Below are 57671 nucleotides of genomic sequence, written 5' to 3' on the forward strand. Positions count from 1 at the left end.
CGCAACGTTATCCTATTCCTAGTGCTATTCAAACTTCAGGCTTCAAGTCAGTGGTTATCTGGTGTCGTATGGCTAATGCCACCATGGGTTACGCTACCCTTAAATAATAAGAGTGATGGGGTCAGGGAGTGGGGAGCTAACTTCTAACCCCTAACCCCTAATTTTCGGGTCAAGAGTTTACTTGAGTTTTATTCACCAAAATTTCTGCTTTTGTAGACACCATGGCCCCTAATAATTGTTCAGGAGAAACCGAGAAGGGTAAGCGATGAATATCTGAATTAGGATGACAGGTAATTTTGGCTGCTTGACGTAATTGATTTAACGTCACCTCTCCTAATCCTAAATCTTCTGGGGTTTTTGGTAAGCCAATTTCTTCATAAAATTTCAACAATTGCTGTCGAGAAGAGGCGGCTAATTGATTCCCTTGTATCATCTCTTCTAGGCGTAATTGAACGAGAATACCATAAGCTACTTTTTCCCCATGTAATGCTTCATGGGCCGCCGGAATATGGGTTAAACCATTATGGACAGCATGGGCCGCTACTGTGCGACAATTTGCACCCCCTAAACCTCCAATTACTCCCGCTAATAATACCGTTGCATCTACCACTTCACACCAGTCTTCCCCACCAGGGTTTTCTAAGGCCGCTGCTGATTTTTGTAATAAAATATCTCGTAAAATTCTGGCCTGTTGCACTGCCGCAATCGTTAAGGTTGCGGTAGAATTACCACTACTAACGGATGCTTCATACCATTTGGCGATCGCATCTCCAATTCCGGCAATTAATGTCCGTTTAGGGGCGGTTTTAACAATATCGTAGTCTAAAATTAGTAAGTCAGGACAACGCAATAAGGGAACATCATATTGAAAGGCTCCCTCGTTAGAATAAATATTAGATAAGGCTGTCCAAGCGGCACAAGTTGCCCCTGAGGTGGGAATAGTAACAATGGGGAGTTGTTGCTGGTGGGCTAATAATTTAGCGGTATCAAGGGCTTTTCCACCCCCCACTCCTATGATAAAATCGGCTTGATGTTCCTTGGTGGCTGTGGTAAGAGTTTCTAAAGAATTTTCTGAACAGTCTGGGCTATAGGTTGCTTGGGCAGCAGTAAGTTTAAATTGTTTAAAAATGGGGTTTAAATGGGGGGAAATCACAGAAAGGGTGTTATTTCCGCCTACCACTAAGGGACGTTTCCCTAAACGAGCAATTGCACTTCCTGTTTGGGATAGAATACCCTGTCCTTTGATAATTTGAGCAGGAGAGACGAAGAGGGGTGTGATCTTGGTGGTAACTGATGATGAGATTTTCGCGGTTTTTGACGACATCTGATGAGTTTAAGATGAGATAGAGGGTAGTTATTTATTTTAGGGTAACAAATTAACTTTGATCAGGGGATTTTAGGTTTGTGTAAGACTCAAGTTAAGATAGACAGTTGACTTCAGTTTAACTTAAGTTATACGATAGATGACTTTGAACTGAGTATTCAGAATAAAAAAAAGAAGTTAAACTGTTCATACCGATCAGGTAACAATTAAAATTTAACAAATATAGCTCTACAGAAAAAACACAAGTAGGGGTCAACGGCCGTTGACCCCTACTAATTATCAACTGAATAAAGCTGCATTACCTCAGTAATTCCTAATCGAGATTTTACCCCTAATTTGAGGGAAGAAACATGACCTCTGTGAAAATGATCACAAGCAGCACAACCGATCATTGCTGCATTATCTGTACATAATTTAATCGGCGGAAAATGCACAATTAAATTGTGTTCTTTTGCTGCTTCTTGTAACTGTTTTCTTAGTCCACTATTGGCCGCAACTCCTCCCCCAACCGCAATATGAGTGATACCATAATCTAAGGCACAGGCAATGGTTTTTTTTGTTAATGATCGGGCAACTGTTGCTTGAAAACTGGCCGCTAAATCTGCAACAGGTAAGGGATCATATCCCTCTTTTTTTAACTGTTCAACTAATCGTAATACTGCCGTTTTTAAACCACTAAAACTAGAATCATAGGGGTGATAACCTCCCCCTGGTAATGATACCCTTCCCTCTGGTAAAATAAACCTTTCAGGGTTGCCTTTTTTGGCTAAACTATCAATAATTGGCCCCCCTGGATAACCTAATTTTAATAATCTTGCTACCTTATCAAAAGCTTCCCCCGCCGCATCATCATGGGTGGTTCCTAATTGTTCATAAATCCCGCAATCTTTTACATAAATTAAACTGGTATGACCCCCAGAAACTAACAAACATAAAAAAGGCGATTTCCAGTTAGGTTCACTCAAATAAGTGGCATAAATATGACCTTCTAAATGATGCACCCCAATAAAGGGTTTTTGATGTATAATTGAAAGGGTTTTCGCTGCTGTTTCGCCTACAATTAACGCCCCAACTAACCCAGGAGCAACCGTTGCAGCAATGCCATCAATCTCATTCCAGCTTAAATTTGCTTCCGCTAAAGCTTGATCAATACAAGGATTAATGGTCAGTAAATGTTGACGAGATGCTTCTTCGGGAACCACTCCCCCATAGAGCCGATGGAGTTCAATTTGTGAGGCAACAACACTACTATAAACCTCACAATTGTTGACGATGGCCACGGCAGTTTCATCACAACTGGTTTCAATTGCTAATATAGTGGTCATGGGATTCTGAACATTCTCTTAGACAGGATTTTTCATTAAGATATATAAAATCCGGTTTCCATAATCACTTCAGCTAGATAGCCTAGATTATAGAACCGGATTTCTTTGATCATTATATGCCACTTTGAAAACTAGATTCAGTCTTTTGATACTCCTCGCGGTAGAAAGGCGGGGATTCTTGGTTCAGCGAGTCCACTTAACTCAGACTCCTTGCGGTATCGTTGGCCAGAGGTGGTTCTCTTCCCAAGGGTTGACTTTGGGTATGCCCTAGCCTAGTTGTATTGCGACAAATTTTGTATAAACCCCAACTATATTACTGGCAATTAGTTGGGAAGGATCAACCGTTTCTAGGAAAGCTTGCGTTTCCAAGAAGCCAAGCCTAAAAGACCCACACCCACTAGAGCAGCAGTGGTACCAGGTTCGGGTACGGAGACGGGAGGGCCTTCGACACCAACTACATTAAAACCACCAACCAGACCATAGCGATCGCCACCACCTGAACCAGTAAAGCCGAGTTCGATTTCTACCCTTCCGCAACCAGCAGGTGCGCAGTTTACTAGCAGAGGAGAATCTGTGTTGCCGAAAGGCCCATAGGTATGGGATTGTGCTGGATCGGAATCAGCATTAGCAATTGCAAGGATATCACCAAAATTGAGGGTGGAGATTATGGTGTTATTGTTGTCGTAGAGATTAATGGCAATGGTTGACGGTTGACCATTCGGCGTGATACTTACACCATTACCCGTTAAATCAAAAAGACTTCCTGCCAGAGAACCAGCAAAACGAGCTAATCCTGGGATATCTGGAGCAAATGCAGGAAAAACAAATGTTTGGCTGAAATTACTTGCGCCCCCAAAATCTGCGAAACTAACATTAAAACCGCCATTGGGATCTAGAATTGCAGACAGACTGTCGTATTGTGCATAGTCAAAGCCAGCATTATCGGGATCACCAACGGAGCCTTGAACAACCTCTCCAGTCTCAAGGTTGACATAGAATGGGTTTTCGAGGTCGTAGAACAAGTCATAAACGGGATTTCCCTCCTCATCTAAAACGACGTTTCCGTCCGCATCAACCCTTTCTACTTCACCGAGAGGTCCTATGGTGTAGCTGAAATTCCAAACACTTCCGTTGGCTTCAACCGTACCCATCATATCAATGGTAGCGGGCTTACCTGGGGGGAGATCATCTGGGGGGATAAATTGCGCCTGCGCTGCGGTTCCAGCCAGTAATGTCGCTACAATCGAGCTAAAGGCTATCGCCTTGGTATTTATCATTTGGTTTCCTCTATATTTTATTAATAAGAGCTTCTTGGACATAGTAGCTCATAATTCCCCAGTTGTCTAGACAAGTTTGGGAATAATTAAGGAAGTTTTATCTGGCACACACTTAGACAAAACTTATCTTAATCTCAGAATGCAATTACCGGAAAAAAAGTTTTAATGTAAGTAAAAATACATCTAAATTGATTAAGGTTAGACTGGAGAAAATTATCAAAATTTGGAAAAATTAAAAGAGATAAGCGGTTATTTCCTCGCCTATCTCTTGCTATTCCTTATTTATATGAAATCCGGTTATTGGTTAAATTCCCTAACCCCTATTCTGAGAGATTTTTCTCACCACTGAAATAGGAGTGCTATATTAGCTGGCTGCCAGATATTCTTTGACGTTGCCCCGTCGTCTCCGCAGTTGGGCTAAGGCTTGATGTTCTAGTTGACGCACCCGTTCCCGACTAATATTGAGCTTTTTGCCAATTTTGGCTAAAGATAGTTCTTTGCCATCTTCTAAGCCAAAACGGAGGGTTAAAACCTTTCGCTGTTGTTCGGTGAGTTCCGCCATCAGATTGCTGAGATCTTGGCGTAATAACTCTTGGGTGATGTAATGATCGGGGGAAATGCCTTGATCTTCCAAAAGTTCCGAGAGTTCTGTATCTTGATTGTCCCCGACACGAACATCTAAGGAAATGGGTTGACGGGCCATACTCAGAAATTCCCGAATTTGAGCGGGTTCAATCTCTAATTCTTGGGCAATTTCTGCTGGAGTAGCACTTCTTCCTAATTTCTGTGAGAGTTCTCGTTGAGTTTTCTTGATTTTATTCAGTTTCTCGGTAATATGAATGGGTAAACGGATGGTGCGTGCTTGTTGCGCGATCGCCCGCGTGATCGCTTGGCGAATCCACCAATAAGCATAGGTCGAGAATTTATAGCCTTTGGTTGGGTCGAATTTTTCTACACCCCTTTCCAGTCCTAAGCTACCCTCTTGAATCAGGTCGAGAAATTCCATGTTGCGCTTTTGATACTTCTTGGCAATGGCAACAACTAAGCGCAAATTGGCCTCAATCATCTTCCGTTTGGCGCGATTTCCTTGTTCTAGGATTTTCTTAAGGCTGGTTTCCGTCATCTCTACCGCCTTGGCCCATTCTCCTAGACTGGGTTCGAGTCCTGAGTTTTGAGCAAGATTGTCTTTTGTTTCTAACAAGGTCATCATTTTTTGCACTTGTTTCCCATAAACGATTTCTTGTTCGTGGGTTAACAGAGGTACCCGCCCAATTTCATGCAGATAAGTCCGCACCATATCTGCTGAATACGTAGGCTGTTTGGTTTTGGTGTTCACGTTAGCAGTGGGCATTGGTACAGTTTTGACTCCTTAAATCTGCTTAAAAGTCTATTACTATCCTTATCTTTCCCAAAATGTTTATGAATTAATACATGAGGACTGGAAAGAAAGGTTACAAGGTGAAGTCGGTATGACTTTAACTTGTTTTTATCTTAACTTATCTCTTTAGACGATGGCAAGATCTAAAAGGTTCATTTGTTTTTACGAGATGTTAAAAACGAGCAAATCTAGACTAACCAAGGTGTTGAGGGATTTGCGCCCGCAAGTAACTGGCGTTCGCTACTACTATAATGGCTCAAAAACAAATATAATGAAAGGTTTAAATTTGGTGAAATCTCCGAACCAGAAGGCAGTCATTCCCGTATTGTTGATGGTTGATCGAGATTGTTGGCTTATTTACCAATATCTTCCTGCCAAAGTAAGGGATTTTTGGCGATAAATTGTACCATCAAATTTTGACATTCATCTAAATTCAAATCAATCACTTCAACGCCGTGGGATTCCATAAATTCTCTCGCTCCTGGGAAAGTTTTAGATTCTCCGGCAATGACTTTTTTAATATTAAACTGAACCACTGCTCCCGCACAGAGATAACAGGGCATTAAGGTAGAATAAAGAACCGTATCTTGATAATTACCGATCCGTCCCGCATTGCGTAAACAATCAATTTCTGCATGGGTAATGGGATCACCTTCTTGGACTCGTTTATTGTGTCCTCTACCAATAATTGTCTGATGTTTTACTAAAACGGAACCGATGGGAATACCGCCTTCTTTTAGGCCTTGTTTTGCTTCGGCGATCGCTGCTGCCATAAATTCATCCATCTGGGAGCATCTCCTAAATTTTTTAGGGGTTAATTGCCTCATCACCTAGATCAATTTTAAACTAATTTGCTACAATGTCAAAGTAAAAAGCGTTATTTCTTAAACTGAATTTGTCTACTATAAATTCCTCTCTTGAAATATCAGCGTCTTGGCAACAATTGTTAAGACAACATCGGGCAATTGCTGTCATTCGGACAGATGACATAGAATCAGGTTTAAACATGGCTAGAGCAGCAGCCAAAGGCGGTATGCGACTGATTGAAATTACTTGGAATAGTAAAAATCCTGCTCAAATTATTCAACGCTTAAAAACAGAATTACCAGATTGTATCATTGGCACGGGGACAATTTTAACATTAGAAGACTTACAAGCTGCCATCGCTGCTCAGGTACAATTCTGTTTTACGCCTCACGTCAATCAAACCCTAATTAAAACAGCGATTGATCACCAAATTCCTATCATTCCAGGGGCCCTATCTCCCACAGAAATTGTCAGTGCTTGGCAAGGGGGAGCGAGTTGTGTTAAAGTCTTTCCGGTACAGGCAGTTGGTGGCATTGCTTATATTCGAGGATTACAGGGGCCAATAGGTTCAATTCCTTTAATTCCGACCGGTGGCGTGACCTTAGACAATGCGGCTAATTTTCTTGAAGCAGGGGCGATCGCTGTCGGTTTATCAGGTCAATTATTTCCTGATCATGCTATTAATAATCAAGACTGGAAAAATGTTACAAAACGGGCAGAATTTTTAAGAGACAAAATAAAACATCTCCAAGAGATTTAAGTTAATTAAAACAATCATATTTGATGGGCTTGATTTTTTAACCACTGATTAAACTGTTTAATTGCTTCTCTAAATATTATGCTCCTACAAACCATCACCTCAACCCCCCCACCCCGCATTTCAGCGAAACCCAAAGTTCGCTACCATAAAAAAGCATGGGCTTATGGGTTCTAACCACAGTGTAGAGGTCAGAATTGCCATTAGATATAAGTACAGGAGTTCTAAACAATTAATGTCCACCGTGAAGCTAGATGAGTGTGACTCCCTAAAGTCCCTTCATTTTCCCCCCTTACCTTTATCTCGTCCCCTCCTAATGATCGGTCATGGAACCAGAGATATTGACGGAAAACAAACCTTTCTTGACTTTGTTGCTGCTTATCAAGCATTAGACAATTCTCGTCCCGTGATTCCTTGCTTTTTGGAACTGACAGAACCCTACATTCAACAAGGGGTAGACTATTGTGTCTCTCAAGGTTATACCGATATTTCTGCCTTACCAATTCTTTTATTTGCAGCGCGTCATAACAAGTTTGATGTGACCAAGGAACTTGATCGCACCAAAGAGCGTTACCCTGAGTTAAAGTTTCACTATGGGCGACATTTTGGCATTACCCCCAACCTGTTTAAATTGTGGCAGGAACGCTTAGCTGAGTTCGATCATCCCCACGCTAACCCCAAGGAAATTAAACGGTCTGAGACGGTGTTATTATTTGTTGGGAGGGGTTCTAGTGATCCTGATGCCAATGGGGATGTCTGTAAGTTAGCGAGAATGTTATGGGAAGGTAGCGGTTATCAAACAGTAGAAACCTGTTTTATTGGTATTACTCATCCTCGTCTAGAAGAAGGGTTTAAACGGGCCCTTTTTTACCAACCAAAACGGATTATTGTGTTACCTTATTTCTTGTTTACTGGGGCATTAGTCAAGAAAATTTTTCAAACAACTGCCGAACAACAAACCCTTTATCCTGAGATTGAGATGACTTGTTTACCGGAGATGGGTATTCATCCTCAACTGTTACAGGTTGTCAGGGAACGAGAGTTAGAAACTCAACAGGGACAAGTCCAGATGAACTGTGAGATGTGTAAGTTTCGTCTTGCTGCGGTTGACGATCATGGCCATCATCATCATTCCCACGATCATCACCATCATCATCATTCAAACCCCGATCCTTACGCCAAAGTTGAAGATTATCATCAGCGGATTTGGCAGACACCATAAGACTGTTAAATTGTAACAGGTTTGGTTATTTTGTAGGGGCGTTTTATGAAGCGTCCCTATACTATAAAATTTAAAAAATCAAAGAATAAGTTATAATAAATTTACTTGACAATAATCAGTCCTATTTCCTATTTTCTTTAAGTATGGATAAACAACGAGTTGCCGTTGGTAGTAAAATTTCTTTAATTGCCAAACCTCCCTACTTGAAAACCGCCGACCCTATGCCCATGTTACGCCCTGCTGATATCTTAGAAATTGGGGAGGAAGGAACGGTTATGGATCGTCGTCCTGGAGGTTATTGGGGGGTTAAATTTGCCAGAGGAACTTTCTTGATGGAAAGTCAATATATTGCCCTTCTAACCTCTCAGGAATCATCTCATACTGTGACTTAACTATTTAGTTTCTTCCTCAGTTTCTGTCACTGAATTGTCAGTTTTATTCGCTGATTTTTGACTTTCTAAAGCAATGTCTTTGAGTTGCTCTTTGTATTGAACAGGAGCTTTAAGAATAGCATCTTTAAATAGGGTTTGTGCTTCCGTTTCTTTACCCTGTTGCCTTAACATAATTGCCTTAGCTAAGAGAGGACGAAAATCATCAACGTCCCCTTTAATTGCTTGATCATAAATGGCCAAAGCCTCATCATAACGCTTTTGTTTGGTGTAAATTTCTCCTAACAATAATTGGAGAGAGGTTAAATTAAAAGGACTCTCTGACTGAGACTCCTCAGATCCTTCCTTGAGGGCTTGATTTAAGGTATTTTGTACTAAGCTAATCGCCTGTTGAGAACGATTTTGGGCGATCAGTACATCAACCATTCCTTTTAACGCTGCTATTTCACCGGGATTTGCCGCTAAAATCTCTCGATAGGTAGCCGTCGCTCCTTCATAGTCTTGTAACTGTTGTTTCCCTTGAGCTAATAATAAGCCATACTGAGGTTGTTGGGGGTTCAGTTGGGCCAATCGTTCTAAGGGAATGAGTGCAGCGGCCAAATCTCCCTGTCTTAGTCGTGCTTCTAACAATCCACGCAGGGCATTATCATTATCAGGTTCTCTTTCTAAAACCAATTGATAGCCTAGGGCTTCATTCTCTAATTTAGCGGATTCTGTGGCAGCTAAGGATAAATTCTCCCCTTGAGGTTGACTGGCTTGAACAATACTACTGACTAAGGGTAAAATGGAAAAAGAAATTAATGCTAAGAGCATTAACACTAAAGCAGTATAAATCCAGCGGCGATGCTTGGTTTTAGAGATTTTCATAAAGAGATAATTAAGTGAAAGGGTTCGAGTGTTTTGTTAATTTGTTTGGTTTCCCAAACCATACTAAACATTGATAGGGGGTAACAAAGGTTATTTTAACTTGTTAGAGTAAATATCATCTGAAGTCTATCGTTTGATTGCTGTTAGGGGTGTAATATGCGTTTTTCTGTGAATCGACCATTCGAGTCACTTCATCTGATTGATCACTTATCATCAGGATTATCTAGTCAACCTACTCCAATTATGCCATCTCAGACTGACAAGGGCCTTCAGCATAATGTCCCGATTCCTCTCCCCAGTCATCCCAGACAGTATCGGGCCATTGGTTTAATTGAGGGTCAGTATCAACGTTCTGAAGGGCAAATGACGCGAGGCCTACTGACAACAAAGGAGGGAACGACTATTGATGCGGTGATCCTTGGTAAAGTGATTAGTGTACTCAAAAAGCACGTCGATCTCGATCAACCTCACCTGTGGGTTGTTTACCCCCGTATTCGACTAACCAATGATCAACTCCAACTACAAATTGCCGGGGTTTGGGAACCGGAAACCTTGCAACCCTCGACCTATCAAACCCTAGACTCCCTCTCATCAACGGAAGCGTCCCTAACCTCTCCTACCATTCCTATCAAAAGCGGTTACTTTTCTATTCGCGGGGAAGTTGTCTATGTCTCTCCCCAGAAAAAGACTGTTATTATCAAAATTCGTCAATCTCCTAAGAGTCCTTCGGAAAAAACTAAGTTTTTTAAGTTAAAACTCAAGGGGACACTTCCTGATAAGTCTGTGGGTCATTTTTGGGATTTACAAGTACAGTTAGAGCAAGATATCCTGATTCTCAAAACGGGGACAAATCTCGGCCATGTTCCGAAGAAAAAACCAGTTTTTCGGAATAATCACCGAAGTGTTTCCCAATTCCCTCCCCAAAAGCCTGTAATTTCTGGCGATCGCTCTCCATCTTCCCTAAAAACCCCTTCCCCTCGTCTCACACCCCTTCCCAAACCTGTGAAGCATCACCAACCCAAACCTCAGCCAAATTCTCAGGATATCCTGGAAAGTGAGGGCTTTTAACGGGGAAAGCCCTCGTTCAAAGGGTTAATAAGCCAAGGTTTCTAAGGTTTCCCGAAGATATAACCGTACTTGTTGATCGAGGGATAAAATTTCTGGGGGAGTCTTCTGTCTGGCTTGCCATTGTTGAAATCCAGAACAATCAGCGATCGCCTGTTGAAGACTTTCCCAAACCTCCCGTTCTTCATCAGCCGGACGGTCAGGGGAAACGGTTAAGCTTGTCATGGGCTTATCTCTATTCGTTTAACGTTACCTCCCTAAGCATAACCCAGATGCTTTTGACCCTGCTGATATCTATGACACAATTAGGAAGAAATTATGAAGTTTCTTCCTTGAGATTCTCTGATGGGGGCATTGTCGGGATTAAGAAGATTTTGTTAACCCGTAATCCTAGGATAGTGAAATCCTTGAGAATTTTTTCGAGATCATAGGGGGCAGTGTTTAACCACTGTTGTTGTGAGGTCAATAAAACCCCCACAACACTCACGGGAATTTGGATAAATAGGTTACTTAATAAAAAGGCGATCGCTGCGATTATCAGTCCTAAAATACGCCATTGAGGAAGCATTTGTGCTGTGATTGCACCAAGGGGGGCCCAATGATACAATTGCCATGCAATGCCTAATAATACTAAGGCGGCAATCGTATTAAAAATCTTATTTTTTCGCGTTTTCAACAGAGTTAAAATCTTGCGTTGGTCAGGGGTTAAGCTGTTGGGTTTAATGGCAACAATTAAGATACTAAAAATATCAAAAGGCCTTGTCCATTGCATCCACAAAATAGGCAGAATCCCCACGGTTACTACTAACAATAATTCTAGCCAATAAAAAGGCAAAGGATCACCTACCGCTAGTCCTAACCCCATTACCAGTAATAATAAGGGAGCAACGGCTATCCCGGCCAAATGAATCCACAAAAAGGGTTCAAGACGAAAATTGTTCATTGTTTTTTTTAACCCATAATTCTGTTTTCTTGGTAAGCTAAATTCTAGCGTTTTTTTATGAGTTATTTCTTTTAGATTAGCATGAATTGCCCACAATTGTCTCCTCTATTAAGCTTTTGGCATTGCTCAAAAACAGGATTTTTTGACCGTTGTCTATCATCGGTTGCTGCTTATCTGCCTTCTCTCAAAAAGCTTTTCAGAAGAGGCTTATTAATGACAGTTTTGTTAATTTTTTTAACGGCTTGTGGTACGGCAACTGCCCCCATTGAGTTTGCCCCTGATGGAGACATTATACAACAAGCCATCCGCTTACAACTCCGTCAGCGATTAAATCCTCTGAGTCAACAGTTAAATACGAAGCATCCTCAGTTAGAAATTGGTCAAATTAATGTTAAAAATCTTGAGTCAATTGTGGTTTCTGAATTGCCAACTTATCATCTGCAAGGAACTTATAATTTGAAATTGATTTTACCCCGTCAACAAGTGAATCAGAAAAATAATCAATTTGAAATTTATCTTCAGCGACAAGCTGAGGGGAAAACCTGGCGACTCTTGAGTAAAGATAATCAAAAAGCTTCTGAAGAATTATCTTGGAAAAGCTACTTAATTACGGCTCAATAATAATTCTAATTTAGATTAGAACTGACACAATATTTTGATAAATTGTGTTTTTTATAGGGGTAATTCATGAATTACCCCTATCAATAGGATTTGTAAGTAAGTCCTATCTTTATAAGTTTAATGACTCATCACCCAATCATGAATTAAACGGTTAACTTCATCAGGAATTTCATCATGGGGACAATGACCAGCTTCTAGATAATATTCGGTTAAATTAGGATAATATTGGCGGTATTTTTCCCCTCGTTGTTTTGCATTCATCCAAGGATCACCGCTACCCCATAACATTAATAAAGGATGGGTTAATTGTTGTAATAAATTGTCTACAGTTTCTCCTTGGGGTGTCTTGAAAACGGAGGCAAAAACTTGGACAGCACCCTCATCACAAGAGGGACGATAAATGTCTTCAACTAACTTATCTGTTACTGCCTCTTGATTGAGATATACTTTTTTTAAGGTCTTGCGAATATTAGCCGGACGACGCATATATTGAAATAATAAATAGCTAGGGAAAGGATGGAGTAAAACAGAACGAATTAACTTTTGAATAGGATTAGGTTTCTTGGGATTTTTACTATCACTAAATGGGCCAGCACTATTAAGTAAAATCAGTCCTTTAGCAGCATTTGGACATTCTGCCGCCACACAAAGCGAAGCATAACCCCCTAAAGAATTACCTGCTAAAATGACAGGTTGACCAATTATTTCGGTGATAAAATCATTGAGTTGATCGCGCCAAAGATTACCACTATATTGTAAATTGGGTTTTGCAGAACGACCAAATCCTAATAAGTCAATGGCCCAAACTTCAAAGGTTTCTTGTAATTGAGCAATATTTTTATCCCAATGATCTGTAGATGCACCAAAACCATGTATCAAGAGTAAAGGGGGACGTTGAGGCTGTTTAACCCCTGCTCGGACATAATAGATATTATGTCCTTGCCATTGCCAATAATTTCCAGATACAGCAGAATTAGGGGAAATGGGAGCTATTTGCATGGCGATCGCAGTTTATGAAGTAATGTTAACTTCTTTCTAGTGTAACTCCCTTTTTGTCAATTGACATCCTAACGCCCTAATTCGCTAAATTTAAGTTTATCTAACCGAGTTTTCTGTAGAAAAATAGGGTTTTAATAAATTATGTGCTTTATAAACATAAAAGACATTAACAATAACTCCTCCTCGTTTAATTTCTACTGTACCAATTTCTTCAATACTGTCAAAAAATGCGCTAAATTCGGCGGTTAATTCTGGCATTTCAGCAAACCGTTTCAAGGTGATATAAAGGGCATTTTTACCAACCCATTGCTCCGTATCCGGCCAAAAAGGAAACCCTCGTCTATCATAACTGAAACAAGTTACAGGAATTGGATTTAGGGGTTTAAGGGCTAAATCGATTAATCCTCCTAAATAATAGGCATTAGTAAACAGAAAATCAGCCTCTTTTAACGCCTTATAAAGAATGGGAGAGCTTGCCATTCCTTGTCTTAATTGTTTAACATCAATTAGTTCATTAGAGGGATCATTATCTGAGGTAAAAACACCACCGAACAAAACATTTTGACTGGATTTTAAGAGAGTTCCTGTATTAAGATGAATTAAAAATAATAACAAAATAGTTGTAATTATAATGGTGCTTCCTTTTAACCACCATTCCACCCAAAACTTTGAATATTTTTCCCATTTAGCTGCATATAATCCTAATAACAAAGTAGCTCCCCAATAACCAGGAATAGGCCAAGTCACCAAAATTTGTTGTTTCCCACCTAAGATAATTAATCCTAATGTTAAGGGTAAAGATAACCAGAGAATAAATAATTGTTTTTCCCAGAAATAAGGTTTATTTGCACTATCTAAATCAATTTGACCATCTTTTCTTAAGGGTATGAATAATTGTAATAATAAACTTCGGAATAGAATCCACCATAAGGGGAAGCCAATGGTCGGAAATAATAGTCCAATTCCTACCCCAAATACAGCTAACGAATTCAAAAGATTGTAGGAAGATTCTGGCACATTGGGAACCGGGAGAAAACGATTAAAAAATTGAAATTTAAAAGATATCCAATCATGATTAAAATTCCAGAATAAGAGAGGAAATAATGTTATAATAAATAAGATTAATCCTAATCCTGTCCAACGGGAAAATAAAGCACGACAATGAGGATAACTGGTTAAACAAAAGGCAACTAAAGAGAAACCTAAAACAAACCCATGATATTTACTTAAGCAAGCTAAACCGATTAAAATACCTAAAATACTAAGACGATAACTAGGAATATAAATTTGATTATCTACAGGAAAAAATTCAGAAACAGCACAATATAAAGCTGCTGACCAAAAGAAGATTAAAGGACTATCAGGAAGGGTGACAATACCAAAACCAATTTGAAAAATGGGAATAATTGACGCAATAATTAAGGTAATTTTAGCGGATTTAACATTGAACAATCTGGCACTGGTAAAGTATAATAATAATAAGCTACCTGTATATAAAAATACTGTGCCAATGCGTAGGGTAAAGGGGGAGGTAATACCTGTTAACCAAATACCAAACCCTGTAGTTAATGCGACGAAAACAGGATGATCAAAGTAACTCCAATCTAAATGTTGGGTGTAAAGATAATAATAGCCTTCGTCATAGCCAGGAAGCAACCAAAAAGCAATGATAGAACGGAATATTAGACCAAACAGTAATATCCAAATTACTGAGGGTGGGAGTTTGGGGAACACGATTTTTGTCTTAGAAATAGGGATAATCAACAATATGTTGGTAAATGTTCAGCAGTAGTGTAACATTATCTTGCTTGGGCAGGATAGTTACGATCAGCTTTGTGTTTGGTTCCAGTTCAAAAGGCTCGTCTAATAAAATTCGTTCACCATCAAAATGAGCGGATACTGATACGGTGTCCATCGGATTTACCTGTCTATCCATCACCATCTCTATGAATCTATGTGGGGATATGTTAATCATACCCCATGTATAACTTGATGTATAAGATGTTCTGGCTTCTGACTTGGTGAAAAGGTGGGCATTGCCCACCCTACATCTACTTAATAGCGGGTGCTTTGAGTGGCATATTATAGGTTGAAGCAACTTCAACCTTTTCCACTAAACTTGGCACGGAATGTCTCAATCTTGCGGTTAATTGACTGGTGGTTGCATCATAAATCTGGGTCACAATCTTAGGATACAAACCAATGCCAATAATAGGAATTAGCAAACAACCAATGATAAATACCTCTCTGGGTTCAGCATCAATGAGTTTTGTATGAGAAACTAACTCTTTGTTTTCTGGGCCATAAAGTATTTCTCGCAGCATTGACAGTAAATAAATGGGCGTTAAGATCACACCTATTGCAGCTAAAAAGACAACAATCACTTTAAAAGTTGAATTATAAGCATCGCTGGTAGCAAAGCCCACAAATACCATTAATTCTGCGACAAAACCACTCATTCCGGGCAAGGCTAAAGAAGCCATGGAACAAGTTGTCCACATAGCAAATATCTTCTTCATTTTCTTGCCAATACCCCCCATTTCATCTAACATCAGGGTATGGGTACGGTCATAGGTAGCACCTACCATAAAGAAGAGACTCGCCCCAATTAAACCATGGGAGATCATCTGTAACATCGCCCCACTTACACCAATCTCGGTAAAAGAAGCCATACCTATGAGAACAAAACCCATGTGAGAAATAGACGAATAGGCGATCTTTCGTTTGAGGTTTCGTTGAGCAAAAGACGTTAAAGCCGCATAAACAATATTCACCACCCCTAAAATTACCAACACAGGGGCAAAATAAGCGTGAGCATCGGGTAACATCCCCGCATTCATCCGTAACAGGGCATAACCTCCCATTTTTAAGAGGATACCCGCCAGTAACATATGGGCCGGTGCTGTTGCTTCTCCATGAGCATCAGGCAACCAAGTATGCAGGGGAAAAATGGGCAATTTGACCCCATAGGCAATCAATAAACCCGCATAGAGGAATAATTGTAAATTAAGGGGAATTCCTTTGGCGGCGATCGCACTCATATCAAAGGTAACAGTATCCCCAAAAAAGGCCATGGTTAAGGCAGCAACCAGGATAAATAATGATCCCCCTGCGGTGTAGAGAATAAACTTAGTTGCAGCGTAGAGACGACGTTTACCCCCCCAAATGGAAAGAATTAAATACACAGGGACTAATTCTAATTCCCACACCAGGAAGAACAGCAACATATCCTGTACGGCAAAAACGGCAATTTGTCCGCCGTACATTAACAGCATCAGGAAGTAAAAGAGTTTGGGTTTAAAGGTGACAGGCCAAGCAGCCATGGTGGCTAAAGTGGTGATAAACCCTGTTAATAAAATTAGGGGCATGGATAACCCATCAGCACCCACTGACCACTTTAAGTCGATTTGGGGAACCCAAGCATAACTTTCCACTAATTGGAGATTGGGGTTACTGAGATCGTATCCTGTGTAAAAGGCATAGACAATAATGACAAAGTCGATCAATCCTACTGTCAGGGCATACCATCTAACGGTTTTACCGTCCTTGTCAGGAATGATCGGGATGAACAAGGCGGCCACAATGGGGAAGAGAATAATGGTGGTTAACCAAGGAAAATTAGCAAGGTTCATTGGAAATTTCTTCTAAAGTTCATCAATAAGTTGGCGTTTGACATGGACTAGGGATCAGGGTTTAGGAGTTTGAAGCTTGGTGGATACCCGTTTAATTTGGCAATTTGGGGGAGATCGCCCTACCACAAACAATCTAGCAACATTTTTGAGGAGAGACTATTTTGACAATCTTAAGTTTAAGGTTTTAGTCTGTGACAATTTACAAAGTGTCACAATTACTGTGGGGATTAAGTATTTCGACTGATAGATTATTCTTGTGTGTGAGGAGTAAGAGTGATATGCAAAAGCCTTTGGAGTCGAAACACGGCAAGACGCCCGAAGGCTTTTCATTTTTATCTCATTTTGGTTAATAGAAATAATCGACAATTAACAATAAGTCATTGGCAATTGATTATCAAAAACGACACAACAACAACTGTCCTCAAAGGAGCCACTCCTTTAAGAAATCCTTTGTTATGATGTCCGAAGACTTAAATGGAACTTAGCCTAAGCGTAATCAGTCGTGACGCGAATAGGGGTAGCCAAATTGGTCAAGCCTCCCAGGTAATCCGATCTGGTGAGGGGATATCTTGATAATTTTCCCATTATACATACCTGTAAAACCTGAGGTCAGTTTATATGAAATCTTTGATCCGTTGGAGTGCTACTTTAGGGTTAGTGGGAAGTACGCTCTTAACTTCTTGGTTGGGTCATCTTCCCAAAGCCCTGGCCTTGCCTGAAGCAGATGTTCTGAAAGTCCTGCAAATTCCTGTGTTTACGATCACCACAGCAGACGGTGGCCCACTTATTGCGACTTTGGCCGATAACCAAAAAGTTACCCAAGTCTTTATGAGTCAACAAGATGCGGATACTTTTTTAGGGAAACTCAAAGAAGCTCAGCCAGATTTAGCCAAACAAGTCAAGGTTCAGCCTGTTTCTTTGGGTCAAGTCTATCAATTAGCGATCGCCAGTAGTAAAGAAGCAGAACAGTTAAAGTTTGCTTATATTCCGATGCAAAGTGCCGTTGACTCTGCGAAAACAGTCTTGAGTGAGAGTGGACAAGAGTATAAGGGGGGTGTTCCTTTGTTCATTTTACGAGGGGGCCCGGAACAAGCGATGTTAACTATTCAACAAAATAATCAAGAAGTGATTCCTTTCTTCTTTGAAAAAGCTCAAATCCAAGCCATTGCTGATCAGTTGAAGAAGGATCAACCTGATCTTGCTGCTACTATGAAAATAGAGGTAATTCCCCTAGAAAATTTGATTGCAGCATTACATCAAAAGGATGATGCAATGCTTAAGCAAATTCAACTGATTCCCTCCCAGGAAACAATTAAATTTATTCAACAATCTATGCAATCTCAACAGGGACAATCTCAGCCCACTACCCCTAAAAAATAGTCGGTTGCTGTTAAGATCTAAGAAGAGTATTGCCTCAATTGTAGCTAAGGTCGTTTCGCCTTAGCTTTCTTTTTTGCAGCCACAAACCCTATCCGTGGGGGTGATCTCGTGAACAATCTGTTAGATCAACCCTCCCCTAAAATCAATTATGAATAAGTATTAATTTTTATAACATATTGTTGACTTTCAAGGAATAATGTTAATAGTTCTCCGTAAAATCCTTTAGAATTGAGTTATTAGATGCTGACATTTTGACCTTAATTTGAAAACTTGTCCCTAAACAAAATACATTTTTTCCCTAAATTTAAGCCAAAAATAAGCGCATAAGCTCATTAGGAGGGCGCAGTGATGAAAGAGAGAGAATTATTTACTCACTACCTCAAAAATCAACGAAATTTTCAAGAAGAAAACCTACATCAAGCTAACCTAGAAGGACTCAATTTGCAGCGCATTGATCTAACCCGTGCGGACTTGAGTGGGGCTAATTTAAAAGAAACCGATTTAAGTGGTGCTTGTCTCGCTCAAGCCAATTTAACCGATGCTGATCTGAGTTACTCTCATTTAGTCGGTGCTAATCTCACGGAAATTAACCTCATTGGGGCCGACTTAACAGGGGCAGATTTAGCGGGAGTTAACTTAACCCATGCTGATCTCCGCTGTGCTAATTTGCAGAATGCCAATCTTACCAGAGCCAACCTGAAAGAAGTTAACTTAGATGGGGCTGACTTAAGGGGTGCAAACCTTTGCCATGCGGTTATTGTTAACACCGATTTAAGCGTGGCCGATACCACAGATGCCCATTTAAAAGGTAGTCAACAGTGTGAGTTAGAACAACCCCTATCAACCCATTCTGCTAATTGGGTGAGTTGGTCAGGCTGAGATTTACGGGGCTAAACGATGGATTTCCCAAGTTCTATCATCCCCGGAGGTATAGGAGAAGCGATCGTGTAAACGGTTCGGTCGCCCCTGCCAAAATTCAAACCGTCGGGGAGTAATGCGATAACCTCCCCAGAAGGAAGGTAGGGGGATTTCTCCCTGCTGGAATTTGTTTTTAATTTCCTCAAACTTCATTTCTAGCAGTTGTCGAGAGGTAATAACAGAACTTTGTGCCGAACACCAGGCCCCCAATTGACTGCCTCTAGGACGAGTTGTAAAATAGGATAAAGACTCTGCTGTAGAAATTTTAGTTGCAGTGCCTTGGATTTTAACTTGCCGTTCTAAGGGCAGCCATAAAAATAAGAGGGCAACCTGGGGATTTTCGGCAATTTGTTGAGCTTTTCGACTTTCATAGTTAGTAAAAAAGACAAATCCTTTTTCATCAAAATATTTTAACAGTACCGTTCTAATCGAGGGTTCTCCTTGGGCCGAAACCGTGGCCAAACTCATGGCATTTGGCTCCGGTAACTCCGCTTGACAAGCTTGTTGAAACCATTTTTCAAACTGTTTAAAGGGGTCTTGATCAAGAGCTTTTCGGGTTAGGCCATTGCGGGTATATTCTTCTCGTAATGCACTGAGATCCATTGTAAATTAAAAAATAAGTAAAGATTTATTACAAAGTTATTATAAGACAAAAATGAATCCAGACTTTATACGACTTCCAATTTTTTAACTTAAATGTCGGCGTTGCATCACTGCGAGATGATTTGACTTTTTCCTAATTTTTAAAGTTTCTAATTTTAGCTGCGTTGCGGCAGCACTCGCTCCGCGAGACCGCCAAATAATCAAATAACAAGCTTTAACCCCTGATTATTGTAGTCTTTAGGACTATCTGGTAACTGATTAGCTGTCTGTCTTACCCAACGTATGACTGTGTTATGGTTGACTTTAGTAATTCTTTCAATGGCTCTAAATCCGTTGCCATTAAGGTACATAGTCAAACAGTCTTCTTTAACTTTTTTAGGATAGCCCAGTTCTGAATAAAATTCGATAAATTGACGACCACAGTTCTTACATTGATAGTTTTGTTTTCCTCTTCGATGACCGTTTTTCCTAATATTATTAGAATCACATTTGGGACAGTTCATTGTGTTTTGTTTAGCCAGCGATCGCTGCCATAAAATTTTTCCCTTTATTATAAATCATCCCGGAGTGATGCAACGCCCTGTGGGCAGAAATATCTCAATGTGAATTGGGAAGCCCACCCTGTACCGCCTAAGCGGTCAGGGTGGGGAGGATGTCACGTTTCAATGCTATTATTTATAAATCATAACCTATGGGGCTGTGGCTCAGTAGGATAGAGCAAGCGCCTCCTGAAATATCGGGCATCCTGTATGGAAACGTCAGGCATGAATGTGGTCAAACTCAAGGAAGCCTAAGTCTAAGACTAAGATAGGGTAATCTTGAGCCAAGCTCTACGTCCCTGGTAGAGAAGGTGCAGAGACTGGTTGTGGGTTGCTAAGGGGAATTCATAGGATAGCAGAGAAAAAGCCTACAACATAACGGCCACCACCTACGGACAAGTTTATGTCTAGGGTGAAGGAATAGTCCAGAGAGTAGGGAAACCTACACGAATCTGAAGCGCTAGGTCGCCGGTTCAAATCCGGCCAGTCCCGTTTCTTTATAAACTCTTAATTATGCTACTCTTTGATTAAGGGAGCATAATTGTTTGAGATGCGTCATCAAAGATAGGTTTATCCTGATAGTGATCGACGCATTCAAGATGTTGGTGTGAGAGTCTGATTCATGTTGCTTAAGATACGTTCTCCCAGAAGAGAAATTAAGGTTATTCCCCCTCGCAGAGCCAAAATGAGGATTTTTCCCCTGATTCCTCTGTTAACCCTCGGTCTATGGTTCGGTTATAAACAATTACAAAGCTATTTTGTCCAACCTGAAGCGATCTTTGTTTTGGGGGGACACGAAGATCGAGAACACTTTGCCGCTCAATTAGCCCTAAAACACCCGAATTTGCCGATCTGGGTGTCTTCTGGCAGTCCCCAAGGCTATGCGACCAAAATCTTTACTAAGGCAGGGGTAAAAAGCGATCGCCTTCATCTCGACTACCATGCTAAAGATACGGTAACAAATTTTACTACCTTAGTTAAAGAATTAAAATCCCAAGGAATTGATAGTGTTTATCTGATCACTTCTGATAATCACATGAACCGGGCCAGAGTCATTGGAGAAATCGTTTTTGGTAGTCAAGGAATTGTTATAAAACCCATTGCTGTTCCTTCTCATGGTTCCCCCGAACCCCTAGAAAAAATAGTAAGAGACGGGGGACGATCTTTATTATGGTTACTAACAGGAAAAACAGGGGAAAACTTAATCGATCCTTAACTTATACCTGTTTCCAAGTACCATGAAAACCTAAGGGAATCACATGAGGTAAGGCTAAACAACAGATAGGATCATGATCTAAGGCTTCACTATCATAAATTCTGACTTCTGAGCGATCCCTATCTCCATGATAAACAACTGTTAAGACCCAACCTTGTTCTGAATTAGAGCTATTGGGAACAAAAATTGGTTCTGATGGATAGCCATTTTCTCCCATGTCTGCAATACTTAGGGTATTTAATTGACGATCAAAACGAGCGATCGCCCCAAAAATTTCTTGAGATAAATTTGCCTGATCTCGATGGACTGATAGATAGGTATAACGCCAAAATTGTCCGGTTTGATGTTTAGGAGTAATGGGAAAATCCAAGCCACGATCTAATAATTGTTGTTGATTAATGACTTGACTATTACTAGGATTAATTTCAATTTCCCAGAGAGTTCCTTTGGCGGGTGTTTGTATTTTTCCCGTAGCAACTTCTTTTAAATTTTGATTGGTTTTAAAGTCAGGATAACGCACAAATTCAACAATAATATTGCCTTGATCGTTAACATATCCATTAGTATGATGCCATTGAAACCAAGGATCAGTTTCACTTCGACTAACTAAAGATAAAGTTTCCCGATCAAAAATCAAGATTTCTGTCCCTAATTCCGGTTTCCATTCCATTGCATCACTTAAACTAGAAAACCCTAAAGCTGTGGGTAACAACTTCACACGAATAGGAGGTACAAAAAAGACTAAATAAGATCCTGCCAAGACGAAATCATGGACAATGCGTAACCCATCTAAAGGATAAGTTGATTTTTTGTTAACTTTTCCTGTCTTATCACTTTTATAAAGATTAAGGATAACTTTTGCCCCTAAACTGATGCCAAAATTATAAATATTTCCTGTTTTTGCTTCAATTTTAGGGTGTGCTGAAAAGGGTTCTGTTATGGTTAAAATCGATAAATTATCTAATCCTTTCGTTTCTAAATTATCTAAATCTAAAGCATAGGGATTTCCTCCTTCCCACAAAGCTAAAAGCTTATCTGGTAAAGCCAAAACAGATGTATTTGCTGCATTTTTTACGTCTTTTCCCCAAGTTTTCCAAAAGGGGCCGGGAACAGTCATGCCATAATTAGGGTATAAAAATTGGTGGGCTTCAGCTTCTTTTTGATACCCTTGGGTGTTGACATAACGATAGGTTGCGGTTGCTCCTGCTGCACTGAAATGAACCGCTAAAATTGCCCCATCTCCATCAAACCAATGACCTACTTTTTGACCCCCTCTTTCTAAGCGGCCTGGCCCATTCCGGTATAATGTGCCTCGTAGTCCATCAGGGATTTGTCCTGATAGAATAGGTAAGGGTTTTAAGGGGAACTCTTGGGCCGGTTCTGCGATCGCCTTTGACCAAGTGGGCATAATATTTTAACCTTTAATCTTTACCTTTATGAGCTTAACAATTTTGTCAGGATTTTTTCTGATTCCGACGCTATGGGCTATCAATTATCATATATTTATTATTAGCTTTTATGATAATTTTTGTATCAGAGAAACCGATGAGTAGACATTTTCTCGATTCTTTGATAAACCTAAGAGAACAATCTTTATAGATTGTCACTGAAGAATTCAAATTGTGATCACCAATGACCCATAATCAATCAAAGTACGTCTTAGCTCTCGACTTAGGAACGACGGGCAATCGTGCTATAATATTTGACCATCAAGGATCAATTGTCGGTCAAGCTTATAAAGAATTAACCCAACATTATCCCCACCCTGGTTGGTTGGAACATGATGCCTTAGAAATTTGGCAAGATACCCGTAATGTTTTAGAACAGGTATTAGAAAAAACCAATATTCCCGCCAAAGATATCGCTACAATTGGTCTAACGGTACAACGAGAGACCTGTTTATTATGGGATAAAAATACAGGAAAACCCCTACATAAAGCCATTGTTTGGCAAGATAGACGAACTTCGCCCCTCTGCCTAAAATTGCGGGAACAAGGCAAAGCCGAAGAGATTGAAAAACGTACGGGATTAATTCTTGATCCCTATTTTTCCGCCACAAAATTAGCGTGGTTAATTGACTGGGTAAAGGAAAATAAACCAGACATGAATTTTGATCATGTGATTGCGGGAACCGTTGATACTTGGATGCTGTGGAACCTAACCGGGGGTAAAGTTCACGCCACCGATCATAGTAATGCCAGTCGCACCATGTTGATGAATCTTGATACCCGAAATTGGGATCAAACCTTGTTAGATTTATTCAAGATTCCCCCCCAGATTATGCCAGAAATTAAACCGAGTATGGGGCTTTTTGGTCATACGGATGCTGATTTATTGGGGGTAGAAATTCCCATTACAGGCATTTTTGGGGATCAAGAAGCGGCTTTATTTGCTCATGGTTGCAGTCGTCCAGGGTTGTTAAAATGTACCTATGGGACAGGCTCTTTCTTAATTGTCCAGGCCGGTCATGAAGTGATGCGATCGCAGAATCGACTCCTGGCCACCGTTGCTTGGACAACCGAAAAATCTGCTAATTACGCCTTAGAAGGGGCAATTTTTACCACTGGGGCCGCCATTCAATGGTTACGGGATGGCCTGAAAATTATTAATCATGCAGCCGAAACCGAAACCCTGTGTAACCAAGTTGCTGATACCAATGGGGTGTACTTTGTCCCTGCTTTAAGCGGTTTGGGGGCCCCTCATTGGGATATGACCGCACGGGGGGCATTTTTAGGCATTACAGGGGGTGTACAGCGAGAACATATGGTTCGGGCCGTTTTAGAGGCCATCGCTTATCAAGTTAAAGAGGTGGTTGAGGCCATTAACAAAGACTCAGATATGTCTGTGGCCCGCTTAAAAGTGGATGGTGGAGCCTCACAAAATAACTTTTTGATGCAGTTTCAAGCAGACGCATTAGGGGTTCCTGTGGAACGCCCTGCGGTGTTAGATGCCACGGCCCAAGGGGCCGCCTTTGGAGCGGGTTTAGCCGTGGGTTTTTGGGATGATTATGATGCTTTAATTGCCCATCGTAAAATTGATCGGGTGTTTGAACCTGGGGAAAATGCAGCGAAGGTTCAAGGGAATTTTGCGACCTGGAAACGGGCTGTAGAAAGGGCTAAACATTGGATTCAGGAGTAATACCAAATCCGGTTATCAAAATAGATTAACGTAGAGACGTTGCCTGAAACGTCTCTACTGGGTTTTGTTGGTTTTAATAACTCCCCCCTCTCAGGGATAAGTTTGGTATAAGCTTCTTCCCCGTTATACCACCTCATGGCTTAGCGGGGGAACATTCAGCAACCTTTCATATTCCTTACGCACAAGCCAGTAACACTCACAAGCAAAGGCTTCTAATTCTCTTCGCTTCAAAATTTGAATTGTCCCACGATGATAATCGATCACGCCTTTTTTTTGTAAGAATTTGGCCGCTACCGTTACGCCAGCACGTCGCACCCCCAACATATCGGCCATAAATTCTTGAGTGAGAGACAAATAATGGCTATCGCTGCCATCTTGAAAAGACAACAACCAGCGAGCAAATCGTTGTTTTATGTTATGATGGCGATTACAGGCAGCAGTTTGGGCGACTTGGGTAAAAAGAGCTTGATTATAGAGCAATAATTGTCTTTGCAGTTCGCCGCCACGGGCAAACTCCCGCTTGAGGACATCTGCTTTTAGTTTCATGGAACTATCGGCCATCTGTACTATGGCATGGGTAGTGCTAGAATTTCCTCCCCAGATGACCGGAAGACCGATCATTCCTTCTCGGCCGATTAAAGCAATTTCAGTGGTTGAGCCATTCTCTAAGATAGATACGAAAGAAACGACGGCTTCACTAGGAAAGTATACTGATTCAATTAATTCTCCTGGTTGGTGAAGAACTTGTCCTAGTTCCAGGGTGACGCATTCTAAGTGTGGAATCAGGCGGTCATATTCTGATTTTGGTAAAGCTGCTAGTCGTTGATTGAGGGGTTTAGAAGAAGCTTGGTCTGTTAACATGATGCCTTCGCGTTTTAACGCGAAATGAAATATTGTTGACCTTCTGCTTTTATTATCTTTCTTTATCGGATAAATTGCAAGTTTCAATCTGTTGCTGGAGTTTATAATATTTATATGGTCTAAAGCTAAATCAACACCTACATACAGACTGAAGCCTGATACGATAGAAACCAAGTCTCCCTTCAGAGACTAAATCAAACCCGCGTAGGCGGGTTTTGTCTGTATAGCTTAACCCTTAAGGGTTTGACTATATATTTTTTAATAGTTTTACATAGCAGGTTCGGTAGAGCCAAGATTTGCTATTTACACTGTTTATTATTTCATTTTTAATCATGAGTAACCTAACCATTCGTCCCGCTAAAATTAGTTATGTTTTACCGAATTCTATTGCTGAAGAAGTTGGCTTTGAAGTGGGAGATGCGATTATTTCGATCAATGGTACAAAACCCCGTGATTTGATTGATTATCAATTTTTATGTTCCGAGGAATTTTTAGAGTTAGAGGTATTAGATACCAAGGGGAAAATTCATCAGGTAGAACTAGAAAAAGACTATGATGATGATTTGGGATTGGAGTTTGAAACGGCTTTATTTGACGGTTTAATTCAATGTAATAATCATTGTCCGTTTTGTTTTATTGATCAACAACCTCCAGGTAAGCGGGATAGTTTGTATTTGAAAGATGATGATTATCGTTTAAGTTTTCTTTATGGTAGTTATTTAACTTTAACTAATTTGACGCAAAAAGAATGGGATAGAATTGAAGCCATGCGCTTGTCTCCCTTATTTGTTTCGGTTCATGCAACGGAACCAGAGGTTAGAATTAGACTCCTAAAAAATCATCGAGCCGGACAAATTATAGAACAGTTTAAATGGTTTCAAGAAAGACGCTTACAACTTCATGCACAAGTAGTCGTTTGTCCGGGGATTAATGATGGTATTCATTTAGAAAAAACCCTGTTTGATTTAGCCAGTTTTTATCCAGGAGAAATCCCCACAATTATCTCCGCAGCAGTGGTTCCTGTGGGGTTAACTCGGTTTCGTCCTCAAGAAGATGAATTAATACCAGTTACTCCAGAAAAAGCCAAGGAAGTGATTAAACAGGTACAAATATTACAAGAAAAATTCTATCATAAACTTGGCAGTAATTTTGCTTGGTTAGCGGATGAGTGGTTTTTAATTGCTCAAGAAGAATTACCCCCAGAATCTCATTACGAAGATTATCCCCAAATTGGTAATGGTGTGGGTTCTATTCGTCAATTTATTAAGGAATTTCAAACCCTAGCAACTCAGTTATTACCCCCGAAAATAGATAGCTCAAAAACCTTAACCTGGGTTGTTGGCAATGCTGTTGAAAAAGCTTTTCAACCCTTAGTTAAACAATTGAATCACGTTGAAAATTTAACGGTTAATTTAGCTGCTTTACGGAGTAATTATTGGGGACAAGAAATTACGGTTACAGGACTTTTAACCGGTCAAGATTTACTATCAGGTTTAAAGGATAAAGACTTAGGAGATGGAATTTTATTACCATCGGTTATGCTCAAACATGATGATACTTGTTTTTTGGATGATATGACGATTGATGAAATTTCTGAAAAGCTACAAATTCCCATTTTTCCTATCAGTAACATTCCCGGATTAATTGGAACATTTTTGGACGGTTAGGATAAGCTGTTCGTCATCTAACTTGCTAGTTAAGACTGTCGAGGAGCAGGGAACAGGTTTACACTGAGCTTAGTCGAAGTGGAGAAAGGGTTTAAAGTTTTGGTGCAAAACTTTAAATGATCAGTTTAAATGCACAACAGATTAAGTTAAGAATTGTACTTCTATCGATCATTCTTCATGATAACTGTTTATTCTATAGTTAGGAAGCACAGAATTTTAGGTTAGAGTCAAAGGTTAACTGATAAAAATGTTTTTAAAACAAACTAACCAAGTCATAAAAAAACTGCCCTTACAAGCAGTTTTGATTGTTCCATTTGTGTTACAAATTGTGGGGACAGTTGGATTAGTTGGCTATATTTCTTTTCGCAATGGACAAGTATCAGTTAATAATTTAGCGAATCAATTAATGGGGGAAGTAACTAACCAAATTTCTGCCCGTCTACAAAATTATTTAGATGCACCTAATCAAGTTAATCAACTTAACAAAAATGCGCTAGATTTAGATCATTTAGATTTCAACAATCTCCAAACAATGGAACCTCATTTTTGGCGACAAAGTCAGGTTTTTAATTCAATTAGTTATCTTCAATTTGGTCGTAAAGATGGGGAATTTGTTGGTCTGGCAGTTAATGATGATGGAACTCTTAATTATCAGGTAACAGAATTTACTGGAACCCTACGAACTTATGAAATTGATCCCCAAGGAAAACGGGGTAAACTGTTAAAAATTGCTCCTAATTTTGATGCTCGTGTTCGACCTTGGTATTTGGTTCCTAAACAAGCAAATAAACCTGCCTGGACTGATATTTATTCTTGGGTAAGTCCCCCCACTTTAGCTATTACTTTAGGGCAACCTTATTATGATAATAAAGGCATATTTAAAGGGATACTCGCCACGGATTTAACTATTGCTCAAATTAGTGATTTTTTGCGGGGTTTAAATTTAGGTGAATCAGGAAAAACTTATATTATAGAAAGATCAGGAAACTTGGTAGCTAGTTCTTCTCACCAGAATTCTTTTATTATTAAAAATAAACGCCCCCAAAGGTTAGCTGCAATTGACATTAATGATCCATTAATTCAGCAAACAACTCAATATTTACAGAAGAAATTTAAGGACTTTCATCTAATTAATAAACCTCAGCAATTGACGGTTGAAATTAATGGCGATCGCCAATTTATTCAAGTGGTTCCCTGGCAAGATAAATTTGGATTAGATTGGTTAATTGTGGTGGTAGTTCCTGAATCAGATTTCATGGGACAAATTAATCAAAATACTGATAATACTATCATCCTTTGTTTATTCGCTTTAATTTTAGCTATTTGGATTGGTATTTTAACAGCAAAATGGGTGACATATCCCATTCTAAAACTCAATGAAAGTGCTAAAAAAATTGGGGAAGGAAACTATCATAAAATAGATATAGATAGAGAAGATGAACTAGGGGAATTAGTAAAATCTTTTAACCTAATGACTAAACAATTAGAAGATAGTTTTAATTTATTAGAAAAACGAGTTCAAGAACGCACAAATGAGTTAGAATTAGCTAGAGAAAAAGCGGAAAGTGCGAATCAAGCAAAAAGTGAATTTTTGGCGAATATGAGTCATGAAATTAGAACCCCTATGAATGCGATTTTAGGGTTTAGTGAGTTACTGCAAGACTCAGTTACTGATTCTCATACCCTTTCCCATGTGATGGCGATTAATTCTGCGGGAAAAACCCTATTAGCATTAATTAATGATATTCTGGATTTATCGAAAATAGAAGCGGGAAAACTATCGGTTAATTATGTCCCAGTTAATCTCTCTTTACTCCTGGAAGAAATCTATCATATTTTTTTACAAAAAGTTGCGGAAAAACAGCTTGATTTTCACCTTGAAATTGCTCCAGATGTTCCCACTATTATCTTATTTGATGAAGTTCGTTTACGTCAAATTCTCTTTAATATTGTAGGTAATGCGATTAAATTTACAGATCAAGGATATATTAAAATTAAGGTCAATAACCTTGGTAATATAAATCAGATTAATGAACCCCTGAAAACCACGATTAAAATAACCATAGAAGATACTGGAATTGGTATTCCACTGAATCAACAAGATAAAATTTTTGATGCTTTTACTCAAATTGAAGAAAGCAGTACCAAACAATATGAAGGGACAGGGTTGGGACTGACAATTACCAAAAAACTGACTGACATTTTACAAGGGACAATTTATCTCCAAAGTCAACTAGGAAAAGGCAGTGTTTTTACCTTTGTTTTTCCTAATATTACAATTTTAGAAGAAACTGAATTCCTGAATAACATCCCCAGATTAGACCATGATTTTGAGCAATTTTCTAAATTAATGATTCTCATTGTTGATGATGTAAAATCTAATCGCAATTTAATCGCCAATTATTTGACGAATACCCACCATAATTTGCTCTTTGCAACTAATGGTTTAGACGCGATTGATAAAACATTAGAATACCTCCCCGATTTAATTTTATTGGATTTGAGAATGCCTAATTTAGATGGAGAAAAAACTGCCAAATTCTTAAAAGACAATCCGAAAACTAAACATATTCCCATTATTATTATTACCGCTTCCCTTCTGCAAAATGAAGAAGAGAAACTCAAAAAAGTTTGTGACGGATTTTTAAGAAAACCTGTTAGTCGGTCTGAATTAGTGCTAAAATTGGAAGAGATATTTCCCACTGTACAATTATCCCACCGAGAGACTCAGCAGCAACAGGAATCTGACGAAAACATTATATTAGTGACGACAGAAAACAGAGAAATGCTGCAAGACCTCTTAGATAATTGCTATCAAGAACAAGACAATTGGCAAAAATTATGTCAGACCATGATTAGTGGTGATTTACGAAAATTTGCTCAAAAACTAAACACTTGGGGAGAAGAATATCAATATTATCCTCTTCTCAACTACGGAAAAATCCTGGCCCGACAGATACAGGAATTAGCCATCGATGATTTACCCAAAACCCTAGATCAATTTGAAGACATTGTTAAAAAATTAGAGAATTTACTGAAAAATACTTGATTTCTAAACAATTTTATGTTTCTCTTATAAAATTCTTAGTAATTTGATGATTTCATAGACAATCAAAATTCATCGTTAAACTTTTGTAGAGACATTTCACAAAACGTCTCTACATCCCTTAGATTCTCTAGATTTCTTAACCAAGTTGATCGAAGATTTTGAACATAGGTAGATACATTGATAAGAGAATTACCCCTACCATACCAGCAATTAAAACCATCATCAACGGTTCAATAATACTGGTTAATGCTTTCACCGATTGTTCAACTTCATCCTCATAGAAATCCGCAACTTTCATCATCATCGCATCCAGTTCCCCTGTTTCTTCCCCAATACAAATCATTTGAATAGCTAACTGCGGGAAAACATTAGCATTTTGTAGGGCCAAACTCATCATTCCCCCTTGTTGAATTTCTGCTTGGGCCCCGGCAATTGCATTAGAAATAACCTTATTTCCGACGGTATTACAGACAATTTCTAAAGAGGTTAAAATGGGAACCCCTGAACGCATTAAAGTCCCAAAAACCCGACAAAAACGAGCCACTGCTGACTTTTCATTTAAGTCACCAAAGAGAGGCATTTTTAAGAAAAATTTATCAATTTGTAAGCGACCCATAGGGGTTTTATAGTATTGTTTAATGGCAAAGACAAAGCCAATAACTGAAACAATAGGAATCAAAATTTTCCAACTCCGCATAATACCACTGAGGTAGAGCATAAATTGGGTTAAAGCAGGTAATTCTGTCCCTAAATCTTGGAAAATTTTAGCAAAAACAGGAATTAAAAAGATAGTCATAGCAAAGAAAACAACCACAGCCAAAAAACCAACTGTAACCGGATAGGCCATCGCTGATTTAATTTGGTTTTGTAGTCTTGCCATATCTTCTAAAAGTTTTGCTAAACGGTTAAGAACTTCATCCAGAACCCCCCCAGTTTCTCCAGCTTCTACCATACTGACATATAGCTGATCAAAACAGTCAGGATGCTTGGCTAAAGCTTCTGATAAACTAACCCCTTGTTGCACCTCAGCACTAATAGCAACTAAGGCTTTTTTCATTTTAGGATTACTAGCTTGATCAGATAAAACCCCTAAACATCGAACAATAGCAACCCCCGCATTAATCATCACAGAAAACTGACGAGAGAAGATTGCTTTATCCTTGACTTTAACCGTATTTAGCATAGATTCTATGCCAGAAAAGTCAAATTCCATTCCTGCCTTTTTAATTTTTCCAATAGCAGGATATTGTTGTCTAAGCATTGCCCTAGCTTGTTCAGGGGACATAGCTTCTACTTTCGTCTTGGAAATTTTTCCTTTCGCATCTTTAACTTGAGCAATATAGGTAGGCATCTTTTTTTAGGAATAATGAACAATCAATTATTAATCATTAAAATTAGAGACGAGCCTTGGCTTTTATGCCAGTCGTTGCGCCGCCAATTAACCGTTGTAATTCATCGGGTCTACCACTTTTAGAGACAGCTTCTTCAAAAGAAACCATGCCACTAACAACCATACTAGCCAAAGCTTGTTCCATCGTTTGCATTCCTAATTTCATCCCTGTTTGAATAGCAGAATAAACTTGACCCGCTTTTCCTTCTCGCATCAGGTTAGCAATAGCAGGAGTAACAATCATAATTTCTTGGGCCATTGCTCGTCCAAACTCTCCTGGTTTGGGGCTTTTCTTTTTAACCAAACATTGACTAAACACCGCAATCAAAGAGTTAGATAACATGGCTCGAATTTGAGCCTGTTGGTTAGCAGGAAATACGTCAACAATCCGGTCAATCGTACCTGCGGCTGAATTAGTGTGTAAGGTGCCAAAAACTAAGTGTCCAGTTTCTGCGGCAGTGATGGCTAAAGCAATGGTTTCTAAATCCCGCATTTCCCCCACCAGAATGATGTCTGGATCTTCCCGTAAAGAAGCTTTTAAAGCATTAGCAAAAGATTTCGTATCTTCCCCTTTTTGCCGTTGATGAAAGAGGCTTTTAATATTAGGAAAAACGTATTCAATGGGATCTTCTACCGTTAGAATATGTTCTCCTCTAGTACGATTAATTAAATCTAAAATAGCAGCCAGGGTTGTCGTTTTTCCTGACCCCGTTTGTCCGGTAACTAACACCATACCCCGTGGACGTTCCGCCATTTCTCGGACAATTGTGGGTAAACCTAACTGTTCAAAATTAGGAATTTTAGAAGATAAAGCCCGTAAACAAGCAGCATAACAACCCCGTTCTTTATAAACATTGACCCGAAACCGAGCTAACCCTTTAACCCCATAAGAACAGTCTAATTCCCAATTTTGTTCTAACTCTTTCCGTTGAGTATTATTGAGCATACTAAAAATCAATTTTTGACTTTCTTGAGGAGAAAGGGGTTCTTCGTCAATCGGGGCCAATTTCCCACTAATACGGAAGTAAATAGGCGCACCCGCTTGGATGTGCATATCAGAGCCACCCATCTCCACAAGTTGCTCCATTAAGTCTTCAATCATCATATCCATCGCCATGATTTTGCCTCCTAAAATTGAGTTAAGTTAGTTGTTAATAAATCTGGGGGTCATACAATAGGGACAGTCCATCCACTCCGGTTGTAATTCTGCAGAACAGGTTTTACATTCGAGAGAACTCTTGCGCTTGGCTTTTAATTCTGCTTCTAGTCCCGTATCAGTAAATGTGACCCTTTCCACTTCTTCTAGGGTGGTGTAGCCTTCTTGTACCAGTTGCAAACTATAAGCCAGAATGGTGATCATTCCTTCTTCAACGGCCGCTTCTTTAATGCGATCAGTGGTGGCCCCCTCATTAACTAAGCTTTGGATACGTTCTGTATTCCGCATCACTTCGTAAACCCCAACCCGTCCTTTGTAACCAGTACCACTACATTTTTGACATAATGTTCCTTGAGTTTTGGCCTCTGTAATTTCCTCTGGGGTTAATTTATTCGCTTTGTAAATGGTTACTTCCTCTTCATTGGAGGCCGATAGGCCAAAACGGGCTAATTCCGCTTTTTTAGGGTTATAAGGGACGCGACATTCACTACAAACTCGTCGCATTAACCGTTGTGCTAATACCCCTAATAACGCCCCAGAGATCATAAAGGGTTCTACCCCCATTTCATCCAAACGGGCGATCGCACCAGCAGCATCATTAGTGTGTAAGGTAGTTAAGACCAAGTGACCCGTTAACGCCGCTTCAATCGCAGTTTTCGCCGTTTCTACGTCCCTAGTTTCCCCCACCAGAATGACATCGGGATCTTGTCGCATAAATGCCCGTAAAATCGAGGCGAAGTTCATGCCTTTTTCCCGAATTACCTGAACTTGGGTAATACCTGGCAAAGAGTATTCAATCGGATCTTCGGCGGTGCTGATATTAACATCTGGATGATTTCTTTCGGCCAACACCGAATACAAACTGGTAGACTTACCACTTCCCGTCGGCCCCGTTACCAAGAATAAACCAAAGGGACGACTGGCCAAGTCTCTAACAATTTGTAGGGTTTCTTGGTTGGTAATTAATTTATCTAACCCTAATTGGGTGGCGGAGTTGTCTAAGATCCGTAAACAAACTTTCTCACCATAGCGACTCGGTAGGGTATTAACCCGAAAGTCTACCTTTCGTCCTTGATAAATCCGTCGAATCTTCCCATCTTGTGGTAAACGACGTTCAGCAATATCTAAGTCAGACATAATTTTGAACCGCGCCACCACCGCCGGGGTGACTTTTCGGGGCAGGGGATCAAAGGCTTGAACCAGTACCCCATCCTTACGGAAACGAACCCTTAAGGTTTCTTCTTGGGGTTCAATGTGAATGTCTGATGTGCCTTCTTGGAGGGCTTTGGCCAGGATTTTATTAACTAAATTAATAACGGGGGCTTCATGGGCATCATTGGAGTCAAGGGCATCATGACTTTCATCACTCGACTCAGCCATACTAGCATCGAGGTTGCCCACGATGTCGGTGAGATCAGCCATCTTTTGGAGGGCTTGCTCTTTGGTTAACCGTTCATTTTCTAGATCAATTTCCCCTTGAAGTTCATGATACTGTTCTAATAGTCGGTCATAATCTTCTTGGGTAATGACCATCCGTCGCAAATCGAGGTTTCTGGCCCGTAAAATGCGGTTGAGTTCATCCTGGGCCGCTAAGTTATCGGGATCAACCATGGCCACCAAAACCGATGGGGGTGTGCCATCATGTTTGGAAAGGGGCAAGAGTTTGTGGCGGCGACAAATATCAAAAGGAATTAATGCGTTAATTAATTCGGCCATCTCTCGATCGGCAACCGGAGACACCTCTGGATCGATGGAATCGACACCGTACAGAATTTTGAGTTCAAATAAGTGGTGTTTTTTATATTGCCGGATTAGATCAGGGGGTAACTGTTTACCTGTCATCACTTGTAAGACATCGGTCAAGGGACGACCAGTCTTACGGGTTTCGACAAGGGCTTGTTTCATCTGATCAGGGCCGACAAAACCTGCTTCGATCAGTTTGTTACCAAAGGGAGAAAAGTAATTCCGCAGGGCAACGGCCCGACTGCGTTTTGAAGAAGGCGAATAAGTCATAAGGCAGTAATCATAGCTGCTTACCTATTCAGTGTTCCCAATCTTGTGATCGAAATTACCATGTTGGGTAAGAATTGTTGCTATGAGTAATTGCACAAAATTCCTGTAGGGGCGAACGGCTGTTCGCCCCTGCCGTGGGACAAGGGTTTTGGCCTTCGTAATTAAATTATTTAGACAACAGTGTTAATAATTTCTGGAATTCTGGGCACACTAAGTTTAGTTAAATCTAGTCAGCTTAGATAAAGACTTGACCTATCAAAACTCTTTTAATTATTAGTTTTTTTCTCCCGATGTCTTCTAAGAACTCATTGATATTCTCCTACTTGACCTCGATTAATTATCGGGGTTTTTTGTTGTTTAAAAAATACAAAATAAAAAAAGATCGCCCCTAATTAAGAGAAGCGATCGCCTTTAATGTACCCAACAATTCTGAAAGTTATTTGACTAACTTTTCGCCGCGATTATAAAGTTCACGGGCGTAGTCTGTCCAAGTTCCCTGGCCCCAATAACGGAAACAGCTAGTTTCCACTAATAAGGTGTATAACAGAGCTTCCTGATATTCAGGAGTTCTGGTAACATTGGGATCTTGTTGCACTAAAGAATCGAATTTCGCGTGAAAATCAGCACTGAGTTGGTTCATGGGTTCTAGAACGTTTTCGTAACCGGAAACCCAACTTAAGTCATCTGTCCAAGATGCACCGTCCATGTGGAATTGGTGATCGTTGGCGTTTAAATCGGCGATCGCATTGGCAACTGCTTCTGGGGTAACATTGTTAATATCTACCTTGTTCCAGATTTTGTGTTGTCCTTTGGCCTGACAAACGGGATAATCATCAGGATTGACCCCATTGGCTTCTAAGAGTTCAATATACTCAGTGCCATTGAATCCCACCACATCAGAATTATCCTTAATGTTATGCCAAGTCGGATTAAATCCGTTGGGGAATTCATTCATCATCACACCGCCATTTTCCCCGTCAGCAATTTGGGAAACACAGCAAGGTACTTCTACATTGCCAATTTTTTGCCGTCCCCGTGATTTGGCCTCATGATAGGGCTGCATTTGGGCGACTAATTTAGTATCAGATCCCTGAGTTTTAATTAAGGCCGTAATACTGATGACTTCACCATGAGAATTACGGGCCACTAAACGGTTAGGAACATATCTATCATCACCCAATAGGTTAGCACCGTCTAAGCGTTCGACGGAATGTTCTTGCACCAATAACCAACGATAACCGCACTCTTTAAGAGCTTTGATATATTCGTAAAGGGTATCAGGGTTATTAGGTAGGTGCATTTCTGGAGGAGAAAAGCCTTTAACCCGTTTCAGGGCATCATAACCAAACATAGAGGCAAATTGATGTTGCCATGCCTGAATTTGTAATTTTAAGTCAGGAATGGGGGTAGAAGGAGCAACAGCATGACTCCACATGGTTCCTAACCATTCTACATAAGGCTGGTATTGGGGATCACAAGCAATGCGCTTGAGGTTATTAAGAATGTCATCCCGTCCCATTTGTTGGAGTCCCCAGAAAAGATTTCCTGAATAGTCCAACATAATGCGAGGATTACAACCATTAGCCACTAATTCGGGGATAAAATCACCCATGCGGCTATAACACCAAGCAAAAACCCCTGCGTTATGATTATCGCCCATTCCTTGATTTTCAAACATATTTTGGAGGTTACTAACTAACGCTCCGTTGGCACCAGCAGGAATGGTGGGTTGGTGCATATGAAGGGCGCAAGCAAAACCCGCTTTAATATTGCTTAAATTGATGTTGGAAGTGGGTAAGAAAACCTGATCATTGTTTTGAACAATTGAAGTGATTTCTGCTTCCCAACCACTGATTGGTGGTAATTCTGGTTTTAATCCTTGGATATTCGTTCCATTGGAGGCGGGTGCTGTAGCAATCATACTTATTTATTTTCCTTCGATTCTTGATAGGGATAATTTAGCTACTCATCACACTTAAAGCAAATTAATCTCCTGCTTTGAATCATACTATACATTTTTGATTTGTAAACCTTAAGATTTACCTAAATTGTCATGATTTGTTGATGATTTGAGGGAATGAATGGGGTGAAATAGAAGTCACTAGGGGCTGGTTTTCTAGGGGAGATTTTTAGTCAAAATTACGGATGAAATATTGATTTACATGATCTGAAAAGTTTTGTGGAGTTACAGGGAATACTAGCCATAGAGATCTCAGCTTAAACCAAGATTGACTCCTATGGCACAAGCACACAAAACCAAACGAAGTATTGCTGCAACTCCCGCAGGAAAACGCAAGCTTAGAGAAGCCCAAAAATCAAAAAGTGGTGAACGAATTACTTATGAAGATATAGAAGAATTATTAGAATTTCATGTGTCTAGAAGTACCATTGAACGGTTTTTTCGGGGAAAAGCGGTAGATATTGCCAATGCTATCAGCATTACACAGGCACTCGGATTAAACTTAGAGGAAGTGGTTGAAATCGTTCAATACAGTGAGTTTGTTCCATAGGACTTCTACTTCTGACCGCCTTTAATATAACCTGATAAGAGTAAATCTTTTCTTTGACTGTACATTGTTGTCTGACTCACTTTCTTTGTTTAACCCTCTTTTCTCTGTTTGGTATCCCCTCAGTCTTGTGATTCTGTATTTAGGGGCTATTATTGCTCTGGCTGAAGGATTAAACCGTTTACGGGGTACTAATGCCGAATTTACCCGTAAAATCGTTCATATTGGCTCAGGAAATGTTGTTTTAATTGCTTGGTGGCTACAACTTCCCCCTTGGGTATTAGTGGGAGCTTCTTTTATTGCGAGTATTATTGCTTTAATTTCCTATTTTTTGCCCATTCTTCCCAGTATTAATAGTGTAGGACGCAAAAGTTTAGGCACTTTCTTTTATGCTGTTAGTATTGGCGTTTTAGCTCAGTGGTTTTGGTCAAGACAACAACCCCAATATCTCGTCATTGGTATCCTGGTAATGGCCTGGGGAGATGGAATGGCCGCTGTTATTGGCCAAAAGTTTGGACGACACCCCTATCAAATGTTAGGGGTTAACAAAAGTTGGGAGGGGTCTTTGACTATGATGGGGGTAAGTTTTCTCGTTACCAGTTTGATTTTATTATCCGTGGGAGAATCATTCTCTATAACGATGATAGTTTCTTTAATTGTTGCTATGGTAGCAATGGGATTAGAAGCCTTTTCTGCACTGGGAATTGATAATTTAACCGTTCCCTTGGGCAGTGCCTTTCTCGCCTTCTATTTAATTCATGGTTTATCTTAAGGACAATTATGGTATTTTCAATCTCTGTCAACCCGAAGCAATATTCTACCTATATTCTCTCGGATGATACGGCGTTATCTCGTCTAGAAGTTGTTCCCGAAAGAGGGGGAATTATTGCTCGTTGGGCAATTCAAGGTCAAGAGATTCTTTCTCTCGATGAAGAACGATTTACTCACCCAGAATTAAGTGTCAGGGGTGGAGTTCCCATTCTCTTTCCTATCTGTGGTAATTTGCCGGATAATACTTATATTTACCAGGGCAAAAGTTACACCTTAAAACAACATGGTTTTGCCAGAGATTTACCTTGGGAAGTAATCGATCAATCAACAAGTTCTTGTGCAAGCTTAACCCTAAGCTTAAGTAGTAATGACAAAACTCTTAACGTTTATCCCTTTGAATTCCAATTAAAATTTACCTACGAACTTGAGGGAAAATTTTTACGAATTCGTCAGCAATACATCAATAAATCCGAGAAAAAAATGCCTTTTTCTTTTGGTTTTCATCCCTATTTTTTGGTCAAAGATAAAACAAAATTAGCCTTTGATATTCCTTCATCCGCATATCAAGAGAAAAGCAGCACAGAAATTGTCCCTTTTGAGGGAACCTTTGATTTTGATGCGGATGAAATTGATGTAGCTTTTAAATCTTTAACCCGTTCTTCTGCCAGTATGACCGATCATCAACGGGGACTAAAACTTACTCTGAATTGGTCAGATTCCTATTCTACCTTTGTGTTTTGGACGTTGAAAGGGAAAGATTATATTTGTTTAGAACCCTGGAGTGCGCCCCGGAATGCGATCGCAACGGGAGAAAATCTCACAGAACTTGACCCAGGAGCAAGCTATGAGGCAGTAATAGAAATGAATGTGGCTTCTATTTAGAAAACCTCTTGCCTTCTCTAAAATTCCATGCTATGATTAGAAATCGTGTGTGGAAAACACAACGGGTCGCTAGCTCAGCGGTAGAGCACTCGGCTTTTAACCGATCGGTCTTGGGTTCGAATCCCAGGCGACCCATTTCAGGATGTGTAGGGGGTATAATCAAAAAAAACGATTATACTCTGAAAGCGTGGCGAAATCATCACCGATTATCCGCAGTGAAATCCAACAATTACTCGATGAACCCATCTTGGTATCAAACAGAGAAGCGGTATTAGGCTTCACTATTGATGGGCAAACCTCGAAAGATCTCGATGATGCGATCTGGATACAACCGAAGCCATCAGGGGTCGTGATTGACGTGCATATCTCAGACGTGACTGCCTTAATTCCCATGGGTTCAAGCTTAGAAGAACAAGCAATATCACAAGTGGCCACTAACTATATGGCATCAAGGATAGAGCCAATGTTTCCCCATGAATTGTCCGAGGATAAACTATCTTTACTGGAGAACCAACTAAGGTTAACTGTGACCATTCGGGTAACTTTGGACGAATCAGCGAATATTAAGAAAACACAATTATTATTAACCCATTTAACTAGCCTTAAGCAGTTTTCCTACGGCTCAGCCGATGCCACCCTCAATGACCCCTCCAATCCGTTTTTCCAAGTATTGCGTTACTGTGAAGTCTGGGCTCAGAAATTCGCCTGGAAACGGCAAAGTCTAGGCGCGATTGGTCAAACGACCGTCGGGGGTGTCACTTTAGATGAAGAAGGACGACTCGTTGAAACATCAATGTACCATTCTCAGCAGATCATCCAAGAATTCATGATCTTGGCTAATACAGCAGTGGCGAACTTAGCTGAGCAGCATCAACTCCCTCTACTTTATCGCAATCATACAGCTTCGGCCGTAGCACCGAAAAGCAAGGAGTTAATCGAAACCTTGACCACATTAGGTTTACCCGAACTCATACGACAGAAGTTGCAAAGTTGGTTAAATGCGGCGACTTATTCCCCGGCCGTCATCGGTCACTTTGCTTTATCCCTCCCTGCTTACACTCACTTTACTTCCCCGATTCGTCGTGTGGCTGATTACGTTAACCACCGTATTCTCAAAGCCGTTTTCATCGATAACGCCGAGTCCCCCTACACCGTGGAAGACTTAGAGGGTATAGCTGAACACATCAATCAAAAGCGACAAGAAGTTAAAGAAAAGCGCAATGATCATTACCGCGAAAAACGTCTCAGTCAGACGGTGAATCTTCTGCAAAAACGTGGTAAACTCCAAGGCCTGTCTGACAAAGATTTTTCTAAGATTCTCAAAGATAGCCTCAAGGTTTCTAAGTTAGATCAAATGGTGCCAGAGGCGATCGCCAGATTAGAGGCTAGGGAACTAAAACCAGTGGATCTCTATTATTTGGCATTTGGCGAGTATCAAGACCCTGAGAATAAAGCCTTGATTAAAGAGAAGTTGTTAGGCTATATAGAAGAACAACCTGCCCATGCTACTCAGACCTTACAGATAGCCAGTGCCATTAACCAGACAACCCTGGAATATCTCGAAAAAACAACGGCATCAGGAAAATTTGCTTTTTGGTCTGTCTTTGAAGGTGAAACCACCAGCGTTCCTGCAATTGCCACCACGAAACAAGCAGCAAAACATCAGGCTAATTGCTTGTTATTACAGGGGGTCTTTGAACAGAACTTAGTGCCATCAAAGTTGATCGACAAAAGTTCTCTACAAGACGTGGCAATAACGGAGACTATCGAGGACTCTATCATCGAATACGGCATCGCAGAAATTGATCTATCTCTTGTTCCAGAAGAAGCCAGGGATTGTCCCGTAGGTTATCTACATGATAACCTACAGCAACTGAAGTTCAAAAAACCGGCCTATTTCTTCAATAAAGTGCAGGATAAATGGCGGTGTTCTTGTCGCGTTTCCTGGTTCGATGACCTTATCCTGGAAACTGAAGCTGTTGCATCATCTAAGAAAGAGGCGAAGACGATGGCTTCCTTGAAGGCGATCGCTGATCTTGAACGGCTCAGAAGTTAGCTAGGAAACTAATATAACTGGTTTATGTTAAAATTTCCCCTCCCATCAGCTTTTTATACCGTTCTTCTAACTCTTTTTTCAGAGAATACATTCCCCCTAAATTTTTATCAAGAAAGATGATTTTTTCAGCTGCAATTCTTGCTAATTCTAATACCTCTTGATCTTCCACTAAACTCACTAAAGCAAAATCAGGCAAACCGGATTGACGGGTTCCTAAAACTGTTCCTGGCCCCCGAAATCTTAAATCCATTTCTGAGATAAAAAAGCCATCCTGGGACTGTTCTAACACACTTAATCTTTGTCTTGCATCAGGGGTTTTACTACTACTCATTAATAAACAATAGGACTTATGAGAACCTCGTCCCACTCTCCCTCTTAATTGATGTAATTGTGATAGGCCAAATCGTTCGGCATTTTCAATTAACATCACCGTTGCATTGGGAACATCAACCCCCACTTCAATGACGGTTGTTGAGACAATAATTTGATAGTTATTATCTCGAAATGCGGTTAATACTTCATCTTTCTCTGCGGAACTCATCCGACCATGTAATAGACCGATTTTGAAGTCAGGGAATACGGTTTCTGAGAGTTTTTGATGTTCTTCTACGGCTGCTTTAACATCTAACTTTTCTGATTCTTCAATCATGGGAAAAATAATATAAACTTGTCTCCCTTGGGCTACTTCTCGACGAATTAAATCATAAGCTTGAGTGCGTTCTTTGCCCGTTAATGCTGTGGTTTGAATGGGTTGTCTTCCTGGGGGTAATTCATCAACTTGACTCACATCTAAATCCCCATGTAAAGTTAAAGCTAAGGTGCGAGGAATGGGGGTCGCTGTCATGGTTAAAACATGGGGTGCTTGTCCTTTCGCTAATAATTTAGCCCTTTGTTGTACCCCAAAACGGTGTTGTTCATCAATGACCACTAAGCCTAATTTTTGAAAGTTTACAGGGTCTTGAATTAAAGCATGAGTTCCTATTAATAGGGGTAATTCTCCCGTTTCTAATTGACGATGGATTTCTCTTCTTTTAGCAGTTTTTGTAGAACCTGTCAGCAATTCTACGGGTAAATATAATAAGTTAAACCAAGTAACTAATTTACGATAATGTTGTTCTGCTAAGACTTCAGTTGGGGCCATTAAAGCCGCTTGATAACCTGATTGTAAGGCGGCTAAAATGGCAAAAACAGCCACAATAGTTTTCCCTGCCCCTACATCTCCCTGTACTAAACGATTCATGGGATTTTCTGAGGTTAAATCCTCTAAAATTTCATTAATTACCCGTTCTTGAGCATTGGTTAATTTAAAGGGTAAAATTTGATTAAATTGTTTAATTAGATGTCCTTCAGGGGCAAAAATAACACTCTTTTCGGTTTCTTTTTGCGCTTGACGACGTTGCAAAAATCCTAACTGTAAATAAAAGAATTCATCAAAGACCAATCTTCTTCTTGCATGGGCTAATAATTCAGGATTTTCTGGAAAATGTATATTAGCGATCGCTTCTTTTAATTTGATCAATCCGTACTCATTTCTTAACTCCACAGGTAAGGGATCTTTTATTTGTTTTATTGCCTCTAAACAAGCAATGATTACCTTACGAACTAAGTCAGCCCCTACCCCTTCCGTTAAGGGATAAACGGGTAAAACTCGACCAATTTTTAAGGATTCAATGTTTGCTCCTAAACTGTCTAAAACTTCAATTTCTGGGTTTTCTAAGGTTAGTCCATAACGATTTTCTTTCACTAATCCTGAAGCGGCAACTACTGCATCTAAGGGATACAATCTTTTTTGTCTTTCTTGCCATCCTTTATTCGTAAAACGGGGGCCAGCAAAGAAGCGATTTAATTTAATTTGTCCCGTATGATCTCGCAAAACCAATTCAAAAATACTTAGTTTTTGATTCTTGGGACTGGTAAAACAATTACAACGTTTTACTGTTCCTATAATCGTCACCGTTTCCCCAGGAATTAAATGAGAAATCGTCACTTGACGGCCATAATCAATATGATCGCGGGGATAATAAAATAATATATCTTTAACCGTATATAGTCCTAACTTTTTTAATAATTCTCCCTTGTAATTACCCACTTCTGCTAAGGTACTTAAAGATTGATCCAAAGTAATCGGACGGAGAGCAGATTTATTATCAGTAATTGGGGCGGTTTTTGGTAACTTTGGCGGTGGGGGTTCTGTCGGGGTTTCTAATGTCCGTCTCAGTTGATATAAAAATTGACGGGTTTGGATGATTAAGGTTTTCCGTTGTGTCGTTGTCAAGTGATCATAATTAGCATATTGAGTGGCAAAATCTTGCCATCTTGTGCGATCCCTGGTAGGGGTTCCCACCGGAGGATTTTGACCAAAATTAAGGCATAAAAACTCATGAAAACGGTATTGATTACCCTGTAAATTGGTAAATCCTTTTTCTGCTTCAATTGATAGGGATTGATCTAGGCGTACCCACTCTGGTGTTGCTGCGGACATTTTCGTTTATCGGTGAACTTTGAGACTTCTTATTGTGCCATGAGTAAACAATTATTACTCATTTTATTTCATTGATTCAATTATATCAAATATGGAGTTGCTGTTTATCTAATTTAGTTTCTAACAGAATTTATGCAAACTTAACTTTTAATTGAATCAACTCTTGCTATGATACAAAAAGCAAGTAATAACGCCACAAATTATCAACTTATCCCATGGCCAGTAAAGCATCTTTTTCTATCACGGAATGGTTAGAAACCCACTGGGCCACTCCTGCATTTAGTGGTTGGTTATTGGCCGGCCTGGCCCTTTGTTTTTTTGGGGCCGCCACCAATACCATGGCTGGATGGTTATATGTCTTAAGTGGCACTATTGCCGCTTTATTGGGTTTAGGGGCGATACTTTCCCTGCGATCGCTCAATCATTTACAGGTGCGTCGTCATCCCATTACCGCAGTGAGTGCGGGAGACGACCTCACCGTCGAAATTGTTATTCAAAATACCACAAAAAACCCCAAAGCCTTACTACAATTAGGGGATATGCTGCCGAGGGTCATTGATAAACCCCAAAAAACCGCCATAGAAGTCATTCCCCCCCAAGAAGAACATCATTGGACTTATTATGTTCCAACCCAACGACGAGGGGTTTATCATTGGCATGAGGTACAGTTGCGGAGTGGTTCACCCCTCGGACTGTTTTGGTGTCGTCGTACCCAAGAAGTTCCGGCCAAAGCGGTTATTTATCCCCAAATTTTACCCCTGAGTCGATGTCCTTTGGTGGATACTTTGGGCCAAGATGAAAATGATCAGATGCAAAGCGATCGCCGTTTTAAGGCTGCTCAGGAAGGGGTAACAAAGGCATTACGTCCCTATCGTTATGGTGATCCGATGCGGATGATTCATTGGCGTACCAGTGCGCGGTTTGAGGAGTTTCAGGTGCGAGAATTAGAAGTGATCACAGGGGGTGAAGAAATTCTGATCGCCCTCGATAGTAGTTCTCAGTGGGGAGAAGATAATTTTGAACAGGGGGTTATTGTGGCGGCCTCTTTGTATTTTTATGCTAATCGCGCCCAACTTAATGTTAAATTGTGGACAGCTAAGACCGGGTTAATTCATGGTAATCGTACAGTTTTAGAAACCTTGGCCGCCGTGGAGACGGAAGAAACCAGAAAAGATGCTGATTTGCCTAAAATTCCCTTAATTTGGATTACTGAAAATTCAGCTACTTTAAACAGTCTTCCTCCAGGCAGTCGTTGGGTAATGTTTTCTCAAGAAACAGAAAAAATTACTTCATTCTTTGCTAATAATTTAACTGGATTGATGATTAATAATGAACAACCTTTAACCTCTCAATTACAACAACCTCCTCGTTCTTTTTAATAATTTCACAAATTCAATCAAAATTTCTTTCATATTTTACTTACCATATTAATTCAGGGAAGCTAACTTTATCGGGATATTCAGTTAGCTTCCCTCATAAAAAATCTAAACTTCTGGGCTAAAATGCTCTCTCAGTTTAGCTTCTTCTTCATTGGATAAATTAGACTGAATTAGTTCGGCAGTTGTGTCACCTAAAGCTTCTTCTACTTTATCAAGGGTTACATTACCCGTGAATAAAAAGAGTGCCGATGTCCCTTCCGTTACTTTGCTTTTGACATCATTAATAAAGTTGTCGTTGATGCCATAATCCTTGAGAGAACCCCCTAAAGCTCCCATCGATGCACCAAGGGCAATCCCGAAAATGGGACAGAAAAAGATTAATCCGAAGAGTAACCCCCAAAAAGCCCCATCTAAGGCTCCTAAACCGACTAAATTGATCGCCTGTTTGGTTTTAGGTTTCTTTTTACCTTCTGGCCAAGAAACGGTAGCTGCGTCCTTAATTTCAATGACATGCTCTTTTTGCAAGGGTGCTAATTTAGTTAATGCTTTTTCGGCCCCATCAGCAGTATTAAATTTCCAAACAGTCAAAGTTGCCATAATTTTAGTGAGGTTTTAATGAATTTTGTGACACAGTGAAGTACCCCAACTCAACTTCGTTATAGTTGGGGCTTCCCAACACAACAAAGATTTAGGACGGTCTTATTCGTCTTCGAGGTTTCCCGTCTCAACCGCCGTCGCCTCCACCAAACAAGTCTGATTTTGGTCTTACACCGCGTCCACAGGCAGACTCCCTGCTTCCCAAGGAGTTATTGCTTTTCGTCCTACTAACCATATCTTCTGCCGATCGAGATAGCGGGCTTTGGGCTTCCCTGAATCTGCCGAGTACATACTTTATACGCAATGCGTGGCCTCTTAGTCAGTCAGGTTGGTCAGCAACCAATCCCCAGTATTGTCGCACAAATCCAAGAAATATTGTACTTTGCAGTTTATTTGTTGGTCGGGATTCATGAGGGGCTGTGGGGCGAATCGCATTCGCCCCTTTATAAGCCCCGTCCCCACAGTTCGGCTGACGCTCACGGAAGCCTAAAATGTGGGTATTTTGATAGTATTTTTAGGTGGAGACTTCTCCCGACATTTTTGTTAAATCCTACATTAATTTAGTTCTTAGCGAGTTGAGGATGTTTGCCTAATAACCCTGTCATCAGTTGTAAAGCCAACTTTTTCAACGGTGGCAACCAAGCCATTAACCTTAATCCTAACCGACGTACCACCATCAAAGGCCACCAATGGTTAGAAAAGAACCGATCTAAAAAGTCAGTAAAGCCCAAAATCAGCCAATTTTCCCATCTCCGCCAATTTTCATAGCGTTTTAATACTTGTAAGTCTCCAATATCTTCCCCTTTTTCATGGGCCGCTTGCAAAACGTGGGCTAAGGCCGCAGCATCTCGAATACCTAAGTTTAACCCCTGTCCCCCCACCGGATGACAACAATGGGCCGCATCTCCCACTAAAGCGAGTCGAGACTGGGTATAACGTTGACTCTGCATTAACTGCACGGGGAATAAATAGCGATCGCTGTCTAATTCTATCTCTCCCAATGATTCTTGGGTGCGTTCTTGTAATTTAGCGATAAAATCCCCTTTTTCTAAGTCTTGAATCGCTTTTGCTTGGGCGTGAGGAGCCGTCCAAACTATCTGACAACGGTTTCCAGGTAAGGGTAAAATGCCCATGGGACCACTATACCAAAACCGCTCAAAAGCCACATCATTGCGCGGGGCCGTGTGTTTAATGGTAAAGGTGAGACAAGATTGCCAATATTTCCAGCCTTGGGTTTTAATCCCTGCTAAAGTACGAATAGGCGATCGCGGCCCATCAGCCCCGATCACTAATTTTGTGCGTAATTGTTGGGTTTTTCCCTCTTTTTCCAGGGTAATAATCGCTTCTGTGTCTTCATAGGTGACGTTAACGACTTGGGCCGGACATAACCACTCAAGATTAGAACAATCCGCGATCGCTCTTTGTAAGATGCGTAAAATTACCCCATGCTCCCCTACATAACCAAGATAGTCTGTCCCTAAGTCCTCGGTTTGAAATTTAACCACCTCTGGATAGTCGGCATCTGAGAGACGAATGTGGCTAAATTTCCCAATCTGAGGCAACATTTCTGACCAAACCCCAAGGGAATCAAAAATGCGTCCAGACAGCAGAGAAAGGGCATAAGAACGCTCTCTAGATGCGACTTTTTCTAGGGGTTGCGCCTCAATCATCTTAATCTTTAACCCTGAATATTTGAGAGCTAAAGCTAAGGTTGCGCCGACAATACCCCCTCCTACAATCGCTAAATCACAATCTAATGGGGCAACAGGGTTTGATTGAGCTAAGGTTATGGTTGGTGAGGTCATGCTTGAGAATTATTGGAGAACAAGATACAAATGTTTACTTTTATTGTGACGCGAGTTTTTAAAGTATGCAAGAGAAATTAACATCAGGGGGTGACAATTAAAAGAATTTAGTATTAGTCAATTTCGATTGATTATATGGGAATTATTGGCACTCTTTTTAACGTTGATGATTTTTTAAGAGAATAAAAAACAATTATAATAATTATCACACTTAGTTCAATAATGACCACTCTCCTGTTTATTCCGACCAATTATGCCCTTTCTAACTCCTTCAGAAATTACTTATTATCGCTCCCAATTAGCCGACTATCCCGATGCTATCATGGCTTTGGATGAAATTTACGCTTGTGATGGCGATTTGCAAGATGCGGCCATCAATCTGGCGATCGCTGCGGGGCAATTACCTGATCGCACAGACTGGTTAGAGGGTTTAGCAAAACGATATCGGGTAGAAATGTGTCAAGAGCAAATACAACAAGAAATATCTCAAGGCCATATTATTCCTGTGATTAATCATCTCATTGAAGCAAAAATCGGCCCAGATATTCTAGTAATACCTGTGGTGTTTTATGTCCTAAAAATAGGAATTCAAGATTTTTGTTTTCCGTTAAATATCAGAACTAATCTGTAAATTGACCAGAATCAGCAGTTTTTAACTTTAATCAATCAAGTAACTAAACAAAATCAATTATTTAGTATATAAACTAAATAAAATTGTGCTATTTTGTACAGAACAGTGATTAAACTGATGTTATCGTCAAGACATACAAATCATTTCCTAATCCCAATGAAAATGAAGTTGCAGCTTGACAAGTTATTAGATGCTCTTGTCTCTAATTCTTTTGTTCTTAATAATGCCTCATTCTTTCAAAAACTTTCATTTCAAGGGAAACCAGCCATAAACAAAAAGAGAAAAAAGACAGATAATCAAAACATCAGTGAGGATTTTATCGCTCAACTGAGCCAAGAAAATGAGAAACTTAAGCAAGCATTAGAAGCCAAAGATAAAGTTATTAAACAACTCAAAAACCCAGATAACCTAGAATTCAACAAAAACGATTGTCAACGAATTCTAGAGGGGGTTGCAGATGGATTATTACTGGTTAATGATGAGGGAAAAGTACAGTTTATTAACCCAGCGGCCGAGCAACTATTTGCTCGTCCTAAATCTGAATTAATGAATCATTTTTTAGGATTGCCCATTGCAGACGAAAAAACAGAGGTAACAATTTTTCGTCCTGGGGGTCACATGATTATGGCAGAAATGCGGGTTTCTAGCATTACTTGGGAGTCAAAGACTGCCTATGTCGCTTCCCTAAGAGATGTCACCGTTTAACAACAACTCAGATTTCACGCTCTCCTAAAATCAACTCTTGACGATGCACTTTTAATAATTCTAATGCCTTCCCGGAAACCTCATCTAACATCAAGATAACTTGTTCAGGATGTAACATTGTCCCATCATTGCGACAACTTCCCACATAGCGCAAAACAGTAGTATTGTCATCCGTTGATTCTAAGGATAAAGCAAATAGGCGATCGCGTAAATTAACCATTGTCTTTTTCCCTGACTTGGTTGTTTTTTTCCAAAAAATTTCAGTCCTTTCCAAGACATTATTGACCCAACTTTGCCAAATTTCCTGAGAAATCACCTCATCGCTTCCCACCGTAATTAAATACTCTGCCTTTTCTAATAAACGGGTTGCTGCTAAAGAATTAATCGGCACTTCTTCAACCCGATAAACCGGAATATCTGACGGTAATTTTTCTACTAAAGCGTGACGAAATGCTTCAATATCCATCGCTTTTGTCAATTCAAAATCCACAATTTCCCCATTACTTGTGACCCCCAAAGTTAAGGCATTAGCAATGGAAATTCTCGGGCCCGGATGATATCCTCCCGTAAAAGAAATCGGTAACGCTGCACGACGCACCACCCGATCAAATAGCCGAACCAAATCAAGGTGGCTAACTAAGGCCATTTCGCCAATTTTGCCAAAAAAGACCCGAACCCGTTGCAACCGTTCTGTATTAGCCTGGAAATGACCGCTAAACCCAGGAATGGGAGGGGGTTCCACCACAATATTATGGCCAAAATCTAAGCCACAGACCCCACAATGAGAACATCCTTCAAACGCGCAGTCAGGAACCGTAGTCGCCTCTAAAGCCCGTTGTAAGTCTTCTTGTAACCAAGTTTTAGCAATTCCTGTATTAACATGATCCCAAGGTAACGGCGCGTCATATAATTCGGCCATGGTAGGGGCGAAGGACCCTTCGCCCCTACAGGTATCAGAAACAGCAAAAATATTCCATTCCCCACTTTCCACCTGACGATACTTCCAACTTAACCCAGCTTCCTCGATCGCCTGTTCCCACGCACCATAAGCCTTTTCCGTGCTTTCCCACCAAGCATCCATTCCGGCCCCTAATTCCCAAGCGCGACGGATCACAGGAGATAAGCGTCTGTCTCCCCGGCCCACAAAGTCTTCCATGCCCGAAATTCGCACATCAGTATAATTGGCTTTCACCCCTCTTAAGGAGCGAAAAGCCTCCCTTAATAATTCCTGTTTGCGCTTAAATTCTGTAGTTGACACCGAATGCCATTGAAACGGCGTATGAGGTTTCGGAGTAAAATTAGAGACAGTAATGGTAAATTGTAGGGGTTTGCGTCCCTGAATACGGCATTCTTGACGTAACCAGCGCACCGTCTCCACAATACCCAGGACATCAAGATCTGTTTCCCCTGGCAACCCAATCATAAAATAGAGTTTAACCTTATCCCAACCTTGTTCAACGGCAGTTTTGACACCGCGCAATAACTCCTCATTGGTTAACCCTTTATTGATCACATCCCGCATTCTCTGGGTTCCTGCTTCGGGGGCAAAAGTTAACCCTGACTTACGGTTTCCCCCAATAATGTTGGCAATATCTTCATCAAAGCGATCAACCCGTTGACTGGGTAAGGAAAGGGTAATATTTTCATCCTTGAGACGGTTTTTAATCTCCGTTCCCACTGCTGGCAGGGCCAAATAGTCGGAACAACTCAAAGACAGTAAAGAAAACTCATTATGTCCCGTTTCTCTTATTCCCCGTTCGATGGTTTCGATCACATCTTCGGGTTTGACATCTCTTGCAGGACGGGTTAACATTCCTGGTTGACAAAAACGACAACCACGAGTACATCCGCGCCGAATTTCTACTACTAAGCGATCGTGTATTGTTTCAATAAATGGCACTAACCCAATGGCATAAGCTGGCATGGGATCGGCCACCCGGCGTAAAATTTTAGTAGGGACATCAGCACGGTTGGGAATAACGGAACCCGCGTCGGTGACATCATAGAAACGGGGAACATAAACCCCTGGAACCTGTGCCAAGTCTAATAATAAGGCTTCTTTGCTTAACTGGTTGGCTTTTCCTTGTTCAATAATTAGGCCAATTTCGGGTAATAATTCCTCTCCGTCTCCCAAGGCCATAAAGTCGAAAAAGTCGGCAAAGGGTTCAGGGTTAGAGGTTGCCGTTTGGCCTCCCGCAAAGATTAGCGGATAGTTCCCAAGTTCCCGTTCCTTCCACGTCAAGGGAATACCCGCTAAATCGAGCATTTCTAAAATATTAGTCCCCCCCAGTTCATAACTGAGGTTAAAGCCTAAGATATCAAAATCCGTAAGAGGATGACGGGACTCTAAGGCAAATAAGGGGGTGTTAGTTTCCCGTAATTTAGCTGATAAGTCAAGTGCAGGTAGATAGGCGCGATCGCACAGTTGACGGGGTTGGGCATTGAGGATGTTGTAAAGAATAATATGCCCCAAATTAGAAGCACCCAGTTCATAAACTTCTGGATAAGTGAGTACCCAGCGCACATTAACACTGTCCCAGGGTTTATGTTTGGCCCCCAATTCATTGCCGAGATAACGTGCGGGTTTCGCAATTTCAGCGGTAATCAGTTTTTCTACAGCAATGGCCACGAATAAACCTCCGGTACTGAGCAGCTAACTCTTAGCCTCTCTAATATACCGGAAGTATGGAAGAGTCGGCAGCACTTAAGATAATCCTTGGTTTTTTGGTATTAAGCAGCGATAGTTTCTCCTAATGTCACTTCATAAGCTTGGCGTGTTTCATAGATTTCAAAAGCTCTATCTAACTGGGTTAATTCAAAGATAATGCGAACAGAGGGAGCTAGGGAACAAACCGTAAACCGTTTGTTTAATGTTTGGGCCAGACGAAACGCAGAAACTAGGGCCATTAACCCCGCACTATCAATAAACTCAACTCTGTGCATATCAACTAAAAAAGTAGAGTAATCATTATCCCTGACAAATTTGGTTAATTCTAGCTGAAATTCTGTGACATTTGCCGCAGTAATATAACCACTTGGTTCCAGAATGGCTGTTTTAAAACTGATCAAATTGCTCCCCATCATTTGGATTTACCTTCTTTTCAAACGTTGATTCTTCTATATACTGACTAAATTATAATCAGTTTATCTAGCAATGATCCTTTGATTAGCTCCGGTGATAGAATTTTAAATGGGAGCTTAACCATTGTTTAACGGTTGGTTAATATTCCTTGAGGAATCTTACCCGTTAATTTTGCTGATAGTTTAAGTTCGAGGAACTGCATTTAATACAGGATAATTTTTCTCAAGTTTGGACTAATTTGTCCCTCAAACTATTTGGATCTTGGTCAAGATGATTGATAGTTTAGCATTATATCAATTTTTTTGTTAAAAAAAGTTAAGCAAGCTACAAAAGACAGATACCTAATAATGATTTACTAAGATCATAGTCATTATCAAAAGATCCTAAAGACCATAATCGAAGGATCATCATCCATGTATTTTCTTGATCCATATACCAACTTAGCCTAAAATGCCCCTTTGTCAAGAGCGGAGAGTAAATCTGTGAATACACCTCCTTTAATTCGCCAATTAGTCGAAAAAGCCTTATATCTTAAACAATTAACTCCTGAAATAGAAACTGCCATTAATCATGAATTAACTCGCTTAGGATACATTTCCGATGTTGATTATGAGGCCTTAGAGTTACTCATGTATGAAATGGATGAAGGGCGCATTCGTTTAGCGTTAAGTCATCAACGATAAATTGAAGTATTTGTGTTAAATGCCATCTTTGACTAAGATTAGGACGACATTTTTTGTGAATAAGTTTCTTGAATTTCCCGAATCGAAAATACAAAAATAAAGTCTAACCCTTGATCCTGATAAAAGGCCGCCCCTCCCTGGTCTCGATCCACTAAAGAAATGATGGTCTGTACCCGATAACCCGCAGCACGTAACCTTTCCACCGCCAACATTGCTGATTTTCCCGTCGTCACCACATCTTCAAGCACCACAATGGGAGTCCCTGGTGCCAAGGTTGGCCCCTCAATATAAGCTTGTGTGCCGTGGCCTTTCGCCACTTTGCGAATAATTAGGGCAGGAATCGGACAATTTTCGTAAGCAGAAACCACACTCACCGCCGTCACCAGGGGATCAGCCCCCAGAGTTAAGCCCGCGACTCCTTGGGTTCCTGATGGCAACAAAGATAATAAAAGCCGCCCCATGGCCAAAGCCCCTTGAGCCATTAAGGTCACTTGTTTACCATTGATATAATAGGAACTCGGTTGACCTGATGACAAGACAAAATCCCCTTCTTGGTAAGCGTGATCAACCAAGAGATTAAGAAGATAAGAACGTAATTCTGATAACTCAGCCGTTGCCAGAGAAATTATAGGGGAAGAATCAGAAGACATAATAATATATTGGGATAAAACTTCAAGTCAAAAGACGCGGGCAGAAAAATTCGCTAGAATACGGTTGGTCAAACCGGATCTAAAGGGTTAATTATGGGGTTTAGGAATATCCTAATACTCTACCGAAAAACGGCACAAAACTGATAGAGTCATCCGATAAAATGCCCCTGTTGATCCCAAAAAATTAACCAACTCGGTTAAATTTTACTGTGAGGAGAAGTTTAAATGATGTATCGACCCCCCTTACCTGCTTTATTATTGGGATCACTGTTCCTAGGAACTGTGACAGGTTTTCCGGCCTATGCCGATGATCCCTCCCCCTCTTCTGCTCCTCTGGCCAGCCCAACCCCAAGGGAAGTAGCCCAAGAAACCAATGTCTATCCGACCTCTGATTATCAAACAATTTTGCAGCAGTTGAATAGTATTCAACAACTGCGAGATGTTTCCCCGATCGATTGGTCTTATCAAGCTCTGAAAAACTTGGTAGAAAATTATGGTTGTATTGTCGGGTATCCTGATCGGACTTTCCGTGGCGATCGCCCCTTAAGTCGTAATGAATTTGCGGCCGGTTTAAATGCTTGTATGGAGCAGTTAGAACGGCGTTTATTGGAAGCTCGTGGCCAGGGACAAGGCCAAGCAGGTTATCTGGGAAGTCAGCCTGGGGTACAAGCCATCCCGACGCAACCAGGAGAACACTTTGTCAACGTTATGAATCGCGCCTTTTACAATGAAAGTCTGCGATTCTATGATAATACTGATTTTTCTGGACAACTAAACAAGATTTTCGGTTGGCGGTATGCCCCTGGATCTTTCTTTGATAATCAAATCGCCAACGACGGGAAAACTTTAGAAGCTGTTTATCGTGACGGACTCGACCAACAAACTGCCGGGCCCAGAATTCGGACTCCAGACATTATCAATCCCTATAATTCTTCCTTAAACGGGAATCCTCAATATATCCAGACGGAACCCCCAAGTTTACGGCAGATGGAAATTAATCGACAACAAATTCCGATTATCCCCTAGGGTAATTGACAAGGTTCATCTCTTGCCGATCCAGGGTGCAGGAGTTGAACCGCCAGTTATCCTCAAATCCCTGGCTCACCCTGACTGAATTTTACTCAATTAACCATCTGAGCAAAATTGAGTAAAAGACTAGCAGAAACCTATAATCCAATAATAACGGGATTTATCAATGGCGGGAGGCGGATTTGAACCACCGACCTTCGGGTTATGAGCCCGACGAGCTACCAGACTGCTCTATCCCGCGTCGCCTTTTCTAGTATAACAACAAGTTATTCTAAATGGCAAGGGTTTTGAGAAAATTAATTTAATTCAGAGCATGGATAAGTCTCCAATGACTTCTAGTCGTTTGTAATTACTCAACATCATAAATTGCTCCCCTAGGGTTTCTGCCACACTAGGAGAAAGCCATCCCATTTGTCGCAAAAGATGGATTGCAGCCGCATTTTTAGCCCGTTTTGAGCCATCAACGACCTTAATCGCTAATCCCATCCCTTCCCCAACTCGTCCGATACATTGAATCCCTTCTGCCCCTGACTTACTGACTAATTCTCCTTCTGTCAAGCGCATCAATTCCGTATCAAAGGAACCTTCTCCTGCTACCATCGTGGGATAATAGGTCATTGATCGCAAAATTCGTTCAAGATCAAGACTATTACCTGAAGCTAACTGAGCATAGAGATGGGCCATTTGTCCCAACTTCATGGAATAAGTCGGGGCCCCACAGTCGTCGTGGGCCCCAATTAATTCATCTCCTGGCATTCCTAATAATTCGGCAATTTTGCTTAAAATTAGCTGTTGAACGGGAGAAGACCGACGCAAATAGGTATTGAGGGGCCAATTGCGTTGTTGACAAACCGCTAACATTCCCGCGTGTTTGCCTGAACAATTATGCTGAAGGGGACTATTGCTTCCTTCTGGGATCGGACATTGTAAGGCACTGGGATCAATATCAGCCCGCCACAGAACATTAAAGACTTGTCGCGCTTGTTCCACATTGCCTTTATGGGAACTACAGATGATCGCTAAGTCTTTATCATTGAGATCATAGCGTTCCAGGGTTCCGGTAGCAATCACCGCTAAAGCTTGGAAGGGTTTAAGAGCAGAGCGGACAAAAGCCGTTGTTTCTGAGCTTCCCGCGACGGATAACACCCGTCCCCGATCATCAGAGACAGTCGCTTCAACAAAATGGGTTGATTCGATAATGCCTTCTCGGAGTAAGTGGACTTCTATTTTGGGCGCGGAGTGGCGTTTTCCTCTGGTCATGGGATATTAAATTTAAGAAATTTTAGGATAAATTGGTTCTATGGCTGTGATTGACATTTTTATCAGTCTTACAAACATAACCAAACCATACTATCACCCATCATCAACAAAGCTAAAATTCCCGTCGTACGGATTAAGCGTTGTAAAATGGGGGCGACTTGGTAGGAAACAATCAGGCGATCGCGGGTTAACATTTCTGGGGGTTTGGGCCAAGTTTGACCATCATACCAGCCTGACTCTTCATAAAATATCGTTTCTTTGCTCAAGCGATCGCTGACATAACGCCATCCCAAATACAACTGCAACAAAATCAATCCTAAAATTAGCCCTGCGCCTAAATTACTGGCAAGGGTAAAGCCGAGTAAGCGTTTTTCTGGGGGAAAACTGGCAGCGGCGATCGGACTAGCCATGACCCAGCCTATTCCCCAGATCCAAGCTATTTTACGCCAAAAGTCTCCTTTTTCCAGGGTTGCCCAGCGAAAAAACCAAGATTCCTTTAAGGACTCATACTCAATAACTGGTTGTTGTTCCGTTGGGACGGGACAAATTTGTATAGATGATTCCCGCATAATGCTTATAATCTTGTAACTCCCTCGGATGAAAATTCTAGACGTTCGGCGTGACCCCAGAATGCTTCTAGGTTATAAAATTCTCGCTCTTCAGGCAAGAAAATGTGAACGATCACTTCTCCAAAGTCTTGTAATACCCAGTTACCTTCACTTTTTCCTTCTGTGCGTAGGGGCAACTTATTATAAGTTTGGACGACTTGATGTTCGATCGCCTCAGCAATGGCTTTTACCTGAGTTCTGGAAAATCCGGTGATAATTATAAAATAATCGGCTAAGTAGGAAACGTTGGCCACTTTTAATAAGACAATATCATCGGCTTTGCGATCATCTGCTGCTTGGGCGATCGTTGTTGCTAAGGCTTTAGTTTCTGGGTCACTGGCATTATCGATTACCATTGTGGAAGGGTTGGGGGTCAATTGGTCGTAATTAGTCATTAAGTTTGATTTTAAATGAATTGGGTGGGTTACTTTGGGCCGTGGCTTAACTGAGATTAAGGTTTTTTGTTCACTAGAGATAATTGTTGTTTACTGAGGTGTAATGCCCAATTGCGAGTCAGGATCGCCCTAGGGTGAATTGTCCGATGAGTCTGTATTAAATATTTTAGAGAATACTCAGAGGTTTGTTGTACACTTTTGTAAAGATTTTGCCAACTGACCTGACGCATGGCTTCTAATTCTGGTGTTTGACCTCGGTTGGGTTCTAAGGCATCCGCAACGAATACAATACAACTGAGATCACTCATCTGAGGGTTTCCCAAGGTATGATTACGAATGGCATTTAAGATTTCTTCATCTTGGATATTAAAGGTATCTCTAGCAACCATCGCACTGGCATCAGCATGAAGTAAATGGGGGTTGGTTGCACATACGGGATCAATTTCCGCCATTTCCTTCTTAGCCATTTCTAAGAGTTTGGCCCGGGGGAAAAATTTGGCTAAGTCGTGCATTAACCCTGCTTGGGCCGCTTTTTGGGGGTCAACTTGATGACAATGGGCTAATTCTATGCACAGTTGCTCCACCCCTAAAATATGTTGTAGGCGATGGTCAGAAACATTATCTTTTAACCAGGTAATCACCCGTTCTCGCATAGGAAGTTGGGATCTGTGAGAATTTCTTCTCCTATTGTAGCGAATTCTTGATTCTTTCATCATCAAAATCATCTTATGGGTAGGGGCAAACGGCCGTTCGCCCCTACAGAAATGTCACATGAGCCAAATTCGCACATAGATGACGATATCTATTTAACAAAATATAATTATAGGGCGCACGCAATACGCCCCTACCTAGGCAAACTACTGTATGTATAGACGACGAGGATGTTAACTATATGATTAAAATTTGTCCCTTGCTTTGGTAAATAATTTAAAGTAAATTGTCTGCATCATTTCTTTAACGGGAAAGACAATAAATGTAATAGGATTAATCGTGACAATAATATTACGATTATCACTTTTTGCCCCTTTTATAATTTGTTTGGCTACCCAATCTGCTGACATGACACCAATGGGATTTAGATTACTTTTAAAGGGCCCTAAAATTAACTTTCTGACCACACAGGGCGCATCTAAACGCCGTAAGGTAATTAAATCACCAAAGGTTCTTTTACTTAGTTCATAAAGAGGACTTAAAGCGGGATTAACTTCTGCTTCTGAGGTATTAACCCAAACTTCTTTTCTGACTTTATCTTGATTAGTTTTAACGGTTTTCAAGAAACATTCCATTAATCGCCAACCAGAAAAAGTATTGACTTCGTAGGATTTAATAATTGCTTTTTCACTTCTCTCTTGATGAACATTCAAACCATGATTGATAATTAAAATATCAATTTTGGTGAGTTCATCTATCAAATCTGTTTCCTTTCCTACTTGCCATGTTAACGTTTTAATCGGTATTTCTTGAGCTTCAATTTCTAAATTTATTTGTTTATCTTGGGACGTTAAAGCAATTACTTTTGCCCCATTTAAGTGTAACTCTTTAAGCAAAGAAAGTCCCAAAGTTCCTGATGCACCCGTGACCCCAATTGTTTTACCTTTAAGAGATAAAGCCGT

51 protein-coding genes, 2 tRNA genes and 1 pseudogene (2 of these 54 running past the window's edge) are annotated in these 57671 nt (G+C 40.5%); 22 read left to right on the forward strand and 32 right to left on the reverse strand.

The window, feature by feature from the left end; translation table 11 throughout:
- Positions 1–107, forward strand: the final stretch of a protein-coding gene (locus VB715_RS09775; RefSeq protein WP_323301013.1) for a DM13 domain-containing protein. It extends 385 nt beyond the left edge of the window; only the last 107 of its 492 coding nucleotides appear in the window; the start codon falls outside the window, past its left edge; its stop codon occupies positions 105–107.
- Positions 108–169: 62 nt separating this feature from the next.
- Here the strand turns inward: VB715_RS09775 and VB715_RS09780 are convergent, their stop codons facing one another.
- The 5 genes from VB715_RS09780 to VB715_RS09800 all read right to left on the reverse strand — a co-directional run bounded on the left by VB715_RS09780 (position 170) and on the right by VB715_RS09800 (position 6089).
- Positions 170–1324 (reverse strand): iron-containing alcohol dehydrogenase family protein, encoded by a 1155-nt coding sequence (locus VB715_RS09780; RefSeq protein ID WP_323301014.1) that lies wholly within the window; start codon positions 1322–1324, stop codon positions 170–172.
- 272 nt (positions 1325–1596) lie between these two features.
- Complete coding sequence (gene tsaD / locus VB715_RS09785; RefSeq protein WP_323301015.1) at positions 1597–2649, reverse strand: tRNA (adenosine(37)-N6)-threonylcarbamoyltransferase complex transferase subunit TsaD; 1053 nt, start codon at positions 2647–2649, stop codon at positions 1597–1599.
- A 347-nt stretch (positions 2650–2996) separates the two neighbouring features.
- Positions 2997–3968, reverse strand: a complete 972-nt coding sequence (locus VB715_RS09790) for a PEP-CTERM sorting domain-containing protein (protein ID WP_323301016.1) — start codon at positions 3966–3968, stop codon at positions 2997–2999.
- Positions 3969–4290: 322 nt separating this feature from the next.
- Positions 4291–5277 carry an RNA polymerase sigma factor, RpoD/SigA family gene (locus tag VB715_RS09795; protein ID WP_323301017.1) on the reverse strand — a complete coding sequence of 329 codons (987 nt, stop codon included), beginning with the start codon at positions 5275–5277 and terminating at the stop codon, positions 4291–4293.
- 380 nt (positions 5278–5657) lie between these two features.
- A complete protein-coding gene (locus VB715_RS09800; RefSeq protein WP_323301018.1) occupies positions 5658–6089 on the reverse strand; it encodes a nucleoside deaminase in 432 nt (143 codons plus the stop codon).
- A gap of 110 nt (positions 6090–6199) precedes the next feature.
- On the opposite strand from VB715_RS09800, the gene VB715_RS09805 reads away from it, so the two are divergent.
- The 3 genes from VB715_RS09805 to sipA all read left to right on the forward strand — a co-directional run bounded on the left by VB715_RS09805 (position 6200) and on the right by sipA (position 8482).
- Complete coding sequence (locus tag VB715_RS09805; RefSeq protein ID WP_323301019.1) at positions 6200–6871, forward strand: bifunctional 4-hydroxy-2-oxoglutarate aldolase/2-dehydro-3-deoxy-phosphogluconate aldolase; 672 nt, start codon at positions 6200–6202, stop codon at positions 6869–6871.
- A gap of 232 nt (positions 6872–7103) precedes the next feature.
- Positions 7104–8090, forward strand: a complete 987-nt coding sequence (locus VB715_RS09810; RefSeq protein ID WP_323301020.1) for a sirohydrochlorin chelatase — start codon at positions 7104–7106, stop codon at positions 8088–8090.
- Between the two features lie 143 nt (positions 8091–8233).
- Entirely contained in the window at positions 8234–8482 is a 249-nt protein-coding gene (sipA, locus tag VB715_RS09815) for a regulatory protein SipA (protein ID WP_323301021.1), read from the forward strand.
- Here sipA and VB715_RS09820 read toward each other — a convergent pair whose 3' ends face one another.
- Positions 8483–9346, reverse strand: a complete 864-nt coding sequence (locus tag VB715_RS09820) for a tetratricopeptide repeat protein (protein ID WP_323301022.1) — start codon at positions 9344–9346, stop codon at positions 8483–8485. It lies immediately after the preceding gene.
- Between the two features lie 168 nt (positions 9347–9514).
- Between VB715_RS09820 and VB715_RS09825 the strand changes: the two genes are divergently transcribed.
- Positions 9515–10414: a hypothetical protein gene (locus VB715_RS09825; protein WP_323301023.1), complete on the forward strand. Its 900-nt coding sequence runs from the start codon at positions 9515–9517 to the stop codon at positions 10412–10414.
- 24 nt (positions 10415–10438) lie between these two features.
- Here the strand turns inward: VB715_RS09825 and VB715_RS09830 are convergent, their stop codons facing one another.
- Together VB715_RS09830 and VB715_RS09835 are read right to left on the reverse strand one after the other, a co-directional pair.
- A complete protein-coding gene (locus tag VB715_RS09830; RefSeq protein ID WP_323293982.1) occupies positions 10439–10636 on the reverse strand; it encodes a hypothetical protein in 198 nt (65 codons plus the stop codon).
- Between the two features lie 91 nt (positions 10637–10727).
- A complete protein-coding gene (locus VB715_RS09835; RefSeq protein ID WP_323301024.1) occupies positions 10728–11354 on the reverse strand; it encodes a low-complexity tail membrane protein in 627 nt (208 codons plus the stop codon).
- A gap of 213 nt (positions 11355–11567) precedes the next feature.
- Here VB715_RS09835 and VB715_RS09840 point away from each other — a divergent pair, with 213 nt between their 5' ends.
- Complete coding sequence (locus VB715_RS09840; protein WP_323301150.1) at positions 11568–11975, forward strand: hypothetical protein; 408 nt, start codon at positions 11568–11570, stop codon at positions 11973–11975.
- A 117-nt stretch (positions 11976–12092) separates the two neighbouring features.
- Here VB715_RS09840 and VB715_RS09845 read toward each other — a convergent pair whose 3' ends face one another.
- The 3 genes from VB715_RS09845 to VB715_RS09855 all read right to left on the reverse strand — a co-directional run bounded on the left by VB715_RS09845 (position 12093) and on the right by VB715_RS09855 (position 16606).
- Positions 12093–12974, reverse strand: a complete 882-nt coding sequence (locus VB715_RS09845) for an alpha/beta fold hydrolase (RefSeq protein WP_323301025.1) — start codon at positions 12972–12974, stop codon at positions 12093–12095.
- 96 nt (positions 12975–13070) lie between these two features.
- Positions 13071–14708 (reverse strand): ArnT family glycosyltransferase, encoded by a 1638-nt coding sequence (locus tag VB715_RS09850; RefSeq protein WP_323301026.1) that lies wholly within the window; start codon positions 14706–14708, stop codon positions 13071–13073.
- A gap of 317 nt (positions 14709–15025) precedes the next feature.
- Positions 15026–16606, reverse strand: coding sequence for an NAD(P)H-quinone oxidoreductase subunit 4 (locus tag VB715_RS09855; RefSeq protein ID WP_323301027.1), 1581 nt, complete (start codon positions 16604–16606; stop codon positions 15026–15028).
- A gap of 618 nt (positions 16607–17224) precedes the next feature.
- On the opposite strand from VB715_RS09855, the gene VB715_RS09860 reads away from it, so the two are divergent.
- Positions 17225–17986 (forward strand): Tic22 family protein, encoded by a 762-nt coding sequence (locus VB715_RS09860; protein WP_323301028.1) that lies wholly within the window; start codon positions 17225–17227, stop codon positions 17984–17986.
- Positions 17987–18334: 348 nt separating this feature from the next.
- Positions 18335–18865 (forward strand): pentapeptide repeat-containing protein, encoded by a 531-nt coding sequence (locus VB715_RS09865; protein ID WP_323301029.1) that lies wholly within the window; start codon positions 18335–18337, stop codon positions 18863–18865.
- Positions 18866–18868: 3 nt separating this feature from the next.
- On the opposite strand, the gene pdxH is transcribed toward VB715_RS09865, so the two are convergent.
- A complete protein-coding gene (gene pdxH, locus VB715_RS09870) occupies positions 18869–19507 on the reverse strand; it encodes a pyridoxamine 5'-phosphate oxidase (protein ID WP_323301030.1) in 639 nt (212 codons plus the stop codon).
- 251 nt (positions 19508–19758) lie between these two features.
- A pseudogene (locus VB715_RS09875) lies at positions 19759–20010 on the reverse strand (transposase-like zinc-binding domain-containing protein); the annotation flags it as partial.
- A gap of 658 nt (positions 20011–20668) precedes the next feature.
- On the opposite strand from VB715_RS09875, the gene VB715_RS09880 reads away from it, so the two are divergent.
- On the forward strand, positions 20669–21262 hold the full coding sequence (locus VB715_RS09880; protein ID WP_323301032.1) for a YdcF family protein: 594 nt from the start codon (positions 20669–20671) through the stop codon (positions 21260–21262).
- Position 21263: 1 nt separating this feature from the next.
- Here VB715_RS09880 and VB715_RS09885 read toward each other — a convergent pair whose 3' ends face one another.
- Positions 21264–22670, reverse strand: a complete 1407-nt coding sequence (locus VB715_RS09885) for a carotenoid oxygenase family protein (RefSeq protein ID WP_323301033.1) — start codon at positions 22668–22670, stop codon at positions 21264–21266.
- Positions 22671–22894: 224 nt separating this feature from the next.
- Here VB715_RS09885 and glpK point away from each other — a divergent pair, with 224 nt between their 5' ends.
- On the forward strand, positions 22895–24400 hold the full coding sequence (glpK, locus tag VB715_RS09890) for a glycerol kinase GlpK (protein ID WP_323301034.1): 1506 nt from the start codon (positions 22895–22897) through the stop codon (positions 24398–24400).
- A 123-nt stretch (positions 24401–24523) separates the two neighbouring features.
- Here glpK and VB715_RS09895 read toward each other — a convergent pair whose 3' ends face one another.
- Positions 24524–25261 carry a Crp/Fnr family transcriptional regulator gene (locus tag VB715_RS09895; protein WP_323301035.1) on the reverse strand — a complete coding sequence of 246 codons (738 nt, stop codon included), beginning with the start codon at positions 25259–25261 and terminating at the stop codon, positions 24524–24526.
- Between the two features lie 332 nt (positions 25262–25593).
- Here VB715_RS09895 and VB715_RS09900 point away from each other — a divergent pair, with 332 nt between their 5' ends.
- Positions 25594–26928, forward strand: a complete 1335-nt coding sequence (locus tag VB715_RS09900) for a TIGR03279 family radical SAM protein (protein ID WP_323301036.1) — start codon at positions 25594–25596, stop codon at positions 26926–26928.
- Positions 26929–27175: 247 nt separating this feature from the next.
- A complete protein-coding gene (locus VB715_RS09905) occupies positions 27176–29977 on the forward strand; it encodes an ATP-binding protein (protein ID WP_323301037.1) in 2802 nt (933 codons plus the stop codon).
- A 136-nt stretch (positions 29978–30113) separates the two neighbouring features.
- Here VB715_RS09905 and VB715_RS09910 read toward each other — a convergent pair whose 3' ends face one another.
- From VB715_RS09910 to VB715_RS09925, 4 genes are all read right to left on the reverse strand, one after another.
- The gene (locus VB715_RS09910; protein ID WP_323301038.1) at positions 30114–31328 is read right to left on the reverse strand and encodes a type II secretion system F family protein; all 1215 of its coding nucleotides are present in this window, start codon (positions 31326–31328) and stop codon (positions 30114–30116) included.
- A gap of 43 nt (positions 31329–31371) precedes the next feature.
- Complete coding sequence (locus VB715_RS09915) at positions 31372–32478, reverse strand: type IV pilus twitching motility protein PilT (RefSeq protein WP_323301151.1); 1107 nt, start codon at positions 32476–32478, stop codon at positions 31372–31374.
- Between the two features lie 33 nt (positions 32479–32511).
- Entirely contained in the window at positions 32512–34536 is a 2025-nt protein-coding gene (locus tag VB715_RS09920; RefSeq protein ID WP_323301039.1) for a GspE/PulE family protein, read from the reverse strand.
- A 436-nt stretch (positions 34537–34972) separates the two neighbouring features.
- Entirely contained in the window at positions 34973–36457 is a 1485-nt protein-coding gene (locus VB715_RS09925; RefSeq protein WP_323301040.1) for a glycosyl hydrolase family 57, read from the reverse strand.
- A 316-nt stretch (positions 36458–36773) separates the two neighbouring features.
- Between VB715_RS09925 and VB715_RS09930 the strand changes: the two genes are divergently transcribed.
- From VB715_RS09930 to VB715_RS09950, 5 genes are all read left to right on the forward strand, one after another.
- The gene (locus VB715_RS09930; RefSeq protein ID WP_323301041.1) at positions 36774–37046 is read left to right on the forward strand and encodes a helix-turn-helix transcriptional regulator; all 273 of its coding nucleotides are present in this window, start codon (positions 36774–36776) and stop codon (positions 37044–37046) included.
- 64 nt (positions 37047–37110) lie between these two features.
- Positions 37111–37815: an SEC59/DGK1/VTE5 family protein gene (locus VB715_RS09935; RefSeq protein ID WP_323301042.1), complete on the forward strand. Its 705-nt coding sequence runs from the start codon at positions 37111–37113 to the stop codon at positions 37813–37815.
- An 8-nt stretch (positions 37816–37823) separates the two neighbouring features.
- Positions 37824–38696, forward strand: a complete 873-nt coding sequence (locus VB715_RS09940; protein ID WP_323301043.1) for an aldose epimerase — start codon at positions 37824–37826, stop codon at positions 38694–38696.
- A 63-nt stretch (positions 38697–38759) separates the two neighbouring features.
- Positions 38760–38831, forward strand: a tRNA-Lys gene (locus VB715_RS09945).
- A 52-nt stretch (positions 38832–38883) separates the two neighbouring features.
- A complete protein-coding gene (locus VB715_RS09950) occupies positions 38884–40752 on the forward strand; it encodes an RNB domain-containing ribonuclease (protein WP_323301044.1) in 1869 nt (622 codons plus the stop codon).
- 22 nt (positions 40753–40774) lie between these two features.
- On the opposite strand, the gene recG is transcribed toward VB715_RS09950, so the two are convergent.
- Complete coding sequence (recG, locus tag VB715_RS09955) at positions 40775–43234, reverse strand: ATP-dependent DNA helicase RecG (protein ID WP_323301045.1); 2460 nt, start codon at positions 43232–43234, stop codon at positions 40775–40777.
- Positions 43235–43449: 215 nt separating this feature from the next.
- Here recG and VB715_RS09960 point away from each other — a divergent pair, with 215 nt between their 5' ends.
- The gene (locus VB715_RS09960; protein WP_323301046.1) at positions 43450–44613 is read left to right on the forward strand and encodes a DUF58 domain-containing protein; all 1164 of its coding nucleotides are present in this window, start codon (positions 43450–43452) and stop codon (positions 44611–44613) included.
- Positions 44614–44718: 105 nt separating this feature from the next.
- Here the strand turns inward: VB715_RS09960 and VB715_RS09965 are convergent, their stop codons facing one another.
- The 3 genes from VB715_RS09965 to VB715_RS09975 form a co-directional block, all read right to left on the reverse strand.
- Positions 44719–45210 carry a DUF1269 domain-containing protein gene (locus VB715_RS09965; RefSeq protein WP_323301047.1) on the reverse strand — a complete coding sequence of 164 codons (492 nt, stop codon included), beginning with the start codon at positions 45208–45210 and terminating at the stop codon, positions 44719–44721.
- A 168-nt stretch (positions 45211–45378) separates the two neighbouring features.
- A complete protein-coding gene (locus VB715_RS09970) occupies positions 45379–45501 on the reverse strand; it encodes a hypothetical protein (RefSeq protein ID WP_323301048.1) in 123 nt (40 codons plus the stop codon).
- Positions 45502–45770: 269 nt separating this feature from the next.
- Positions 45771–47015, reverse strand: a complete 1245-nt coding sequence (locus VB715_RS09975) for an FAD-dependent hydroxylase (protein ID WP_323301049.1) — start codon at positions 47013–47015, stop codon at positions 45771–45773.
- A 253-nt stretch (positions 47016–47268) separates the two neighbouring features.
- Here VB715_RS09975 and VB715_RS09980 point away from each other — a divergent pair, with 253 nt between their 5' ends.
- Complete coding sequence (locus VB715_RS09980; protein WP_323301050.1) at positions 47269–47646, forward strand: hypothetical protein; 378 nt, start codon at positions 47269–47271, stop codon at positions 47644–47646.
- 156 nt (positions 47647–47802) lie between these two features.
- The gene (locus VB715_RS09985; protein ID WP_323301051.1) at positions 47803–48351 is read left to right on the forward strand and encodes a PAS domain-containing protein; all 549 of its coding nucleotides are present in this window, start codon (positions 47803–47805) and stop codon (positions 48349–48351) included.
- Between the two features lie 7 nt (positions 48352–48358).
- On the opposite strand, the gene VB715_RS09990 is transcribed toward VB715_RS09985, so the two are convergent.
- Complete coding sequence (locus VB715_RS09990) at positions 48359–50980, reverse strand: TIGR03960 family B12-binding radical SAM protein (RefSeq protein ID WP_323301052.1); 2622 nt, start codon at positions 50978–50980, stop codon at positions 48359–48361.
- Positions 50981–51081: 101 nt separating this feature from the next.
- The gene (locus VB715_RS09995; protein ID WP_416336921.1) at positions 51082–51435 is read right to left on the reverse strand and encodes an STAS domain-containing protein; all 354 of its coding nucleotides are present in this window, start codon (positions 51433–51435) and stop codon (positions 51082–51084) included.
- 480 nt (positions 51436–51915) lie between these two features.
- Here VB715_RS09995 and VB715_RS10000 point away from each other — a divergent pair, with 480 nt between their 5' ends.
- Positions 51916–52116: an acetylglutamate kinase gene (locus VB715_RS10000; protein ID WP_323301053.1), complete on the forward strand. Its 201-nt coding sequence runs from the start codon at positions 51916–51918 to the stop codon at positions 52114–52116.
- Between the two features lie 38 nt (positions 52117–52154).
- On the opposite strand, the gene pyrE is transcribed toward VB715_RS10000, so the two are convergent.
- Positions 52155–52766: an orotate phosphoribosyltransferase gene (gene pyrE, locus VB715_RS10005; protein ID WP_323301054.1), complete on the reverse strand. Its 612-nt coding sequence runs from the start codon at positions 52764–52766 to the stop codon at positions 52155–52157.
- Positions 52767–52991: 225 nt separating this feature from the next.
- On the opposite strand from pyrE, the gene VB715_RS21965 reads away from it, so the two are divergent.
- Complete coding sequence (locus VB715_RS21965) at positions 52992–53792, forward strand: iron uptake porin (RefSeq protein WP_416336922.1); 801 nt, start codon at positions 52992–52994, stop codon at positions 53790–53792.
- 170 nt (positions 53793–53962) lie between these two features.
- On the opposite strand, the gene VB715_RS10015 is transcribed toward VB715_RS21965, so the two are convergent.
- The 6 genes from VB715_RS10015 to VB715_RS10040 all read right to left on the reverse strand — a co-directional run.
- Positions 53963–54036 (reverse strand) — tRNA-Met (locus tag VB715_RS10015).
- 65 nt (positions 54037–54101) lie between these two features.
- The gene (locus VB715_RS10020) at positions 54102–55055 is read right to left on the reverse strand and encodes an asparaginase (RefSeq protein WP_323301055.1); all 954 of its coding nucleotides are present in this window, start codon (positions 55053–55055) and stop codon (positions 54102–54104) included.
- A 68-nt stretch (positions 55056–55123) separates the two neighbouring features.
- Positions 55124–55624, reverse strand: a complete 501-nt coding sequence (locus VB715_RS10025; protein ID WP_323301056.1) for a CGLD27 family protein — start codon at positions 55622–55624, stop codon at positions 55124–55126.
- A gap of 5 nt (positions 55625–55629) precedes the next feature.
- Entirely contained in the window at positions 55630–56058 is a 429-nt protein-coding gene (gene rsfS, locus VB715_RS10030) for a ribosome silencing factor (RefSeq protein ID WP_416336923.1), read from the reverse strand.
- Between the two features lie 56 nt (positions 56059–56114).
- Positions 56115–56711: a bis(5'-nucleosyl)-tetraphosphatase (symmetrical) YqeK gene (gene yqeK, locus VB715_RS10035; protein ID WP_323301154.1), complete on the reverse strand. Its 597-nt coding sequence runs from the start codon at positions 56709–56711 to the stop codon at positions 56115–56117.
- Between the two features lie 243 nt (positions 56712–56954).
- Positions 56955–57671, reverse strand: the 3' portion of a protein-coding gene (locus tag VB715_RS10040; protein WP_323301057.1) for a bifunctional sterol desaturase/short chain dehydrogenase. It continues 525 nt past the right edge of the window; 717 of the gene's 1242 nt are visible here — the last part of the coding sequence; the start codon falls outside the window, past its right edge; it ends in the stop codon at positions 56955–56957.

It is taken from the genome of Crocosphaera sp. UHCC 0190, from assembly GCF_034932065.1.
Taxonomy (GTDB): Bacteria; Cyanobacteriota; Cyanobacteriia; order Cyanobacteriales; family Microcystaceae; genus UHCC-0190.

Excerpts from the sequence above, each read along its gene's own strand:
- VB715_RS09930 (WP_323301041.1), top strand. The coding sequence starts at position 36,774 with ATGGCACAAGCACACAAAACCAAACGAAGTATTGCTGCAACTCCCGCA.
- VB715_RS21965 (WP_416336922.1), top strand. The coding sequence starts at position 52,992 with ATGATGTATCGACCCCCCTTACCTGCTTTATTATTGGGATCACTGTTC.
- VB715_RS09860 (WP_323301028.1), top strand. The coding sequence starts at position 17,225 with ATGAAATCTTTGATCCGTTGGAGTGCTACTTTAGGGTTAGTGGGAAGT.
- VB715_RS09835 (WP_323301024.1), bottom strand. The coding sequence starts at position 11,354 with ATGAACAATTTTCGTCTTGAACCCTTTTTGTGGATTCATTTGGCCGGG.
- VB715_RS09895 (WP_323301035.1), bottom strand. The coding sequence starts at position 25,261 with ATGTTAACAGACCAAGCTTCTTCTAAACCCCTCAATCAACGACTAGCA.
- VB715_RS09985 (WP_323301051.1), top strand. The coding sequence starts at position 47,803 with ATGAAAATGAAGTTGCAGCTTGACAAGTTATTAGATGCTCTTGTCTCT.
- VB715_RS09790 (WP_323301016.1), bottom strand. The coding sequence starts at position 3,968 with ATGTCCAAGAAGCTCTTATTAATAAAATATAGAGGAAACCAAATGATA.
- VB715_RS09885 (WP_323301033.1), bottom strand. The coding sequence starts at position 22,670 with ATGCCCACTTGGTCAAAGGCGATCGCAGAACCGGCCCAAGAGTTCCCC.
- VB715_RS09920 (WP_323301039.1), bottom strand. The coding sequence starts at position 34,536 with ATGACTTATTCGCCTTCTTCAAAACGCAGTCGGGCCGTTGCCCTGCGG.
- VB715_RS09975 (WP_323301049.1), bottom strand. The coding sequence starts at position 47,015 with ATGACCTCACCAACCATAACCTTAGCTCAATCAAACCCTGTTGCCCCA.
- VB715_RS10025 (WP_323301056.1), bottom strand. The coding sequence starts at position 55,624 with ATGCGGGAATCATCTATACAAATTTGTCCCGTCCCAACGGAACAACAA.
- VB715_RS09855 (WP_323301027.1), bottom strand. The coding sequence starts at position 16,606 with ATGAACCTTGCTAATTTTCCTTGGTTAACCACCATTATTCTCTTCCCC.
- rsfS (WP_416336923.1), bottom strand. The coding sequence starts at position 56,058 with ATGACTAATTACGACCAATTGACCCCCAACCCTTCCACAATGGTAATC.
- tsaD (WP_323301015.1), bottom strand. The coding sequence starts at position 2,649 with ATGACCACTATATTAGCAATTGAAACCAGTTGTGATGAAACTGCCGTG.
- VB715_RS09810 (WP_323301020.1), top strand. The coding sequence starts at position 7,104 with ATGTCCACCGTGAAGCTAGATGAGTGTGACTCCCTAAAGTCCCTTCAT.
- VB715_RS10020 (WP_323301055.1), bottom strand. The coding sequence starts at position 55,055 with ATGACCAGAGGAAAACGCCACTCCGCGCCCAAAATAGAAGTCCACTTA.
- VB715_RS09910 (WP_323301038.1), bottom strand. The coding sequence starts at position 31,328 with ATGCCTACCTATATTGCTCAAGTTAAAGATGCGAAAGGAAAAATTTCC.
- VB715_RS09980 (WP_323301050.1), top strand. The coding sequence starts at position 47,269 with ATGCCCTTTCTAACTCCTTCAGAAATTACTTATTATCGCTCCCAATTA.
- VB715_RS09970 (WP_323301048.1), bottom strand. The coding sequence starts at position 45,501 with ATGTACTCGGCAGATTCAGGGAAGCCCAAAGCCCGCTATCTCGATCGG.
- VB715_RS09940 (WP_323301043.1), top strand. The coding sequence starts at position 37,824 with ATGGTATTTTCAATCTCTGTCAACCCGAAGCAATATTCTACCTATATT.
- VB715_RS09905 (WP_323301037.1), top strand. The coding sequence starts at position 27,176 with ATGTTTTTAAAACAAACTAACCAAGTCATAAAAAAACTGCCCTTACAA.
- pdxH (WP_323301030.1), bottom strand. The coding sequence starts at position 19,507 with ATGGATCTCAGTGCATTACGAGAAGAATATACCCGCAATGGCCTAACC.
- VB715_RS09840 (WP_323301150.1), top strand. The coding sequence starts at position 11,568 with ATGACAGTTTTGTTAATTTTTTTAACGGCTTGTGGTACGGCAACTGCC.
- VB715_RS09780 (WP_323301014.1), bottom strand. The coding sequence starts at position 1,324 with ATGTCGTCAAAAACCGCGAAAATCTCATCATCAGTTACCACCAAGATC.
- VB715_RS09795 (WP_323301017.1), bottom strand. The coding sequence starts at position 5,277 with ATGCCCACTGCTAACGTGAACACCAAAACCAAACAGCCTACGTATTCA.
- VB715_RS09925 (WP_323301040.1), bottom strand. The coding sequence starts at position 36,457 with ATGATTGCTACAGCACCCGCCTCCAATGGAACGAATATCCAAGGATTA.
- VB715_RS09830 (WP_323293982.1), bottom strand. The coding sequence starts at position 10,636 with ATGACAAGCTTAACCGTTTCCCCTGACCGTCCGGCTGATGAAGAACGG.
- VB715_RS09900 (WP_323301036.1), top strand. The coding sequence starts at position 25,594 with ATGAGTAACCTAACCATTCGTCCCGCTAAAATTAGTTATGTTTTACCG.
- sipA (WP_323301021.1), top strand. The coding sequence starts at position 8,234 with ATGGATAAACAACGAGTTGCCGTTGGTAGTAAAATTTCTTTAATTGCC.
- pyrE (WP_323301054.1), bottom strand. The coding sequence starts at position 52,766 with ATGTCTTCTGATTCTTCCCCTATAATTTCTCTGGCAACGGCTGAGTTA.
- VB715_RS09965 (WP_323301047.1), bottom strand. The coding sequence starts at position 45,210 with ATGGCAACTTTGACTGTTTGGAAATTTAATACTGCTGATGGGGCCGAA.
- yqeK (WP_323301154.1), bottom strand. The coding sequence starts at position 56,711 with ATGCGAGAACGGGTGATTACCTGGTTAAAAGATAATGTTTCTGACCAT.
- VB715_RS09800 (WP_323301018.1), bottom strand. The coding sequence starts at position 6,089 with ATGGATGAATTTATGGCAGCAGCGATCGCCGAAGCAAAACAAGGCCTA.
- VB715_RS09865 (WP_323301029.1), top strand. The coding sequence starts at position 18,335 with ATGAAAGAGAGAGAATTATTTACTCACTACCTCAAAAATCAACGAAAT.
- VB715_RS09820 (WP_323301022.1), bottom strand. The coding sequence starts at position 9,346 with ATGAAAATCTCTAAAACCAAGCATCGCCGCTGGATTTATACTGCTTTA.
- VB715_RS09960 (WP_323301046.1), top strand. The coding sequence starts at position 43,450 with ATGGCCAGTAAAGCATCTTTTTCTATCACGGAATGGTTAGAAACCCAC.
- VB715_RS09880 (WP_323301032.1), top strand. The coding sequence starts at position 20,669 with ATGTTGCTTAAGATACGTTCTCCCAGAAGAGAAATTAAGGTTATTCCC.
- VB715_RS09995 (WP_416336921.1), bottom strand. The coding sequence starts at position 51,435 with ATGATGGGGAGCAATTTGATCAGTTTTAAAACAGCCATTCTGGAACCA.
- VB715_RS09845 (WP_323301025.1), bottom strand. The coding sequence starts at position 12,974 with ATGCAAATAGCTCCCATTTCCCCTAATTCTGCTGTATCTGGAAATTAT.
- VB715_RS09915 (WP_323301151.1), bottom strand. The coding sequence starts at position 32,478 with ATGGATATGATGATTGAAGACTTAATGGAGCAACTTGTGGAGATGGGT.
- glpK (WP_323301034.1), top strand. The coding sequence starts at position 22,895 with ATGACCCATAATCAATCAAAGTACGTCTTAGCTCTCGACTTAGGAACG.
- recG (WP_323301045.1), bottom strand. The coding sequence starts at position 43,234 with ATGTCCGCAGCAACACCAGAGTGGGTACGCCTAGATCAATCCCTATCA.